Here is a 57,070-nt window from a genome sequence, read left to right as displayed (position 1 = left end):
GAGCGCGGTCGAACTCCTGCTCAGCCCGAAGAGCCGCAGCAACCTGATCATCGCCGAGGGCTGGCGCAACGCCCGCGTCTACGAGCTGATCGACAAACGCCTCGACGTGAAGGCGGGCACCACCGCCAAGGCCGCCGAGTCCGGGTACAAGGAGCTCGGCCTGCCCGACTGGGCGCTGAACCACAAGAACGTCAAGGACCCCCTGGAGGGCTTCCTCTACCCGTCCAGCTACCCGGCGGCCAAGGGGCAGAAGCCCGAGGACGTGCTCAAGCAGATGGTGGCGCGCGCCAACGAGCAGTACGACAAGATCGGCCTGGAGGAGAAGGCGGAGGGACTCGGTCTCAAGGGGCCTTGGGAGCTGCTCACCGCCGCGAGCCTGGTGCAGGCGGAGGGCAAGACGCACGACGACTTCCGCAAGATGGCCGAGGTCATCTACAACCGGCTCAAGGAGTCCAACACCGAGACGAACCAGAAGCTCCAGTTCGACTCGACGTTCAACTACCTGATGGGCCAGAGCAAGATCCACATCAGCGAGTCCGAGATCAACAGCAACATGGACCCGTACAACACGTACACCAACCGGGGCCTGCCTCCCGGGCCCATCGGCAATCCCGGCGCGGAGGCCCTGCAGGCGGCCCTGAACCCCACCGAGGACGGCTGGATCTACTTCGTGGCCACCGACGGCGTGAGCAAGACCGAGTTCGCCAAGACCCACGAAGAGTTCCTGAAGCTGAAGGAAAAGTTCGATGCCAGCTCAGGCAACTGACCGTCGCCGGGCCGCCGTTCTCGGCTCCCCGATCGCCCACTCCCTCTCCCCGGTGCTGCACCGTGCCGCCTACGCGGAGCTGGGGCTGGCGCACTGGACGTACGACCGTTTCGAGGTCGACGAGGCGGCGCTGGCGGGCTTCTTCGAGGAACTGGGCCCCGAGTGGGCGGGACTTTCGCTGACCATGCCACTCAAGCGGGCGGTGATCCCGCTGCTCGACGGGATCAGCGAGACGGCGGCCGCCGTGGACGCGGTGAACACCGTGGTCCTCAGCGAGGACGGCCGCAGGACCGGCGACAACACCGACATCCCCGGCATGGTCGCCGCCCTGCGCGAGCACGGCATCGAGACGGTCGGGACCGCCGCGGTCCTCGGCGCCGGCGCCACCGCCTCCTCCGCGCTGGCCGCGCTGGCCCGGATCTGCACCGGTGAGGTCGCCGTCTACGTGCGCAGTGCGGCCCGCGCCGACGAGATGCGGGGCTGGGCGGAGCGGCTGGGCGTCGACGTGCGCATCGCGGGCTGGGCGGACGCCGAGGAGGCGCTGCACGCCCCGCTGGTCGTGGCCACCACCCCGGCCGGCACCACCGACGCCCTCGCCGCCGCCGTCCCCGAGATGCCGGCGACCCTCTTCGACGTGCTCTACGAACCCTGGCCCACCGCACTCGCCGCCCGCTGGTCGGCGTACGGCGGTGCCGTCGTCGGCGGCCTCGACCTGCTGCTCCACCAGGCGGTGCTCCAGGTCGAGCAGATGACCGGCCGCTCTCCGGCACCGCTGGCCGCCATGCGGAAGGCGGGGGAGCGCGCTCTCGCGGACAAGCCCTGAGATCCCTCCGGTGCCGCGGCGGGCGGGACGGGAGGGGAAGGCGATCCATGAACACAGGTGTCCCGCCGGCCTCCGCCGAGAGCCAGGTGTCCGAGGCCGCCCCGGGTTCCTGCCCGACCGGGTGCCGTTCGCGGCGCTCGCGTGCTGATCGCGCTCGCCGTCCTCGCGAGCGGGGCGGGCAAGGTGAAGCGCAGGATCGCCCGGCGGCACGCGCCGCCCACCGGACAGACCGGCCCGCGGCGCCACAGCACGGCCAGGAACCGGCGACGATCCCCCGGGCCGCAGCACGCCGCCGCAGCAGGAAGAGAGCGGCGCCGGCTTCCTCGGCCGACGGGCGCGGCCGCGGCAGCGGGGGAGCGGCGCCGGCTTCCTCGGTTCCCCTCGCTCCGGCGCGGCGGCAGGGCAACGGTCCCGTCCGACGCCGCCCGGGTCCGGCCGTCCGTCCGTCAAATGGACCGGCGGCCGGGTCCGGCGGCCGAACGTGGGAGGATCGAAGGCGGCGGACCGGGGCCGCGCACCCGGTCGGGCCGTCGCGTACGCGGAGAAGAAGCGTACGCAGGGCATACCGGGGCGCGAGCACTGAGGAGCACCGTTGAGCAGGTTGCGCTGGCTGACCGCGGGGGAGTCCCACGGTCCCGCACTCGTCGCGACGCTGGAGGGGCTGCCCGCCGGCGTGCCGATCACCACCGACATGGTGGCGGACCACCTGGCAAGGCGGCGGCTCGGCTACGGCCGCGGTGCGCGGATGAAGTTCGAGCGCGACGAGGTCACCTTCCTCGGTGGCGTCCGGCACGGTCTGACGATGGGTTCCCCGGTCGCCGTCATGGTCGGCAACACCGAGTGGCCCAAGTGGGAGCAGGTCATGGCGGCCGACCCGGTGGATCCGGAGGTGCTGGCCGGCCTCGCGCGCAACGCCCCGCTGACCCGGCCGCGGCCCGGTCACGCGGACCTCGCGGGCATGCAGAAGTACGGCTTCGACGAGGCCCGGCCGATCCTGGAGCGCGCCTCGGCCCGTGAGACGGCGGCCCGGGTGGCGCTGGGCGCGGTGGCCCGGTCGTACCTGAGGGAGACGGCCGGCATCGAGATCGTCAGCCATGTCGTCGAGCTGGCCGCGACGAGGGCGCCCCACGGCGTGTACCCGACGCCGGCCGACGTCGAGAAGCTGGACGCCGACCCCGTGCGCTGCCTGGACGCGGACGCGTCGAAGGCGATGGTCGCCGAGATCGACCAGGCCCACAAGGACGGCGACACCCTCGGCGGTGTCGTCGAGATCCTCGCCTACGACGTGCCGGTGGGCCTCGGCTCGCACGTCCACTGGGACCGCAAGCTCGACGCGCGGCTCGCGGGCGCGCTCATGGGCATCCAGGCGATCAAGGGCGTCGAGATCGGCGACGGCTTCGAGCTGGCCCGCGTGCCCGGCTCGCAGGCCCACGACGAGATCGTCAGCACGCCCGACGGCATCCGCCGGGTCTCCGGCCGCTCCGGCGGCACCGAGGGCGGCCTCACCACCGGTGAGCTGCTGCGGGTGCGCGCCGCGATGAAGCCGATCGCGACCGTGCCGCGCGCGCTGAAGACCGTGGACGTGACCACCGGCGAGGCCGCGCAGGCGCACCACCAGCGCTCCGACGTGTCCGCCGTGCCGGCCGCCGGAATCGTCGCCGAGGCCATGGTGGCCCTCGTGCTCGCGGACGCCGTCGCGGAGAAGTTCGGCGGCGACTCGGTCACCGAGACCCGCCGCAACGTGACGTCGTACCTCGACAACCTGGGCATCCGATGAGCGGGGCGCCACTCGTCGTCCTCGTCGGCCCGATGGGCGTCGGCAAGTCCACCGTCGGACAGCTCCTGGCCGGGCGGCTCGGCGTCGGGTACCGGGACACGGACGAGGACATCGTCTCCGCCCGGGGGCGCAGCATCGCCGAGATCTTCGTGGACGAGGGCGAGCCCGCCTTCCGCGAGCTGGAGAAGAGCGCCGTGCGCACGGCGCTCACCGGGCACGAAGGCGTCCTCGCTCTCGGCGGCGGCGCGATCCTGGACGCGGACACGCGCGCCCTGCTCACCGGGCAGCGGGTCGCCTACCTCTCGATGGGCGTCGAGGAGGCGGTCAAGCGGACCGGCCTGAACGCGGCGCGTCCGCTGCTGGCGGTCAACCCGCGCAAGCAGTGGCGGGAGCTGATGGAGGCCCGTCGGCACCTGTACGAGGAGGTGGCCACGGTCGTCGTGGCCACGGACGGCCGCACGCCCGAAGAAGTCACCCGAGCCGCCCTGGACGCACTGGAGTTGAAGGAAGTATGAGCGAGGCAGTCACCCGGATCCAGGTCGGCGGCACCGCGGGGTCCGAGCCCTACGAGGTCGTGGTGGGACGTCAGCTCCTGGGCGAGCTGGGCGGCCTGATCGGCGCGAAGGCCAAGCGGGTCGCGGTGCTCCACCCCGAGGCGCTCGCCGAGACCGGTGACGCCCTGCGCGCCGACCTCACCGAGCAGGGCTACGAGGCGATCGCCATCCAGGTGCCCAACGCGGAGGAGGCGAAGACCGCCGAGGTCGCCGCGTACTGCTGGAAGGCGCTCGGCCAGTCCGGATTCACCCGCACCGACGTCATCGTCGGGGTCGGCGGCGGCGCCAGTACCGACCTCGCCGGGTTCGTGGCCGCGACCTGGCTGCGCGGGGTGCGCTGGATCGCCGTCCCCACCACGGTGCTGGCCATGGTGGACGCGGCCGTCGGCGGCAAGACCGGCATCAACACCGCCGAGGGCAAGAACCTCGTCGGCGCCTTCCACCCGCCGGCCGGCGTCCTGTGCGACCTGGCCGCCCTGGACTCGCTCCCGGTCAACGACTACGTCTCGGGCCTCGCCGAGGTCATCAAGGCCGGCTTCATCGCCGACCCGTCGATCCTCGACCTGATCGAGTCCGACCCGCAGGCGGCGCGCACCCCGGCCGGACCGCACACCGCCGAGCTGATCGTGCGCTCCGTCAAGGTCAAGGCGGAGGTCGTCTCCTCCGACCTGAGGGAAGCGGGTCTCAGGGAGATCCTCAACTACGGCCACACCCTCGGCCACGCCATCGAGAAGAACGAGCGCTACAAGTGGCGCCACGGGGCCGCCGTCTCCGTCGGCATGCACTTCGCCGCCGAACTGGGCCGCCTGGCCGGCCGGCTGGACGATGCCACCGCCGACCGGCACCGCAGCATCCTCGAGTCCGTCGGGCTGCCGCTGCACTACCGGTACGACCAGTGGCCCAAGCTGGTCGAGAACATGAAGGTCGACAAGAAGTCGCGCGGAGACCTGCTGCGCTTCATCGTCCTGGACGGCCTCGCCAAGCCCACCGTGCTGGAAGGCCCCGATCCGGCCGTCCTCCTCGCCGCCTACGGCGAGGTGGGTGAGTAGTACCCCGGTGCGCCCTTCCGTCTGATTCGCCCTGCCGGACGGGCACTTGCGGCTGCCCCCGGCCGTTCACCAAACGGCGGCCCGGGGCGGTACCGTTCGGTAGGACGCGGGCGGTCCCCTCCCGCGGTCAGCGCCCATCGCCTGTACGAGACGGAGTGGCACCGGATGCAGCACGCAGTGGGTTCTCCGCTGCCGCCGCCCCATCAGCCGGGGCACGGACCGGCCGTCGGCTGGTCCCCGGCCGCACACCACCCGGATCCGCACCGGGGCCCCGCTCCCGCGCCCCCGCCTCCGGCGCCGGGGTACCCGGTGGCGCCCCGGCAGGCCCCGGCTCCGCAGCCCGGCCCCCGCCCCGGGCCCCAGCAGGCGGCTCCCGCCCCGCCCGTGCCGGACACCACCGGCCACGTGTCGCTGCCCCCCGGCGGCCCGGTGGCCGTGCCCCGCGTGCCCACCGCCACGGCCGCCGCGCCCGACCCCACCACGACCACCCTCGCGGTACTGCTCATCGGCCCCGCGGGCGCGGGCAAGACCAGCGTCGCCAAGTACTGGGCGGACCACCGCCGGGTCCCCACCGCGCACATCAGCCTCGACGACGTCCGCGAATGGGTCCGCTCGGGCTTCGCCGACCCCCAGACCGGGTGGAACGAGCACTCGGAGGCGCAGTACCGCCTCGCCCGCCGCACCTGCGGCTTCTCCGCGCGCAACTTCCTCGCCAACGGCATCTCCTGCATCCTCGACGACGCGGTCTTCCCGGACCGCCCGGTCGTCGGCCTCGGCGGCTGGAAGCGGCACGTCGGACCCGGCCTGCTCCCGGTCGTCCTGCTGCCGGGCCTGGACATCGTCCTGGAGCGCAACGCCGAGCGCAGCGGCAACCGGCGCCTCACCGACGAGGAGGTCGCCCGCATCCACGGCCGCATGGCCGGCTGGTACGGCTCCGGCCTCCCCATCATCGACAACTCCCAACTCGACGTCCCGGAGACCGCTCAGCTCCTCGACGAGGTCCTCTCCCGCTCGATAGCCAGCCCGCCCAACTGGTAGGGCGGGGACGGCGCGGCGCGCCCCCACCGGCCGCCGGACACCACACGGCGACAGGCCCCTCCCCGGTTGGCGGACCTGGCGTCCCCCGGCCCCGCCCACTCGGCCCTCCCGAGCGGCGCACCCTGGGCGGAGCCCATACGCTCGGCTCATGTCAGAGGTGTACGCGGCCCGCCGGACGCGCCTACGGGAACGCTGCAACGCGGGCGGCAGCGCGGCGGCGCTCGTCTCCCGGCCCGCCAATGTGCGCTATCTCGCGGGCGCCGCCCCGCACGGCGCCGTGCTGCTGCTCGGCAGGACCGAGGACCTGCTGGTCTGCTCGGGCCCGCCGGACGACCGGCCCACGGAGGGACGGCCCGACGAGGCGCTGCCGGTGCGCGCGCTGCCCGGACCCGACGGCGACCCCGCCGTCACCGCCACCGGCCTCGCCGTCGACCAGGGCGCCGAGTCCCTCGCCACGGAGGACCACCACCTCACCGTGGTCCGCCACCGCGCCATGCGGTCGGTCGCGCCCCGGCTGCGCCTGACCGACCTCGGACAGAGCGTCGAACAGCTCCGGGTGGTCAAGGACGAGGAGGAGATCTCCTGCCTGCGCATCGGTGCCGAGATCGCCGACCAGGCCCTCGGTGAACTCCTGGAGTCCATCCTGGTCGGCCGCACCGAGCGGCACCTCGCCCTGGAGCTGGAACGCCGCCTGGTCGACCACGGCGCCGACGGCCCCGCCTTCCCCACCTCAGTCGGCACGGGCCCGAACTCGGGGCGCCGCGGTCACCGGCCCACCGACCGGCGCGTGGAGGAGGGCGACTTCCTCTCCGTCTGCCTGGGCGCGGCCTACCGCGGCTACCGTTGCGAGATCGGCCGTACGTTCGTCATCGGGACCTCGCCGGCCGACTGGCAGATCGAGTTGTACGACCTCGTCTTCTCCGCCCAGCGGGCCGGCCGGGAGGCTCTCGTACCCGGTGCCGCCTGCCGTGATGTGGACCGCGCCGCCCGTCAGGCACTGGACTCGGCGGGGTACGCGGAGAACCTTCCGGCCCTCACCGGTCACGGTGTCGGACTCGAAATCGACGAGGACCCGCAGTTGGCCCCCGCGGCCATGGGTAAACTGGACGCTTGTGTGCCGGTCACCGTCGAACCGGGGGTCCACCTCCCGGGCCGGGGCGGGGTCCGGATCGATGACACGCTCGTCGTGCGCCCCGAGGCGGACGGCGGACCCGAGCTACTCACCATTACGACCAAGGAGCTGCTCGCGCTCTAGCCTCGCGCTGTGCGTGTGCTCCCGGGTCGTCCACGTCAGTCCAGTCCAGGAGATTCCGCAACCGTGGCTTCCACGAACGACCTCAAGAACGGCCTGGTGCTCAAGCTCGAAGGCGGCCAGCTCTGGTCCGTCGTCGAGTTCCAGCACGTCAAGCCCGGCAAGGGCCCGGCCTTCGTGCGCACCAAGCTCAAGAACGTGCTTTCCGGCAAGGTCGTCGACAAGACCTTCAACGCCGGCGTCAAGGTCGAGACGGCCACTGTCGACAAGCGTGACATGCAGTTCTCGTACATGGACGGCGACTACTTCGTCTTCATGGACATGGAGACCTTCGACCAGCTGCACATCGACCGCAAGGTCGTCGGCGACGCCGCCAACTTCCTCATCGAGGGCTTCGAGGCCACGGTGGCGCAGCACGAGGGCGAAGTCCTCTTCGTCGAGCTGCCGGCCGCCGTCGAGCTGACCATCAAGGAGACCGAGCCGGGCGTCCAGGGCGACCGCTCCACCGGCGGCACCAAGCCCGCCATCCTGGAGACCGGTCACCAGATCAGCGTCCCGCTCTTCATCACCACCGGTGAGAAGATCAAGGTCGACACCCGCTCCAGCGACTACCTCGGCCGGGTGAACAGCTAACCGTGGCTGCTCGCAACACGGCCCGCAAACGCGCCTTCCAGATCCTCTTCGAGGGCGATCAGCGCGGCGCCGACGTCCTGACGGTGCTCGCCGACTGGGTCCGGCACTCCCGGTCCGACACCCGGCAGCCCCCGGTGAGCGAGTACACGATGGAGCTGGTCGAGGGCTACGCCACGCGCGCCGAGCGCATCGACGGGCTGATCGCCCAGTACTCGGTCGGCTGGACGCTCGACCGGATGCCGGTCGTCGACCGCAACATCCTGCGCCTCGGCGCGTACGAGCTGGTCTGGGTCGACGAGACCCCGGACGCCGTCGTCCTGGACGAGATGGTGCAGCTGGCGAAGGAGTTCTCCACGGACGAGTCGCCCGCGTTCGTCAACGGCCTGCTGGGCCGGCTGAAGGACCTGAAGCCCTCGTTGCGCCGCGAATAGCTCCACCGGCGCCGTCCGCGCCGCCCTCACGCAAGAAACCGCCGGGGCGGCCGGAACCGATTGGTTCCGGCCACCCCGGCGGTACGTTTCTGCTGAGGCGGCCGCGGCTCAGAGTTCCTCGTGGGACGCCACCGCGCGGCGCGCGTCCGCGTCCAGGACGCCCCAGTTGATCAGCTGCTCGGTGAGGACCGAGGGCGACTGGTCGTAGATGACGGCGAGGGTGCGCAGGTCGTCCTGGCGGATCGAGAGCACCTTGCCGTTGTAGTCACCGCGCTGCGACTGGATCGTGGCCGCGTACCGCTGCAGCGGGCCCGCCTTCTCGGCCGGCACCGTGGCCAGCCGCTCCAGGTCGAGGACCAGCTTCGGCGGCGGCTCGGCGGCACCGCCCGGGGTGGTGCCCGGCAGCAGCTCCTGCACGGGAACGCCGTAGAAGTCGGCCAGCTCGGCGAGGCGCTGCACGGTCACGGCACGGTCGCCGCGCTCGTACGAGCCGACCACGACGGCCTTCCAGCGGCCCTGGGACTTCTCCTCGACACCGTGGAGGGAAAGGCCCTGCTGGGTGCGGATGGCCCGGAGCTTGGCCCCGAGCTGTTTGGCGTATTCGCTGGACATATGGCTCCCCGGACAAGGTGTCGACGCGGCAGGCTCTGTTGTCGGCCGCGCGGCTGGTGACTCACTGTGAGGTTACGCAGCGTTACTCTCCTGCGTCAAGCCGAATGGTCCGCACCGACTCTTCCGTGGTATCCGCCATCCATTACTCCGAGCGGGTGACTCGGGTGCGGCAGAAGAGTGACAGGGGAGTGTCGGAGGGGCCACCGGAGCGGTTCTGTGGACCTGCTACCGTAGGTGGCGCATATCCGACGTCCTTTAAGGTCCGTCCCGTGAGGCGGAGAAGGGGGTCCGTTTCGTATGGACAAGCAGCAGGACGAAAAGAACGGCGAGCAGGACGGCAAGCGGCAGGACGCGAGGTCCGAGGCCCGGCCCGTTCTGGAAGGGCCCGACATCGCAAGGGTCCTGACCCGCATCGCCCACGAGATCGTCGAACGCGCCAAGGGCGCCGACGACGTGGTGCTCCTCGGCATCCCGACCCGCGGCGTCTTCCTCGCCCGGCGGCTCGCCGACAAGCTGGAGCAGATCACCGAGCGCAAGATGCCGGTCGGCTCGCTGGACATCACCATGTACCGCGACGACCTGCGCATGCACCCGCCGCGCGCCTTGGCCCGCACCGAGATCCCCGGAGACGGCATCGACGGCCGCCTCGTCGTCCTCGTCGACGACGTGCTCTTCTCCGGCCGCACCATCCGTGCCGCCCTCGACGCGCTGAACGACATCGGCCGCCCGCGCGCCGTGCAGCTCGCGGTCCTCGTCGACCGCGGCCACCGTGAACTGCCCATCCGCGCCGACTACGTCGGCAAGAACCTCCCCACGTCGCTGCGGGAGACGGTCAAGGTCCAGCTCGCCGAGGAGGACGGTCGCGACACCGTGCTGCTCGGTGCCAAGCCGGACGCCCCGGGCGCCCACCCCTAGCACCGCGCGTACGGGCCCAACCGTGCCGTACGCCTGCTCGGCGCGCCCCCGCACGCGCCCGGCCGCCCGAATTATCCCGCTCTTCCGCATGAATCGCCCTACGGAGCCTGACAGATGCAGCGTCATCTCATCTCGGCCGCCGACCTCACCCGCGACGACGCCGTCCTGATCCTCGACACCGCCGAGGAGATGGCCCGGGTCGCCGACCGGCCGATCAAGAAACTGCCGACCCTGCGCGGCCGTACCGTCGTCAACCTCTTCTTCGAGGACTCCACCCGGACCCGGATCTCCTTCGAGGCCGCCGAGAAGCGCCTGTCCGCGGACGTCATCAACTTCACCGCCAAGGGCTCCAGCGTCTCCAAGGGAGAGTCCCTCAAGGACACCGCCCAGACCCTGGAGGCGATGGGCGTCGACGCCGTCGTCATCCGGCACAGCGCCTCCGGCGCCCCGTACCGCCTGGCCACCTCGGGCTGGATCGACGCCCACGTCATCAACGCCGGCGACGGCACCCATCAGCACCCCACCCAGGCCCTCCTCGACGCCTTCACCATGCGCCGCCGCCTGGTCGGCCACGACGCCGGCCTCGGCAAGGACCTCGACGGCCGCCGCGTCACCCTGGTCGGCGACATCCTGCACAGCCGCGTCGCCCGCTCCAACGTCGACCTGCTGCACACCCTCGGCGCCGAGGTCACCCTCGTCGCCCCGCCCACCCTGCTGCCGGTCGGTGTCGGGACCTGGCCCTGCGAGGTCTCCTACGACCTCGACTCGACGCTGGCCAAGTCCGACGCCGTGATGCTGCTGCGCGTGCAGCGCGAGCGCATGAACGCCGCGTTCTTCCCCACCGAGCGCGAGTACTCCCGCCGCTACGGCCTCGACGGCGACCGCATGGCGAAGATGCCCGGCCACGCCATCGTGATGCACCCCGGCCCGATGGTCCGCGGCATGGAGATCACCGCCGAGGTCGCCGACTCCGACCGCTGCACCGTCGTCGAGCAGGTCACCAACGGCGTCTCGATCCGGATGGCCGTCCTCTACCTGCTGCTCGGCGGCAACGAGCCCGCCGTGACCCACGCCCGCACCACCGAGGAGAAGTAAGAGCATGAGCAAGACCCTGATCCGCGGTGCGAAGGTGCTCGGTGGCGAGCCGCAGGACGTGCTGATCGACGGCGCGACGATCGCAGAGGTGGGCACCGGCCTGCCCGCCGAGGGCGCCGAGGTGGTCGAGGCGGGCGGCAAGGTGCTGCTGCCCGGCCTGGTCGACCTCCACACCCACCTGCGCGAGCCCGGCCGCGAGGACTCCGAGACCGTCCTGACCGGCACCCGCGCGGCGGCGAGCGGCGGCTACACCAACGTCTTCGCCATGGCCAACACCTTCCCCGTCGCCGACACCGCCGGCGTCGTCGAGCAGGTCTGGCGGCTCGGCCAGGAGTCCGGCTACTGCGACGTGCAGCCCATCGGCGCCGTCACCGTCGGCCTGGAGGGCGCCAAGCTCGCCGAGCTGGGCGCCATGCACGAGTCCGCCGCCGGCGTCACCGTCTTCTCCGACGACGGCAGGTGCGTCCACGACGCCGTGATCATGCGCCGCGCCCTGGAGTACGTGAAGGCCTTCGACGGCGTCGTCGCCCAGCACGCCCAGGAGCCCCGGCTGACCGAGGGCGCCCAGATGAACGAGGGCGTCGTCTCCGCCGAGCTGGGTCTCGGCGGCTGGCCCGCCGTCGCCGAGGAGTCCGTCATCGCGCGGGACGTGCTGCTCGCCGAGCACGTCGGCTCCCGCGTGCACATCTGCCACCTGTCGACCGCGGGCAGCGTCGAGATCGTCCGCTGGGCCAAGTCCCGCGGCATCGACGTCACCGCCGAGGTCACCCCGCACCACCTGCTCCTCACCGACGAGCTGGTCCGGTCGTACAACCCGGTCTACAAGGTCAACCCGCCGCTGCGCACCGAGCGTGACGTGCTGGTGCTGCGCGAGGCGCTCGCCGACGGCACGATCGACATCGTCGCCACCGACCACGCCCCGCACCCGCACGAGGACAAGGACTGCGAGTGGGCCGCCGCCGCGATGGGGATGGTCGGCCTGGAGACGGCCCTGTCGGTGGTGCAGGAGACCATGGTGGACACGGGTCTGCTGGACTGGGCCGGCGTCGCCGACCGCATGTCGTTCAAGCCCGCCGGGATCGGACACGCCACCGGCCACGGCCGTCCCGTCTCGGCTGGTGAGCCCGCCAACCTCACTCTCGTCGACACGGAATACCGTGGCCGGGTGGACCCCGCGGGCTTCGCCTCGCGCAGCCGCAACACCCCGTACCAGGGGCGTGAGCTGCCGGGCCGTGTGACGCACACGTGGCTGCGGGGCAAGGCCACGCTCGTCGACGGGAAGCTCACGTGACATCTGTAGCACCGGTAATCCTGCTGGCCGCCGAGAGGGAATCGGCGCAAGTGACCGACTGGGCCGCCCGCGTCGGCTGGGTCGTCGGCCTCGGCCTGTTCGTCGCGCTCGTCTACTGGCTGATGCGCGAGGGCTGGAAGTGGCGCGGCACCCTCCAGGGCGACCTGCCACAGCTGCCCACCGCGCCGGAGCCGCCGGGCGCGGCGAGACTGGTGCTGAGCGGCCGCTACCACGGCTCCACCACCGCCGGGCAGTGGCTGGACCGCATCGTGGCGCACGGCCTGGGCACTCGCAGCCGGGTCGAGCTCACCCTGTCGGAAGCGGGACTGGACGTGGTGCGCTCCGGCGCCGCCGACTTCTTCGTCCCCGTCGCCGCGCTGCGCGAGGCCCGGCTCGACAAGGGCATCGCCGGCAAGGTCCTCACCGAGGGCGGCCTGCTGGTCGTGACCTGGGCCCACGGCGGCGAACTGATCGACTCCGGTTTCCGCTCCGACCACGCGGCCGAGCACAACGAGTGGGTCGAAACACTGAACGACATGATCAACAAGACGGAAACGGAAGGCGCACGATGACGACCTCCGCCAGGGGAGTCGACAGGACTCCCGCCGTACTCGTCCTTGAGGACGGCCGGATCTTCCGCGGCCGTTCCTATGGGGCCGTGGGGGCCACCTTCGGCGAAGCCGTGTTCTCCACCGGAATGACCGGCTACCAGGAGACCCTCACCGACCCCTCGTACCACCGCCAGGTGGTCGTGATGACCGCCCCGCACATCGGGAACACGGGCATCAACGACGAGGACATGGAGTCCAGGAAGATCTGGGTCTCCGGCTACGTCGTGCGCGACCCCGCGCGCGTGCCCTCCAGCTGGCGCTCCCGCCGCACGCTGGACGACGAACTGGCCGCCCAGGGCGTCGTCGGCATCAGCGGCATCGACACCCGCGCCCTCACCCGCCACCTGCGCGAGCGCGGCGCCATGCGCGTCGGCATCTTCAGCGGGGACGCCGTCCAGGACGACGCCGCGCTGCTGGCCCGCGTCCGGGAGGCCCCCGAGATGGCCGGCGCCGACCTCTCGGCCGAGGTCGCCACCACCGAGGCGTACGTCGTCCCCGCGATGGGTGAGAAGAAGTTCACCGTCGCCGCCGTCGACCTCGGCATCAAGGGCATGACCCCGTACCGCATGGCCGAGCGCGGCATCGAGGTGCACGTCCTGCCGGCGACCGCGAGCGTCGAGGACGTGTACGCCGTCGACCCGGACGGCGTGTTCTTCTCCAACGGCCCCGGCGACCCGTCCACCGCCGACCACGCGGTCGCCCTGATGCAGGCGGTCCTGGAACGCGGCACCCCGCTGTTCGGCATCTGCTTCGGCAACCAGATCCTGGGCCGTGCGCTCGGCTTCGGCACGTACAAGCTGAAGTACGGCCACCGGGGCATCAACCAGCCCGTGCAGGACCGTACGACCGGCAAGGTCGAGGTCACGGCCCACAACCACGGATTCGCCGTCGACGCCCCGCTCGACACGGTCTCCGACACCCCCTACGGCCGCGCCGAGGTCTCCCACGTCTGTCTCAACGACAACGTGGTGGAGGGCCTCCGGCTCCTCGACCGGCCGGCCTTCAGCGTCCAGTACCACCCCGAAGCGGCAGCCGGCCCGCACGACGCCGCCTACCTGTTCGACCGCTTCACGTCTTTGATGAGCACAGTCCCGATGGAGGGCCAGCGTGCCTAAGCGCACCGATATCCAGTCCGTCCTGGTCATCGGCTCCGGCCCGATCGTCATCGGCCAGGCCGCCGAGTTCGACTACTCCGGTACCCAGGCGTGCCGCGTGCTCAAGGCCGAGGGCCTGCGCGTCGTCCTGGTGAACTCCAACCCGGCGACGATCATGACCGACCCGGAGATCGCCGACGCCACCTACGTCGAGCCGATCACCCCCGAGTTCGTCGAGAAGATCATCGCCAAGGAGCGGCCCGACGCGCTGCTGCCCACCCTGGGCGGCCAGACGGCCCTCAACACCGCCATCTCGCTGCACGGCAACGGCGTCCTGGAGAAGTACGGCGTCGAGCTGATCGGCGCCAACGTCGAGGCCATCAACAAGGGCGAGGACCGCGACCTGTTCAAGGAGGTCGTCGAGGAGGTCCGCAAGAAGATCGGGCACGGCGAGTCGGCCCGTTCCTACATCTGCCACTCCATGGACGACGTCCTCAAGGGGGTCGAGGAGCTCGGCGGCTACCCGGTCGTCGTACGGCCCTCCTTCACGATGGGCGGCGCCGGCTCCGGCTTCGCCCACGACGAGGAGGAGCTGCGCCGCATCGCGGGCCAGGGCCTCACCCTCTCGCCGACCACCGAGGTGCTCCTGGAGGAGTCCATCCTCGGCTGGAAGGAGTACGAGCTGGAGCTGATGCGCGACAAGAACGACAACGTCGTGGTCGTCTGCTCCATCGAGAACTTCGACCCCATGGGCGTGCACACCGGCGACTCGATCACCGTCGCGCCCGCGATGACGCTGACCGACCGCGAGTACCAGGTGCTGCGCGACGTCGGTATCGCGATCATCCGCGAGGTCGGCGTGGACACCGGCGGCTGCAACATCCAGTTCGCCGTGAACCCCGAGGACGGCCGGGTCATCGTCATCGAGATGAACCCGCGCGTGTCGCGGTCCTCGGCGCTCGCCTCCAAGGCGACCGGCTTCCCGATCGCCAAGATCGCCGCCAAGCTCGCGGTCGGCTACACGCTGGACGAGATCCCGAACGACATCACGCGGGAGACCCCGGCCTCCTTCGAGCCGACGCTCGACTACGTGGTCGTGAAGGCCCCGCGGTTCGCCTTCGAGAAGTTCCCTTCGGCCGACTCGACGCTGACGACGACCATGAAGTCGGTCGGCGAGGCCATGGCCATCGGCCGCAACTTCACCGAGGCCTTCCAGAAGGCGCTGCGCTCGCTGGAGAAGCAGGGCAGCCAGTTCACCTTCGTCGGCGAGCCCGGCGACAGGACCGAGCTGCTGCGGGAGGCCGTCCGGCCCACCGACGGCCGGATCAACGCCGTCATGCAGGCCATCCGCGCGGGCGCCACGCCCGAGGAGGTCTTCGAGTCCACGAAGATCGACCCCTGGTTCGTCGACCAGCTCTTCCTGATCAAGGAGACCGCCGACGAGCTGGCCGCCGCCCCCGAACTGACCACCGGACTGCTCGCCGAGGCGAAGCGGCACGGCTTCTCCGACCAGCAGATCGGCGAGATCCGCGGACTGCGCGAGGACGTCGTCCGCGAGGTCCGGCACGCGCTCGGCATCCGCCCGGTCTACAAGACGGTCGACACCTGCGCCGCCGAGTTCGCCGCGAAGACGCCGTACTTCTACTCCTCCTACGACGAGGAGACCGAGGTGGCGCGACGCGAGAAGCCGGCCGTCATCATCCTGGGCTCCGGACCGAACCGCATCGGCCAGGGCATCGAGTTCGACTACTCCTGCGTCCACGCCTCCTTCGCGCTGTCCGACGCCGGGTACGAGACCGTGATGGTCAACTGCAACCCGGAGACCGTCTCCACCGACTACGACACCTCCGACCGGCTCTACTTCGAGCCGCTCACCCTGGAGGACGTCCTGGAGATCGTCCACGCGGAGCAGCAGGCCGGCCCGGTCGCGGGCGTGATCGTCCAGCTCGGCGGCCAGACCCCGCTGGGCCTGTCCCAGGCGCTCAAGGACAACGGCGTGCCGGTCGTCGGCACCTCGCCGGAGGCCATCCACGCCGCCGAGGACCGGGGCGCCTTCGGCCGGGTCCTGGCGGAGGCCGGCCTGCCCGCCCCCAAGCACGGCACCGCCACCACCTTCGCCGGTGCCAAGGCCATCGCCGACGAGATCGGCTACCCGGTCCTCGTGCGCCCCTCCTACGTCCTCGGCGGGCGCGGCATGGAGATCGTGTACGACGACACCCGCCTCGAGGCGTACATCGCCGAGTCGACCGAGATCAGCCCTTCCCGGCCGGTCCTGGTCGACCGCTTCCTGGACGACGCGATCGAGATCGACGTCGACGCCCTGTACGACGGCCGGGAACTGTACCTCGGCGGCGTCATGGAGCACATCGAGGAGGCCGGTATCCACTCCGGCGACTCGGCGTGCGCCCTGCCCCCGATCACGCTCGGCGGCTTCGACATCAAGCGGCTGCGCGCCTCCACCGAGGGCATCGCCAAGGGCGTCGGCGTGCGCGGCCTGATCAACATCCAGTTCGCGCTGGCCGGCGACATCCTCTACGTCCTGGAGGCCAACCCGCGCGCCTCGCGCACCGTCCCGTTCACCTCGAAGGCGACCGCGGTGCCGCTGGCCAAGGCCGCCGCCCGCATCTCGCTGGGCGCGACCGTCGCCGAGCTGCGCGCCGAGGGCCTGCTCCCGGCGAACGGCGACGGCGGCGAACTGCCCCTGGACGCGCCGATCTCCGTCAAGGAGGCCGTGATGCCGTGGTCCCGCTTCCGGGACATCCACGGCCGCGGCGTCGACACGGTGCTCGGCCCGGAGATGCGCTCGACCGGCGAGGTCATGGGCATCGACTCCGTCTTCGGCACGGCGTACGCCAAGTCGCAGGCGGGTGCGTACGGGCCGCTGCCCACCAAGGGCCGCGCCTTCATCTCGGTCGCCAACCGCGACAAGCGCTCGATGATCTTCCCGGCCCGCGAGCTGGTCGCCCACGGCTTCGAGCTGATGGCCACCTCCGGCACCGCCGAGGTCCTCAGGCGCAACGGCATCAACGCCACCGTCGTGCGCAAGCAGTCCGAGGGCACCGGGCCGAACGGCGAGAAGACCATCGTCCAGCTCATCCACGACGGTGAGGTCGACCTCATCGTCAACACCCCGTACGGCACCGGCGGCCGCCTCGACGGCTACGACATCCGTACGGCGGCCGTGGCCCGCTCCGTGCCCTGTCTGACGACGGTCCAGGCCCTGGCGGCGGCGGTCCAGGGCATCGACGCCCTCAACCACGGCGACGTGGGAGTGCGCTCGCTCCAGGAACACGCCGCGTTCCTGACCGCGGCCCGCGACTAGCGGTTCCGAGGGGGACACCGGAAACGGTGTCCCCCTCTTCATGAGCCCCCAGAGCGTCACAGAGGCTTCACGAGGACACATGTACAAGATCTTCTTCCAGCTCGTCTTCTCCCGCATGGACCCGGAACGGGCCCACCACCTCGCCTTCCGCTGGATCCGCCTCGCCGTCCGCGTCCCCGTCCTGCGCACCCTCGCCGCCGCCGCGCTCGCTCCCCTGCACAAGGAGCTGCGCACCGAGGCCCTCGGCCTGCGCATGCACGGGCCCTTCGGGCTCGCCGCCGGATTCGACAAGAACGCCGTCGCCGTCGACGGCATGGCGATGCTCGGCTTCGACCACGTCGAGATCGGCACCGTGACGGGGGAGCCGCAGCCCGGCAATCCCAAGAAGCGGCTGTTCCGCCTGGTCGGGGACCGCGCGCTGATCAACCGCATGGGCTTCAACAACGACGGCTCGCTGGCCGTCGCAGCCCGTCTGGCCTCCCGTACACCGGTCCTCAGGACGGTCGTCGGCGTCAACATCGGCAAGACGAAAGCCGTCCCGGAGGAGGAGGCCGTCGGAGACTACGTGAAGTCCGCCGAGCGGCTGGCCCCGTACGCCGACTACCTGGTCGTCAACGTCTCCTCGCCGAACACGCCCGGTCTGCGCGACCTCCAGGCGACCGAGGCGCTGCGCCCGCTCCTGAGCGCCGTCCGCGAGGCCGCCGACCGCGCGGTGACAGCACGGCGCGTCCCCCTGCTGGTGAAGATCGCGCCGGACCTCGCCGACGAGGACGTGGACGCGGTCGCCGACCTGGCCGTGGAGCTGGGCCTGGACGGCATCATCGCCACCAACACGACCATCGCGCGCGAGGGTCTCGGCCTGACCTCCTCGCCCGTCGTGGTCAGGGAGACCGGCGGCCTGTCCGGCGCCCCCCTCAAGGCCCGCTCCCTGGAGGTGCTGCGCCGCCTGTACGCGCGCGTGGGGGACCGGATCACCCTCGTGGGCGTCGGGGGCGTCGAGACCGCCGAGGACGCCTGGGAGCGCATCCTGGCCGGTGCCACGCTGGTCCAGGGCTACAGCGCGTTCATCTACGAGGGGCCGTTCTGGTGCCGTGCCGTCCACAAGGGGCTCGCCGTACGCCTGCGGCAGAGCCCGTACGCCACCCTCGCCGACGCGGTCGGCGCTGACGTCAGGAGAAGCGCATGACGGTACTCGAACCCTTCGGCGCCCGGCTGCGCCGCGCGATGGACGAGCGGGGCCCCCTGTGCGTCGGCATCGACCCGCACGCCTCGCTGCTGGCCGAGTGGGGCCTGAACGACGACGTGGCCGGGCTGGAGCGCTTCAGCCGCACCGTCGTCGCGGCGATGGCCGACCGGGTCGCCGTCCTCAAGCCGCAGAGCGCCTTCTTCGAGCGCTTCGGTTCGCGTGGCCTCGCCGTCCTGGAGAAGTCGGTGGAGGAGGCGCGGGCGGCCGGTGCGCTGGTCGTCATGGACGCCAAACGCGGCGACATCGGCTCGACCATGGCCGCGTACGCGGAGTCGTTCCTGCTCAAGGGCGCCCCGCTGTTCTCGGACGCGCTGACCGTCTCGCCCTACCTCGGCTACGGATCGCTGAAGCCGGCCGTCGACCTGGCGCGCGAGAGCGGCGCCGGCCTGTTCGTGCTGGCGCTCACCTCCAACCCCGAGGGCGGCGAGGTCCAGCACGCGGTCCGGAGCGACGGGCGCAGCGTCGGGGCGACGATGCTGGCCCACCTGGCGGCCGAGAACGCGGGGGAGGAGCCCCTCGGCTCCTTCGGAGCGGTGGTCGGCGCCACCCTCGGTGACCTCTCCTCGTACGACCTGGGCATCAACGGTCCACTGCTGGCCCCCGGCATCGGCGCCCAGGGGGCCACGCCGGCGGACCTGCCGCGCGTGTTCGGAGCGGCGGTGCGCGACGTGGTGCCGAACGTCAGCCGGGGTGTGCTTCGTCACGGTCCCGACGTGGTCGCGTTGCGGACGGCCGCGGACCGCTTCGCGGAGGAGGTCCGGAGCGCGGTCACGGCGTCCTGACTCTGGATACATCCTCAAATCAGAGGCAGTATGTCTTAAATGTCCGTCCTGACGGAGGCTGACCAGGACTTTTCCGCTGTTCTCGCTGACTCTGGCGGTCTTGACCGCTAGTCTCCGTCGAGAGTCCACGGGCAAGCGTGTTGCTCGTGGCTCACCAGGTGTGGGGCGACTAGGTTCCTCACCGGTCCGTATCCGACAGTTCGACATCCGAGGTGACGTAGGCGTGGCTCTTCCGCCCCTTACCCCTGAACAGCGCGCAGCCGCGCTCGAAAAGGCCGCCGCGGCTCGCCGGGAGCGGGCCGAGGTCAAGAATCGACTCAAGCACTCCGGCGCCTCCCTCCACGAGGTCATCAAGCAGGGTCAGGAGAACGACGTCATCGGCAAGATGAAGGTCTCCGCCCTCCTCGAGTCCCTGCCGGGCGTGGGCAAAGTCCGCGCCAAGCAGATCATGGAGCGACTGGGCATCTCCGAGAGCCGCCGCGTGCGCGGTCTCGGGTCCAACCAGATCGCGTCCCTGGAGCGTGAGTTCGGCAGCACCGGCAGCTGAGTCCGGACCACTCCGGGATTGCTGGAATAATCGCCGCATGGCTGCAACACCCCGGGGGACGTCCCCCGTACCCCCGGACGCACGTCCGCGACTGACCGTGCTCTCCGGCCCCTCGGGGGTCGGCAAGAGCACGGTCGTCGCCCATATGCGCAAGGAACACCCCGAGGTATGGCTGTCGGTCTCGGCGACGACCCGCAGGCCCCGCCCCGGCGAGCGGCACGGCGTCCACTACTTCTTCGTCAGCGACGAGGAGATGGACAAGCTGATCGCCAACGGCGAGCTGCTGGAGTGGGCCGAGTTCGCCGGCAACCGCTACGGCACGCCGCGCACGGCCGTGCTGGAGCGCCTGGAGGCCGGTGAGCCGGTCCTCCTGGAGATCGACCTCCAGGGAGCGCGGCAGGTCCGCGAGTCCATGCCCGAGGCCCAGCTGGTGTTCCTGGCCCCGCCCTCCTGGGAGGAGCTGGTGCGCAGGCTCACCGGTCGGGGCACCGAACCGCCGGAGGTGATCGAGCGCCGCCTCGCCGCGGCCAGGGTCGAGCTGGCGGCCGAGCCGGAGTTCGACCAGACCCTGGTGAACACCTCCGTCGAGGACGTGGCGCGCGAGCTGCTAGCCTTGACGAACGTCGTGTGATCGATCCTGGTCACCCTGCGGTCACCCTGACTGAATCTTTCCCATCCATCGGAAGGTAGAGCGTGTCCTCTTCCATCTCCGCGCCCGAGGGCATCATCAACCCGCCGATCGACGAGCTCCTCGAGGCCACGGACTCGAAGTACAGCCTCGTGATCTACGCGGCCAAGCGGGCCCGCCAGATCAACGCGTACTACTCGCAGCTCGGCGAGGGCCTCCTCGAGTACGTCGGTCCGCTCGTCGACACCCACGTCCACGAGAAGCCGCTCTCGATCTCCCTGCGCGAGATCAACGCGGGGCTGCTGACCTCCGAGGCCATCGAGGGTCCGGCGCAGTAACACCGGCGGTAGTATCTTCAGCTTGAAGCTGACTTTTCCACAGGCCCGGCAGCGCGACTGCCGGGCCTGTGGTGTGTGATGGGTCGTACGCGTTATCCGAGTCGGGGAGAGACGGTGGACAAGCCCAAGGTCGTTCTGGGGGTCAGCGGCGGCATCGCCGCGTACAAGGCCTGCGAGCTGCTGCGCAGACTCACGGAGTCGGGGCACGAGGTCCGGGTCGTCCCCACCGCCTCCGCACTGCACTTCGTGGGCGCCGCCACCTGGTCCGCCCTGTCCGGCAACCCGGTGTCGACCGAGGTGTGGGACGACGTCCAGGAGGTCCCGCACGTGCGCATCGGCCAGCACGCCGACCTGGTCGTCGTCGCCCCGGCCACCGCCGACGTGCTCGCCAGGGCAGCCCACGGCCTGGCCGACGACCTGCTCACCAACACGCTGCTCACGGCCCGCTGCCCGGTCGTCTTCGCCCCTGCCATGCATACCGAGATGTGGGAGCACCCGGCCACCCGGGAGAACGTGGCGACGCTGCGCCGCCGCGGGGCGGTCGTCGTCGAGCCCGCAGTCGGCCGCCTCACCGGTGTCGACACCGGCAAGGGCCGGCTGCCCGACCCCGGTGAGCTCTTCGAGGTCTGCCGCCGGGTGCTCGCACGCGGTGTGCGGGAGCCCGACCTCACCGGACGGCACGTCGTCGTCAGCGCCGGCGGCACCCGGGAGCCCCTCGACCCGGTCCGCTTCCTCGGCAACCGGTCCTCCGGCAAGCAGGGTTACGCCCTCGCCCGCACCGCGGCCGCCCGCGGCGCCCGCGTCACGCTGGTCGCGGCGAACGCGTCGATGCCGGACCCGGCCGGTGTGGACGTGGTGCCGGTGGGCACCGCCACGGAGCTGCGCGAGGCGATGCTGCGTGCCGCGGCGGACGCCGACGCCGTCGTCATGGCCGCGGCGGTGGCGGACTTCCGGCCGGCGACGTACGCCACCGGGAAGATCAAGAAGAGGGACGACCAGGAGCCCGCGCCGGTCACCCTGGTGCGCAATCCGGACGTCCTCGCGGAGATCTCCGCCACCCGGGCCCGCTCCGGACAGGTGATCGTCGGCTTCGCCGCCGAGACCGACGACGTCCTGGCCAACGGCCGGGCCAAGCTGAAGCGCAAGGGCTGCGACCTCCTCGTGGTGAACGAGGTGGGGGAGCGCAAGACCTTCGGCTCCGAGGAGAACGAGGCGGTCGTCCTGGGCGCCGACGGCAGTGAGACCCCGGTCGCCCACGGGCCGAAGGAAGCCCTGGCCGACGTGGTCTGGGACCTCGTCGCGCGGCGACTGGACGAATGACCCATTCGCTTGAGGCGTCGTCGAAGCCGGCGCATTCGAGCGTGGCGGCCCTGGCCAAGCGCGCCACGTTCTGGGCAGAATGCCCGTGCCGCAGGTCACAGCCCTCCCGAGAGCTGAGACAGGTGGGCCCGCGGCAGAGCGCGACCGATAAACTGTTCACGGACGTCGCCGGGTGCAGCTCCCCGTGCCGTCCACAATGATCAGCCAGCAGCCGCTGCAACCCCAGGGAGCGTTGTGTCCCGTCGCCTGTTCACCTCGGAGTCCGTGACCGAAGGTCACCCCGACAAGATCGCTGACCAGATCAGCGACACGATTCTCGACGCGCTTCTGCGTGAGGACCCGGCCTCCCGGGTCGCCGTCGAAACGCTGATCACCACCGGTCTGGTGCACGTGGCCGGCGAGGTCACCACCAAGGCCTACGCGGACATCGCCACGCTGGTCCGCGGCAAGATCCTGGAGATCGGCTACGACTCCTCCAAGAAGGGCTTCGACGGCGCCTCCTGCGGCGTGTCCGTCTCCATCGGCGCGCAGTCCCCGGACATCGCCCAGGGCGTCGACACGGCCTACGAGAACCGCGTCGAGGGCGACGAGGACGAGCTGGACCGGCAGGGCGCGGGTGACCAGGGCCTGATGTTCGGCTACGCGTCCGACGAGACGCCGACGCTGATGCCGCTGCCGGTCTTCCTCGCGCACCGTCTGTCCAAGCGCCTGTCCGAGGTCCGCAAGAACGGCACGATCCCCTACCTGCGCCCGGACGGCAAGACCCAGGTCACCATCGAGTACGACGGCGACAAGGCCGTCCGCCTCGACACGGTCGTCGTCTCCTCCCAGCACGCGAGCGACATCGACCTGGAGTCGCTGCTGGCCCCCGACATCAAGGAGTTCGTCGTCGAGCCGGAGCTGAAGGCGCTCCTCGAGGACGGCATCAAGATCGACACGGAGAACTACCGCCTCCTGGTCAACCCGACCGGCCGCTTCGAGATCGGCGGCCCGATGGGCGACGCCGGGCTGACCGGCCGCAAGATCATCATCGACACGTACGGCGGGATGGCCCGCCACGGCGGCGGCGCCTTCTCCGGCAAGGACCCCTCCAAGGTCGACCGCTCGGCCGCGTACGCGATGCGCTGGGTCGCCAAGAACGTCGTGGCGGCCGGTCTCGCCTCGCGCTGCGAGGTCCAGGTCGCCTACGCCATCGGCAAGGCAGAACCGGTCGGCCTGTTCGTGGAGACCTTCGGCACCGCCAAGGTCGACACCGAGCGGATCGAGAGGGCGATCGACGAGGTCTTCGACCTGCGCCCGGCCGCCATCATCCGCGACCTCGACCTGCTCCGCCCGATCTACGCCCAGACCGCGGCGTACGGTCACTTCGGCCGCGAGCTGCCCGACTTCACCTGGGAGCGCACCGACCGCGTGGACGCACTGCGCACGGCCGCGGGCCTGTAGGGCCCCGGGCGCGCCGCGCCCGAAGACGTGTACGCCATGTACGGCATGTGACGAGGCCCGGTGCCCCCCTGCGGGATGGGGAGCACCGGGCCTCGTCACATGCCTCCGGCCCCGGCCGCTTTGTCAGTGGTCTTTGCGAGAATGCAGGCGTGAGCGGCGAGAACGGACCGGCGGAGGGCGGCGCGCAGGACGCGCCGCCCGAGCAGCTCGCGCTCATCCGGGAGACCGTGCGCAAGGCGAAGACCCCGCGGGCCAAGCCGCGCACCTGGCGCGGGGCCGCCCTCGCCAGGGAACTGCCGGTCGCCAGGGTCCTCGTCGACAAGGGCGTGCTCCACCTCGACCGGTACTTCGACTACGCCGTGCCCGAGGAGCTGGACGCCGAGGCCCAGCCCGGTGTGCGGGTGCGGGTGCGCTTCGGGGCCGGACGGCACCGGGTGCGGGACGGGCGGCGCGAGGGCGGCGGGCTCATCGACGGGTTCCTGGTCCAGCGGCTAGCCGAGTCGGACTACGCCGGACCCCTGGCCGCGCTGGCCCAGGTCGTCTCGCCCGAGCGGATCCTCGACGAGGAACTGCTCGGCCTCGTCCGTGCGGTCGCCGACCGGTACGCGGGCAGTGTCGCCGACGTACTCCAGCTCGCCGTACCACCGCGCAGCGCGCGCGCCGAGAAGCGTGCCTCGCCGCGACCGCTGCCCGCGCCGCCGGTGCCCGGACCGGAGTCGTGGGCGCGGTACGAGCAAGGGGCGGCGTTCGTGACGGCTCTCGCGTCCGGCGGCGCGCCGCGCGCGGTGTGGAACGCGTTGCCGGGCCCGCAGTGGACCGAGGAGCTGGCGCGGGCCGTGGCGGCGACGCTGGCCTCCGGCCGGGGCGCCCTCGTCGTCCTGCCGGACGGGCGGGCGGTCGCCCGGGCCGACGCCGCGCTCACCGCGCTCCTGGGCGAGGGACGGCACGCGGTGCTCACCGCCGACGCGGGTCCCGAGAAGCGGTACGCGCAGTGGCTCGCGGTGCGCCGCGGTGCCGTACGGGCCGTCGTCGGGACCCGGGCCGCCATGTTCGCGCCGGTGCGGGACCTCGGGCTCGTCGCCCTGTGGGACGACGGCGACGACAGCCACAGCGAGCCGCATGCCCCGCAGCCGCACGCGCGCGAGGTGCTGCTGCTGCGTGCCGCCCAGGACCGGTGCGCCTTCCTGCTGGGCGGCTGGAGCTGCACCGTGGAGGCCGCGCAGCTCGTGGAGACCGGCTGGGCCCGGCCCCTGATCGCCGCGCGCGAGGAGGTACGGGCCGCCGCTGCGCTGGTGCGGACCGTGGGGGACCAGGACCTGGCCCGGGACGAGGCCGCCCGCGCCGCGCGGCTGCCCAGCCTCGCCTGGCAGGCCGTCAGGGACGGACTGCGCCTCGGACCGGTGCTCGTCCAGGTGCCCCGGCGGGGTTACGTACCCCGGATGGCCTGCGCGGCCTGCCGGACACCCGCGCGGTGCCGGCACTGCTCGGGGCCGCTGGAGGGGCAGGAGGCCGGGGCGGCGCTGCGCTGCGGCTGGTGCGGGCGCGAGGAGGGAGCGTGGCACTGCCCGGAGTGCGGGGCCTTCCGGCTGCGCGCCCAGGTCGTGGGCGCGCGGCGCACCGCGGAGGAGCTGGGGCGGGCCTTCCCGGCCGTGCCCGTGCGCACCTCCGGGCGCGAGCATGTGCTGGACACCGTGTCCGAGGCCCCCGCGCTGGTCGTGAGCACCCCGGGGGCCGAACCCGTCGCCGAGGGCGGCTACGCGGCGGCCCTGCTGCTCGACGGCTGGGCGATGCTCGGCCGTCCCGACCTCCGCGCCGGCGAGGACGCGTTGCGGCGCTGGCTGGCCGCCGCCGCCCTGGTGCGCCCGCAGAGCGCCGGGGGCACCGTCGTCGCGGTCGCCGAGCCGACCCTGCGGCCGGTGCAGGCGCTGGTGCGCTGGGACCCCGTCGGCCACGCGGTGCGGGAGCTGTCCGAACGGGCCGAGCTGGGTTTTCCGCCGGTGTCGCGGATGGCCGCGGTGGCGGGTCCACCGGAGGCGGTGGCCGACTTCCTGGCCGCCGTCGAACTGCCGCGGGAGGCGGAGGTACTCGGCCCGGTGCCCCTCCCGGTCACGGCGGCGGGGCGGCCGCGGCGGGCGGGGGCGCCGCCGCCCGGGGAGTACTGGGAGCGGGCGCTGGTCCGGGTGCCGCCGGGGCGGGGGGCGGCACTTGCCGGTGCGCTGAAGGCCGCCCAGGCGGCGCGGACGGCGCGGGGGAGCGACACGGTGGTGTGGGTGCGGATCGATCCGCCCGACATCGGGTGAGGGGACGACATGCCACGGCCCTCCGTCCTCGGGGAGGGCGGTCGGGAGGGCGGAGAGCCGATGGGGCGCCGGGGCCCGGCCGGTGCGGCCGACCGTTCCAGGTCGATTGCCGCACGCCGGCCGCTGCACGCCGGCTGCTGCACGCCGGCTGCCGCACGCCCGCTGCCGCACGGCGGCCGTGCGGCTCAGCCGTTGCGCGGGCCGGGAAAAGCGGTCGGGCGGACCTCGTCGCGCAGGGCCGGACTGCCCGACGTCGGCTGGGTCGGCATGGAGCGGGCGGCCGGGACCGTGGGTACGGAGGGGAGGCCGGAGCCCACGTTGACCGGGCGGGTGCCCGCCGGCTCCGGTGCCTGCTCGGGGGTTTCGGCGACGGACGCCGCCTGGGCCGCGGCGCGGCGGGAGCCGTAGCGCCGGTGCACCGCCTGCTTGGTGACGCCGAGTGCGGAGCCCACCGCGTCCCACGAGAAGCCGAGCGAACGGTCGAAGTCCACGGCGGCCGTCACCAGGGTCTCGACACTGTCCCGCAGCTCCTGGGCGAGACGGACCGTCGGGGCGGGGGCACGTCCGTAGACGACGAAGCCCGCGGAGGGGCCGGAGCGGCGCGGACGGTAGACGTTGCCCAGCTGGGCGGTGAGGGTGCGCAGTGCGTCCACCTGCCGGCGGACCCGCTCGATGTCCCGCACCAGCAAGTGCAGGCTGGCCCGAGCCTGGGCGTCGTGGGTTGCGTGGTCGGCCATGAACAAGCCTCTCGAACCGGCGTTGAAAGGAATCGGGCCGCGCGGGCGGCCCGGTGTGTCAACTCTTCCTTGACCAACGCGTGGGCGCTCCGCGGGTCACGGGGTGGGGGCGTGGGGATGTGTATGTGCGCCCCCTCGACCTGGGGCGTCGGGGGTCTCCCACCCGGGCGCCACTCGTTTCCGGTCGGTCGGGAGGCTGAGCACTCCCGGGGAGTGACGCGCCGTCGGCGGCTTTCCGCCGGTTGACGGCTCGTAGACTGGTGCGCTGTTCGGCAACCACCCCCGCCCGAGAGGCCCGTCCCACCCATGAAGCTAGTCTTCGCCGGTACCCCCGAGGTCGCCGTTCCCGCCCTGGACGCCCTGATCGCCTCCGAGCGCCACGAGGTGGCCGCCGTCGTCACGCGGCCCGACGCTCCGGCCGGGCGCGGGCGCAGGCTGGTCGCCTCTCCCGTGGCCGAGCGGGCCGAGGAGGCGGGCGTCGAGGTGCTCAAGCCCGCGAAGCCGCGCGATGCCGACTTCCTGGAGCGGCTGCGCGAGATCGCGCCCGACTGCTGCCCGGTCGTCGCCTACGGGGCCCTGCTGCCCCGCGTCGCCCTGGACGTACCCGCCCGCGGCTGGGTCAACCTGCACTTCTCGCTGCTGCCCGCCTGGCGCGGCGCGGCCCCCGTGCAGCACTCGCTGATGGCGGGCGACGAGATCACCGGCGCGTCCACCTTCCTGATCGAGGAGGGCCTCGACTCCGGCCCCGTCTACGGCACGGTCACCGAGACCGTCCGCCCCACCGACACAAGCGGCGATCTGCTGACCCGGCTGGCCTTCGCCGGGGCGGGCCTGCTCGCGGCCACCATGGACGGCATCGAGGACGGCAGCCTCCAGGCCGTTCCGCAGCCGGACGAGGGCGTCACCCTCGCCCCGAAGATCACCGTCGAGGACGCCCGGGTCGACTGGGCCGCCCCGGCGCTTCGCGTGGACCGGGTGGTGCGCGGCTGCACCCCGGCCCCCGGCGCCTGGACCACCTTCCGGGGCGAGCGGCTCAAGCTCGTGCAGGCTGTACCCGTGCCCGACCGGACGGACCTCGCCCCGGGACAGCTCGCCGCCGGGAAGAACGACGTGCACGTCGGCACCGGCTCGTACGCCCTCGAGCTGCTGTGGGTGCAGGCGCAGGGCAGGAAGCCGATGCGGGCCGCGGACTGGGCACGCGGGGCGAGGATCACCGAGGGCGAGTCGCTCGGCGGCTGACCTGTGCCTCCGCACCACCGCTCACCGGCCCGGCGTACGCTGGTGAGCGCACTTCACCCCACACCCGGAGCACCTTTTTCGTGAGCGAGCAGCCTCGTCGTCCCCGCAAACCCGGCAAGCCGTACCGCAGGCCTCAGAAGGACCCCGTCCGCATCCTCGCCTTCGAGGCGCTCAGGGCCGTGGACGAGCGGGACGCGTACGCCAACCTCGTCCTGCCGCCCCTGCTGCGCAAGGCACGCGAGCAGGCGGGGCCCGAGACGTTCGACGCCCGGGACGCGGCCCTGGCGACCGAGCTGGTGTACGGGACGCTGCGGCGGCAGGGGACCTACGACGCGATCATCGCGGACTGCGTCGACCGGCCGCTGCGCGAGGTCGACCCACCCGTCCTCGACGTCCTGAGCCTGGGCGCGCACCAGTTGCTCGGGACGCGGATCCCGAGCCACGCCGCCGTGTCGGCCTCCGTCGAGCTGGCGCGGGTCGTGCTCGGGGACGGGCGGGCCAAGTTCGTCAACGCCGTGCTGCGCAAGGTCGCGCGGGACGATCTCGACGGGTGGCTGGAGCGGGTCGCCCCGCCCTACGACGAGGACCCCGAGGACCACCTGGCCGTCGTGCACTCGCACCCGCGCTGGGTCGTGTCCGCGCTGTGGGACTCGCTGGGCGGCGGCCGGGCCGGTATCGAGGAGTTGCTGGCCGCCGACAACGAACGCCCAGAGGTCACGCTCGTCGCGCGGCCCGGGCGGTCCACCCGCGAGGAACTGCTCGGCGAGGAGGCCGCCGTACCCGGGCGCTGGTCGCCGTACGCGGTGCGCCTGAGCGAGGGCGGTGAACCCGGGGCCGTGGAGGCCGTACGGGAGAACCGCGCCGGTGTGCAGGACGAGGGCAGCCAGCTGGTCGCCCTGGCCCTCGCCAACGCGCCCCTGGACGGGCCGGACCGGCGCTGGCTGGACGGGTGCGCGGGGCCCGGGGGCAAGGCCGCGCTCCTCGCTGCGCTGGCCGCCGGCCGGGGCGCCTTCCTGCTCGCCTCCGAGAAGCAGCCGCACCGCGCCGGCCTGGTGGCCAGGGCGCTGGACGGCAGTCCCGGGCCGTACCAGGTGATCGCCGCCGACGGGACCCGCCCGGCGTGGCGGCCCGGCAGCTTCGACCGCGTCCTGGTCGACGTGCCGTGCACGGGCCTGGGCGCCCTGCGGCGCCGCCCCGAGGCACGCTGGCGGCGCCGGCCCGAGGACCTGGAGGGCTTCGCCCCGCTCCAGCGCGGGCTGCTGCGCGGCGCTCTGGAGGCCGTACGGATCGGGGGAGTCGTCGCCTACGCGACCTGCTCGCCCCACCTCGCCGAGACCCGAGCCGTCGTCGCGGACGTCCTCAAGCAGCACCCCGGCACCGAGCTGCTCGACGCCCGGCCGCTGCTGCCCGGTGTACCGGACGTCGGCGAGGGACCCGACGTACAGCTGTGGCCGCATCTGCACGGCACGGACGCGATGTATCTGGCGCTCGTCCGCCGTACCGCGTGAACCGCGCCGTGCGTCGGTACGGCTAGCCCCGGTTCTAGCCCCGGTTCACCTTCACCCGCTCACCGCCCGCCAGTTCCGGTTTCAGGTCCACCTGGACCTGGTGGGTGGTCTGGCGGTCGACGGAGCCGCCCAGTTCGGCCGTGACGACGCCGATCCGGACACCGCCGCGGCCGCTGCCCGAGCGGTGGACCTGCACGGTGAAGGTCAGACTCACGTTCTCCACCGTGAAGCCGAGGGCCCGGCCCTCCGCCTCGGCACGGGCCTCCTCCAGCTCGCCCCGGATCCGGCGGATCACCTCGGCCAGCCCCACGAACCCCGGTTCGTTCGACAATTCGCCTCCGTACAAGGGCCGTTCGCTCTCGTCGCACCAGTATGCGACAGGAGCAGGCGCCCGTATAGTTCGGTCATGGCTGCTGGCGGGGGAGTCCCGGCCGCCTCGTTGACGGGTACGCCGAGCTGGGCGGTGCGGATTCGGGGAGCGGACGGAGAGATCGTGGGGGCCGGCATTCTGCTGACCCCCGGTCACGTGCTCACCTGCGCGCACGTGGTGGACCGTGCGGCGGCCCGGATCACCGCGGAGTTCGTCGGCGCGGCCGACCACAGCGTGCCCGCGGTTCCCGCCCGGGTGGACGGTACCGCCTACGTGCCGGAAACGCGGGACGCCGACGGCGATCCCAGCGGGGACGTGGCGCTGCTGCGGCTGGAGCGGCCCCGGCCGGTGGAGGAGACGGTACGGCTCCACCGGCTGTCCGCACCCGGCCGCGAGGTGCGCATGTACGGCTTCCCCTACGCCCACAACGGCGGCATCTGGTTCCGCTCCACCGTCGTCGGCGGCTGCGGACGCGACGGACAGATGCAGCTGAGCCCGGTCAGCGCCGGTGAACTGGCCAGCCCGGGATGCAGCGGCGCGGGTGTCGCCGACAGCCGGACCGGCGAGGTCATCGGCATGGTGCTCAGCGGCCAGCTGGACCAGCACGGCAACCGGTTCTCCTTCATGAGTCCCGCCGAGACCATCGCCCGTCACCTGCCCCGGCTCAAGCCGCACATCGCGGGGCCCGCGGCCGTCGACGAGCGGCTGCTCCCCGCCGACGACGGCGCCTTGCGCGCCCCGCTCGACGAGCCGTTCGCCCAGCGCCTCGCCGCCTGGCTGCGCGACGACGGCAACCAGGTGAAGATCAGCGTCGTCCGGCCCGGCGACGCCGCACGCGCGGCCACGCTGCGCCGCGCCATCACCCTCGCCGACCGGGAGCTGCGCACCCCGGTCTCCGTCGACCGCGCCTCCCTCGACCCGCCCGACACCGTTCCGTCGGCCGGCGGCCACGACCTCGCCGTGGACGCGAGCGGGACGACCGCCGCCGAGGTGGCCGAGCGGATCGCCGACCGCATGGGGCTTCGGCAGCACCCGGAGGACCCCCCGCTCGACCGCATCCGCGCCTCGAAGGCCACCCTCAACCTGGTCGTGGTCGGCGTCGACGAGGCGGTCGACCCGTTCCCCCTCCTGGACCTGCTGGAGGTGCTGCGCGCAGGCGGCAGCCGGCTGCTGCTGGTCTTCCGCACCGCCGGGGACTGCCACCGCCGCGCTCACGACCTCCTTCTCACCCGGCCCGCGCGGGAGCGCCGGGCCCGGCTGGTCGGGCGGCTGAGGGAGATCACCGGGCCGCTCGCCGAAGAGCTGCACCAACGTCTCGCGGTGGTCGTGGCGCAGGGCGGGCGGCCCCTCGACTCGCAACTGGTGGCCGCGCACGCCGCACTCGCCGACCTGCTCCGCGCGGACGACGACCGCGACGCGGGCCCCGGCCGCACCGCTGATCACGCCCCCGGCCGGGGCGCGGACCTCGCCCGGTACGAGCGGCTGGCCGAGCGGGTCGCCGACCGGCTGGCGACGAGTGCCGCGGCGCTCGACCGGCTCCGCGACCGGCGCGACGAACTCACCGGCCGCCTGCGCAGTTACCACGTCCTGCACCAGCACTCCCTGCAGGGCGAGGAGGACCCGGAGGTGGACGACCTCTACCTACGGGCCCACGCACTGCTTCGGGCGAGGCCCTGCGACGTGCGTGCGGCCGAAGCGGCGGTGGACGCCTACACCCGGCGGGTCGACGGCCACGGCGCGGTCGAAGGCCTCCGCGCGGTCGAAGGCCTTCGCGGAGGCGACGACCACGGCGAAGGAAACGCGCGATGAGACCGGGACCGCCGCGGCCCGACGCACGGCCGCACGGAAAGCCCCCGGCATGAGCGGGGCAGCGTGCGTCAGAGCCGACTGCCGGGGCGGCCAGATCATGGTCACCGGATTCTGCGACACCTGCTTCCGCCGGCCCCTCGCGCCCGAGCCCCCCGCGGCACAGGCCGCCGCCCCGGCCATGGCACCGGGCGTCGCACCGGCCGTCCCACCGCAAGAGCCGCCGCAGGGCTCCGCGACCCCGTCCGCCGGGGAGCTGGACCGCGACGGACTGCTGGTTCTGCCTCCCCTGCCCTCCCCGGACCCCTCGGAGGCCGCCGACACCGTCGCCCGGCCCCCCACCGGAGGCCGGCGCTGCGGTGTGCGCGACTGCACCGGCGTCATCGGGGTCTCCTACGACGGCGGCCCCGCGCCCGACCACGGATTCTGCCCGGAGTGCGGTGAGGAGTACTCCTTCCGGCCGAAGCTGCGTCCCGGCGACCGGGTCGGCGGGCACTACGAGGTGCTCGGTTATCTCGCCGTCGGCGGCCACGGCTGGGTCTACCTGGCCGAGGACACACGGGTGCCCGGCCTGCACGTCGTCCTGAAGGGGCTGATCAACACCGGCGACGCCGTGGCCCGGCGGGCGGCGGTCGAGGAGCGCCGCTCGCTCACCACGCTCCACCACCGTGACATCGTCCGCATCGTCACCCATGTCCAGCACCGGGCGCCCGGCGACGCCGAACCGACCGGCTACATAGTGATGGAGTACGTCGGCGGCCGTTCCCTCGCCTGGATCCGGTTCGCCCCGGAGGGGGAGCTGACACGGCTGTTCGGCGCCGGCGGCCTCTCGTTCGGGCACGTCATCACCTACGGCTGCAAGATCCTCGGCGCCCTGGAGTACCTGCACGACCAGGGCCTGCTCTACTGCGACATGAAGCCCGAGAACGTCATCCACTACGGACGTGAGATCAAGGTCATCGACCTGGGCGCCATCCGCCGGATCGACGACCGTTCCTCCGGGCTGGTCCACACCCACGGCTACGCCCCGCCGAAGAGGGAACGCGACCGGCGCGGTCTCGGCGTCGACAGCGACCTGTACACCGTCGGCCGGACCATGAAGGCGCTCGCCGAGCGGGCCACCCCGCCCGCCGGTCTGGCCGCCCGCTCCTTCGAGGCGCTGATCCGCCGGGCCACCCACCCCGAGCCCGTCGCCCGGTTCCGTTCCGCCGCCGAGATGTCCCGCCAGCTGTGGGAGGTGCTGCGCGAGCACCAGGCGCTCGGCGGGCACGAACCGTACCCCGAGCGCTCCACCCGGTTCGAACCGACCGCCGCGGTCTTCGGCGCCGCGCTCGGCACGGTCCCGGCGCTCCAGTGGTGGACGGGACGCACCGGCACCCGGGCACCGGAGCTGCCGGCCGGCGCTCCCGACCCCAGGGCGACGGCACGCGCTCTGCCGGTCCCCCTGCCCGACGCCTCGGACGCGGCGGCCGTACTGCTCGGCGGGCTCGCCGCGGACACCCCCGACCGCGTGGCCGAACGGGCCCAGGGCGACCCGGCGCTGCGTACCGTGGAGACGGCGCTGTGGCTGTGCCGCGCCTACCTGGAGGCGGGCAACGCGGGGCGCGCCGAGGAGTGGGCCGCCCGGGCCAAGGGGTGGAGCGGTGACTACGACTGGAGGATCTCCTGGCACCGGGGTCTGGTCCATCTCACGCGCGGCGCGGTGGACGAGGCGGAGGGCGAGTTCGCGGCCGTCTATGAGGCGCTGCCCGGCGAGGCGGCGCCCAAGCTGGCACTCGGGTACTGCGCCGAGTACCTGGCCGAGCGGCTGCTGGAGCCCGACCTGCGGGAGCCCGGCGTACGGCGGGCCGGCCGCGCGGCCGTGCGGACGGTGCCGGTCCGCTCGGCGCCCGGCGAGCCGCAGGTGGCACGGGCGCGGGCCCGCGAGGCGCGGGCCGAGGAGTTCTACGAGGCCGTCCGGCGGCGCGACCCCGCCCAGGGCAGCGCCGCTTTCGGACTGGCCCGCATCCGACTGCGCCGCGGCGGCCGCCGCCGGGCCGTCGACGTACTGGACGAGGTGCCGACCACCTCCCGGCACTACGACGCCGCACGCGTCGCGGCGGTGCGGGTACTGGCCGGCCGGCTGCCCGGCGGACCCGGCCCGATCGCCGCCGAGCTGCGCGAGGCCGCCGAACGGCTCGCCGGGCTGCACCTGGACGGCAGCGGCTCCTGGGACCGGCTGGTGACCGAGCTGCGGGAGCAGGCGCTCGCCTGCCGCCCGCCCGGTGGCTGGGGGAGCGGGTTCCCCGCCGGTGAGCTGCTGGGCCCGCAGGACACCGAGGAGGCACTGCGCAGGCTGCTCTGCGAGTCGTTGAAGCGCCTCGCCGGCCAGGCGGGCAGCGCAGGCGAACGCGGCGACCTGCTGGACACCGCGTACGCGGTGCTCCCGGAACCGGCCGGGCTGCGGGAGCTGCTGCGGGGGTGGCGACGAACGGCGTGAGCGCGTGACGGGGCCGGGCGGCGACGACGTGGGCGAGGGGGCGGGCACACCGTGGAGACGGGGACACCGGAGGCGGGCGGGGCGGCCGGGCGGGCATCCGCCGGACTGGAGATCAGCCAGTGGAAGTACCTGTCCGGCGAGGCGAGCGATCCGCGGATGCACGCCATACTCAGCGTGCGCGTGGACGGCACCGGGGGTGCCGCCCGTCCGCGCGGCCCCGTGCTCGCAGAGGTCCTGGCCATGGACTGCTCCAGCTCGATGACCTGGCCGGTGGAGAAGCTGCACGCGGCCCAGCAGGCGGCGGTCGCGGCCCTGCGCAAGCTGCCCGACGGCACCCCCTTCGCGGTGGTCCGCGGCAACGAACGGGCGGAGGTGGTGTACCCGGACACCCCGCGCATGGCCCGGGCCTCCGCCCGCACCCGGGCGCAGGCGGAGCGGGCCGTGCGCGAGACGGTCGCGGGCGGCGGCACCTGCATCGGCGCCTGGCTGGACCTGAGCCGCCGACTGCTGACGGAACAGGACGCGCCCATCGGGCACGTCCTGCTGCTCACCGACGGCAAGAACCAGCACGACGAGCAGCTGCCGCTCGCCCGGGTGCTGGAGGAGTGCGCGGGCCGCTTCGTCTGCGACGCCTGGGGCATCGGCGACGGCTGGGACGGCCAGGAACTGCTGCGGATCACCCGCCGGCTGCACGGCAGCGCGTCCTCGGTGCGCGAGGAGGCGGCCCTGCCGGGGGAGTACGAGCGGCTGATGAACCGGCTGCTCACCAAGACCGTCCCCGAGCTGACGATCTCCGTGACCGCGATGCCCGGATGCACCGTGCGCTACCTCAAACAGGTCTTCCCCACCGAGGCGGAGCTGACCGCCGAGGACGGCACCGGCCGGTTCGTCACCCGGGCCTGGGGCGACGAGATGCGCCGCTATCAGCTGTGCCTGTCCGCCGACCCGTCCGGCCGCCCGCGCCAGGAGGACCTCCAGCTCGCCGTGGTCGCCGTCGACGTACCCGGCGGCGAGGTGCGGCTGCCTCCGCCGCAGCCCTGCCTGGTGCACTGGACCGACGATCCGGCCCTGTCCCGGCACACCGACGTCCAGGTCGAGCACTTCGAGCAGCACCAGCGGCTGGGCGAGGCCGTCGCCGCCGCCACCGACGCCCACCGGCGCGGGCAGCCCGACCTGGCCGAGCGCCAACTGGGCCGGGCCGCGCGACTCGCCCACGCCATGGACGCCCAGGAGCAGCTCGGCCGGCTGGCCCGGCTGGTGCGGATCGACGACGCGCAGACGGGCCGGGTCACCCTGCGTCCCGACGTGACGGCCGTCGACTTCCAGCACCTGATCACCGCGAGCAGCCACAGCACCTACGGTCCCGCGCCCGGCGGAGGCACCGGCACGGGCGCCGCTGCGGGCACCGCTGCGGGCGGCGGAGCGGGCGGCGGAGCGACCGTGCGCTGCCCGGTCTGCTCGAACACGGCCCCGGCGGCCGCCCGGTTCTGCCCGTCCTGCCGCCACCGCTTCGAGGAGTGGCCGTGAGCACCACCGGCCGGGACCTGACCCGCAGACTCAGACTGCTGCTGGTCCTGGCGACCGCGGCCACCCTCGCCCTGTTCTTCGCCTACCGGGGTGTGCACGACGACACCGTTCCGCTGTCCACCGCGAGCGCTCCCGGCATCGTCGCCGTCGACACCGCGCAGAGCGCGCTGCGCCAGGCCCACCGGGTGGTCCGCGACAGCGGCGCCGGGGGCGACACCAGCGGCGAGTTCCTCACCCAGATCTCGGTCGCCCAGCAGAGCCTTGCCCTGGCCGCCTCGGAGAACGTCACCGGCCTCGCGGGCCGGCACGACGTCCAGACCGTCACCGGGCTGATCGCCGTCTACTCGGGCTGGGTGGAACGCCGGGGCCGCGAGCCGGACGGCTCCCCGCTGCGCGCCGCCTACCTCCACTACGCCGAGAAGGTCCTCGGCCTGGACGCCGAACCGGGAACCGAGGGCGACATCATGAGCCGCCTCGACTCCCTGCGCGGCGAACAGCTCGCCGAGGCCCGGCGGCAGGCCGCCTTCCCCTGGCAGCTGTGGCTCGGCTGGAGCGCGGTCGCGGTGCTGTACGCGGCCCTGTGCGGGGCACTGCTGGAGACCCACCGGTTCCTGCGGCGCCGCTTCCGGCGGCCCCTCCACCCGAGGCTGCTGGCGGCCACCGCGGTGTGCGCCCTCGGCGTGCCGGTGCTGGCCCGGAACACCGTTTCCGCGCACCGCGCGATGACCGGGTCCGTCGCCGAGGTGCGGGTGCCGCCGGCCGACCCGGACGCCATCCCCGAGGTGGCCGACGAGGTGCAGAGCGCGCTCGCGGACGCCGGGTTCTGGGCCTCGTTGTCCGGCTGGATACTGCTGGGAGGGGTCGTGGTGGTGGCACTGACGGTGTGGGGACTGTGGCCGTGGATCGCCGAGTACCGGTTCCGGGGAACGCGATGAGCCGCCCCGGGAACCGCGCGCTCGGCATCCTCTGCGTCTGTCTGGTCCTGCTCGGCGCCGGTGTGTTCGCCGGGGTGCGCTGGGCGCGCGACTGGCAGGGCTCCGTCACCCTGCTCGCCAACTGGAGCGGCACGGAGCGCGAACAGTTCGAGGAGCACGTCATCGAGCCGTTCGAGGAGGAGTACCGGATCGACGTCGTCTACCAGGGCAGTTCCGCGCTCAGCCAGGTGCTGGCCGCCGACATAGCGGCCGGTGACCCGCCGGACGTGGCGGTGCTGCCAGGCCCCGGCGAACTGCTCGCCTACGCCGTCGACGGCCGGCTCCACCCGCTGGACGACCTCTTCGACGCCGCGGACTACGACCGGTTCTGGGCACCCCGGGTCACCGTCCCGGGGCAGGGCGCCCACACCTACTGGCTGCCCGTGAAGACCGGCCTGAAGAGCATGGTGTGGTACGCGGGACAGGCGCCCACGGCGGAGTCGGCCGGTCCTCCCGCCCGGTGGTGCGCCGGCATGGAGTCCGGCGCGACCTCCGGCTGGCCCGGCACCGACTGGGTGGAGGACATCCTGCTCCAGCAGGCCGGCCCACGGGTGTACGAGGACTGGGCCGACGGCTCGCTGCCGTGAACCGCCGACGCCGTACGCAGGGCCTGGACGACCTGGGCCGGCATGGTGGGCGCGGGTGACGGCGCCCGGGTCGAGACAGAGCTGACCACCGCGTTCGGCGCGGACTGCGGGCCGGGCCGCCTGGAGCACCAGGGTTCCTTCCGCGCCGGGCACTGGCGGCAGGCGGGCGGGGACTACGTCCACTTCTCCGAGGTCGCCCCCGGGGCCGGGCCGGACGCCGGCGCCTGGGAGGTCTCCGGGGACCTCGCGGCCGTACTGCACCCGACCCCGGAGGCCGAGCGGCTGATCCGCTACCTCGCCGACCCAGGCACCGCGCTGCCGGAGTACACGGCGAACCGGGCGGCGGCAGCGGACAGCGGACAGGACGCCACGGAGCGGGAGATCGGGGCGATCCTGCGTGAGCCCGGCCGGGCCCGCTGCTGGGACGCCTCCGACGCGATGCCCCGTACCACCCGGGACGCGTTCCACCAGGCGGTACTGCGCGTCTTCGCCGACCCGGACGAGCTCGGCACCCGCCTCGAGGAACTCGAACGCCTCCGCGAGCCCCAGAAACTGCCGGTATGCGGCACAGGCTGAGCGCGCTCCGCGAGGGGCGCGGGGAGCCGCGCGAGCGACTCTCCACGACCGGCGTCCGCGGAACAGCCGCCCCACCCGAGGACCCCCGCCCGCTCACCCCGGAGGACATGGCAGGCTGGGGTCATGGTCCCGCAGATCAACCCCAGCATCCTGTCCGCCGACTTCGCCCGCCTCGCGGACGAGGCCAAGGCGGTCGAGGGAGCCGACTGGCTCCACGTCGACGTCATGGACAACCACTTCGTCCCGAACCTCACGCTCGGTGTGCCGGTCGTGGAGTCCCTGGCCCGCGCGACGGACACCCCGCTGGACTGCCATCTGATGATCGAGGCCCCCGACCGCTGGGCGCCGCAGTACGTGGAGGCGGGCGCCGGTTCCGTCACCTTCCACGCCGAGGCGGCCGCCGCGCCGGTCCGGCTGGCGCGGGAGATCCGGGCCCAGGGCGCCCGCGCGTCCATGGCGCTGAAGCCCGCGACGGCGATCGAGCCGTACGAGGATCTGCTCCCCGAGCTAGACATGCTCCTGATCATGACGGTTGAACCGGGCTTCGGTGGGCAGGCGTTCCTCGACATCATGCTCCCGAAGATCCGGCGGACCCGTGAACTGATCAAGAAGCACGGTCTGGAGCTCTGGCTCCAGGTCGACGGAGGGGTGTCGGCATCGACGGTGGAACGGTGCGCCGACGCCGGCGCCGACGTCTTCGTCGCGGGATCCGCCGTGTACGGGGCGTCCGACCCGGCCGAGGCGGTACGTGCATTGCGCACGCAGGCGGCGGCGGCGACCGCGGGGGCATCCTGGTCGTGCGACCACTGAGGAACAGAACGTGAACGGCTCCCATCAGGGCTGATCAAGTGCGCCGGATCTGCAAGGATGAACGGCGTATCCAGAGTGTGAACAGCAGTGAGGAGATCGCCGTGTCGGGTATGTCGGCGGGCCGTTCAGCCATGCGGATGGGACCCGCTGAGCTGGTCCAGGCGGCGGCCATGGCCCGCCGCTTCTACCTGGAGGGCAAGTCCAAGATCCAGATCGCGGAGGAGTTCGGCGTCAGCCGCTTCAAAGTGGCCAGGGTCCTCGAGACCGCCCTGGAGCGGGACCTGGTACGAATCGAGATCCGGGTGCCGGCCGAGCTGGACGCCGAGCGCTCGGACGCTCTGCGGGCCCGCTACGGCCTCAGGCACGCCGTCGTGGTGGAGTCCCCGGCCGACGCCGAGGAGACGCCCGATCCGGAGAACCTCGGTGAGGTGGCCGCCGACCTGCTCGGCGAGCTGGTCAACGAGGGCGATGTGCTGGGCCTGGCCTGGGGCCGCTCCACCATCCACATGGCGGCGGCGCTCGACCGGCTGCCGCCGTGCACGGTGGTGCAGCTGACGGGCGTGTACGACGCCGGGACCGCCGAGCGCGGCTCGGTCGAGGCCGTCCGCCGCGCCGCCCAGGTGTCGGGCGGTGACGCCCACCCCATCTACGCGCCCATGCTGCTGCCGGACGCGGCCACCGCGCAGGCGCTGCGGCACCAGACCGGGATCGCCCGGGCCTTCGAGTACTTCGACAAGGTCACGGTCGCCTGTGTCTCCATCGGCTCCTGGGAGCCGGGCATCTCCACGGTGCACGACATGCTCAGCGACGAGGAGCGGGCGCACTACGCCTCGCTCGGGGTCGCCGCGGAGATGTCCGCGCACCTCTTCGACGCCGAGGGGCGCCGGGTCGGACGGGATCTGGGGGAGCGGTGCATCACGGTCAAGGCGGACCAGCTCCGCCGGATCCCCGAGGTCGTGGCGATCGCGGGCGGGCAGCGCAAGGCGGCGGCCATCGACGCGGTACTGCGCTCCGGGCTGGTCACCAGCCTGGTGACGGACACGTCGGCCGCGGACTACCTGATGACGGTGGGCTCGGCACCGAAGTCGACGCTCAACCGAACGGACCCCGACGGGATCTGACGAGGCGTCGAGCGTGGTCGGGTCAAGGGAGGGGAGCGGCATGACCGAGGACTCCGCGGGGCGGCTCGTGGTCACCCTGGACCTCGGCGGGGTCACGGACAAGGCGGGCCTGATGGACCGCTGCGCCCGTGACCTGGCGCTGCCCGACGGGTCCGGCCGGGACTGGGACGCGCTCGCCGACTCCCTGGCCGACCCCTCCGTCTGGCCCGGGGACGCGGCGGACCGGGGGCTGGTCCTCGTCCTGCGGGGGTGGCGGGCGTACGCCGAGGCGCGGCCGGACGAGTGGGCCGTCGCCGAGGAGGTCTTCGCCGAGGCGACCGACCGCGGCCCGGGACTCTTCGTCACCCTCGGCCCTGGAGGTTCCTCCGAGGAAGCAGCTGGCCAGCCTGGATGATCTGCCCGGGGGTTGCGGGCCGTCGGCCGTGGGACAATGAGGTACGTGCTCTTTCCCCCTGGCTGACCTGTCCGGGGGCGACCTCTGATCGACTGGGATGTGCAGCACGTGCGTTTCCTGAATGACATCCAGCCCTCGTACGACCTGACGTACGACGACGTGTTCATGGTGCCGAGCCGCTCCGCCGTCGGCTCCCGGCAGGGCGTGGACCTGGGCTCCCCGGACGGCACGGGCACCACCATCCCGCTGGTCGTCGCCAACATGACCGCCATCGCCGGCCGGCGGATGGCCGAGACGGTGGCCCGGCGCGGTGGCCTCGTGGTCATCCCGCAGGACATCCCGATCGAGGTCGTCACCGACGTCGTCTCCTGGGTGAAGAGCCGCCACCACGTCCTGGACACCCCCATCGTGCTGGCCCCGCACCAGACCGTCGCCGACGCGCTGTCCCTGCTGCCCAAGCGGGCGCACAACGCCGGGGTCGTCGTCGACGAGGACGGCCGGCCCGTCGGCGTGGTCACCGACACCGACCTGAGCGGCGTGGACCGTTTCACCCAGCTCGAGGAGGTCATGTCGAAGGACCCGATCCTCATCGACGCGGACATGGACCCGCGCGAGGCCTTCAACACCCTCGACGCCGCCAACCGCCGCTACGCGCCCGCCGTCGACAAGGACGGCCGCCTCGCCGGCATCCTCACCCGCAAGGGCGCCCTGCGCGCCACGCTGTACACCCCGGCCGTCGACGCGAACGGCAGGCTCCGCGTCGCCGCCGCCGTCGGCATCAACGGCGACGTGGCCGGCAAGGCCGAGCAGCTCCTCGACGCGGGCGTGGACACCCTCGTCATCGACACCGCGCACGGCCACCAGGAGTCGATGATCAGTGCCGTCAAGGTGGTGCGCGACCTCGACCCGCAGGTCCCGATCGTCGCGGGCAACATCGTCTCCGCCGAGGGCGTGCGGGACCTGATCGAGGCGGGCGCCGACATCATCAAGGTCGGCGTGGGGCCCGGCGCCATGTGCACCACCCGCATGATGACCGGCGTCGGCCGGCCGCAGTTCTCCGCCGTCCTGGAGTGCGCCGCCGAGGCGAAGAAGTACGGCAAGCACGTGTGGGCCGACGGCGGCATCCGCCACCCGCGCGACGTGGCCATGGCCCTCGCGGCCGGCGCGTCCAACGTGATGGTCGGCTCCTGGTTCGCCGGGACCTACGAGTCCCCGGGCGATCTCCAGCACGACGCCAACGGCCGCGCCTACAAGGAGTCCTTCGGCATGGCCTCCGCGCGCGCGGTGCGCAACCGCACCTCGGAGGAGTCGGCGTACGACCGGGCCCGCAAGGCGCTGTTCGAGGAGGGGATCTCGACGTCCCGGATGTTCCTCGACCCGGCCAGGCCCGGCGTCGAGGACCTGATCGACTCGATCATCGCGGGAGTCCGCTCGTCCTGCACCTACGCCGGTGCCGGCTCCCTGGAGGAGTTCGCCGAGAAGGCCGTCGTCGGCGTCCAGAGCGCCGCGGGCTACGCCGAGGGCAAGCCGCTGCACGCCAGTTGGAGCTGACCCGCGCCCGAGTCCGGATGCCGTGTCCCCGCAGGGCGCGCGGGGCGTGTGGGGGGTGGCTCGAGGTCGAGCCACCCCCACACGACGCCGGACGCACGACGCCGGACGCACGACGCCGGACGCACGACGCCGGACGCATGACGACACCGCGGAGCACCGGGCCCCGGCACACCCTGCCGACCGCCGTGGCCCCCTCGACGCACTGCGCGCCCGTGAGTCCCCCGCCGGCTGCGGGGCGGCGACGAGGCCCGTCGCTCCCTCCCAGTTCCTCGGACTCCTCGCCCTGAGCGAGGTGGTCGCCCGCACGACCGCCCACGGGCGCCGGCCCGCCGCCCGTGCCGCCCGTGCCGCCCGTGCCGCCCGTGGGGCGGGCGCCTCCCGGCCGCGGATCGGGGGCCGCGCCCGCCACCGGCAAGCAGGCGGCCCGTGGAGGCCCTCCTGCGCCGGACCGACGCTCCGGAGGCGCCCTCGACCGGCCCGGAGACATCGGCTCCGACGCGGCGGACGCGTCGAAGACGCGCGTCGTCGCGGGCGAGCCGGACAGCCACCGACCGGTCCCGACCCACCACCTGCCGATCCCCGGCACAACGCCGCCACCCCCGGCACAACGCCGCACACCCTGAGCAACAACGCCGCACACCTCCCGCGCAACGAACGTGCGCCCTGCCCCGCCGAACGCAACGATCGTGCCCGGACGCGCAAGGTTGCCGCATTACCGGCGCCCCGCCCCGCTCGTAATGTTCTGCGCTGTACGTGGCGTGGCGGGGACCCCGCTCGGCGGGTCCCCGTTCGGCACGAGCGCGCCCGCCCGGCCCCCGCCGCTCCCAGGCCCGCCGGGAGCCCGTCCGCCCACCCCCGACGGCGCGACCGGCAGCGACAAAGGAGTCAACGCGTGCCCGACCAAGGCGCACCCCCGCACCACGACACATCGGCCGGCCCCACGTCCCCGGGCCTGGCCGCCCGCCTGATGCGCCGCAAGCCCGTGGAACGCCTGGTCGCGGAGGGCGGCCAGGGCGAGGGCGGCAGCCTCCGCCGCTCCCTCGGCCTCTGGCAGCTCACGATGATCAGCATCGGCGCCACCCTCGGCACCGGTATCTTCGTCGTCCTCGGCGAGGCCGTCCCCAAGGCCGGTCCCGCCGTCACGCTCTCCTTCGTCATCGCCGGTCTCACGGCGCTCTTCTCGGCCCTGTCCTACGCCGAACTGGCCGGCACCATCCCGGTCGCCGGGTCCTCGTACTCGTACGCCTACGCCACCATGGGTGAGCTGGTCGCCTGGGTCTGCGGCTGGTGTCTGGTCCTGGAGTACGGCGTGTCCGTGGCCGCCGTCGCCGTCGGCTGGGGCGAGTACCTGAACGAGCTGCTCGACGGCACCATCGGCGTCACCCTCCCCGCCGCCCTGTCGGCGCCACCGGGCGACGGCGGCCTCTTCAACCTGCCCGCGCTGATCGTCGTGCTCCTGGCCATGACCTTCCTGCTCGGCGGCGCCAGTGAGTCCGCCCGCGCCAACACGGTCATGGTCGTCGTCAAGATCGCGGCGCTGGTGCTGTTCTGCGTGATCGGCGTGCAGGGCTTCCGCTCCGGCAACTACGAGCACTTCATGCCGCTCGGCATGGCCGGCGTCAGCGCGGCCGGCGCGACGCTCTTCTTCTCGTACATCGGCTTCGACGCCGCCTCCACCGCCGGTGAGGAGGCGAAGAACGCCCAGCGCGACCTGCCCCGCGCGATCATGCTCTCCCTCGTCATCGTCACCGTGCTGTACGTCCTCGTGGCCGCCGTCGCCGTCGGTGCCAAGCCGTGGAAGGGGTTCACCGACTCCGAGGCCGCCCTCGCCCAGATCATGACCGACGTCACCGGGCAGAGCTTCTGGGGCACCCTCCTGGCGTTCTGCGCCGTCGTCGCCATCGCCAGCGTCGTCCTGACCGTCCTCTACGGCCAGACCCGCGTCCTGTTCGCCATGTCCCGCGACGGGCTGGTGCCCAAGGTGTTCTCCAAGGTCCACCCGAGGACCGGCGCCCCCCGCGCCAACACGCTGATCGTCTCGCTGTTCTGCGGCGTCCTCGCCGCCGCCGTCCCGCTCGGACAGCTCGCCGACGCCACCAGCATCGGCACCCTCTTCGCCTTCGCCCTGGTCAATGTGGCCGTCGTGGTGCTGCGCCGGACCCGTCCCGACATGCGCCGCACCTTCCGGGTGCCGCTGTCGCCGGTCCTGCCGGCCATCGGCCTCGCCCTCTGCGTCTGGATGATGGGCAGCCTGTCCACCGTCACCTGGACGGTCTTCGGTGTCTGGATGGCCGTCGGGCTCGTGTTCTACTTCGTGTACGGCCACCGCCGCTCCCGACTCGCCACGCCGGACCCGTCAGCGGCCCGGACGCACCAGAAGTGAAGTGAACGACCCGCAGTGCTGAACGATCTCGACGAACGCATCGTGCACGCCCTCGCCGAGGACGCCCGCCGCTCCTACGCGGACATCGGGCAGTCGGTCGGCCTCTCCGCGCCCGCCGTGAAAAGGCGCGTGGACCGGCTGCGCGCGACCGGAGCCATCACCGGCTTCACCGTACGGGTCGACCCCGCCGCGCTCGGCTGGGAGACCGAGGGGTTCGTCGAGATCCACTGCCGCCGCAACACCTCGCCGGAGACCATCCAGCGGGGCCTGGAGCGCTACCAGGAGGTCGTGGCCGCGTCCACCGTCACCGGGGACGCGGACGCGGTCGCCCAGGTCTTCGCCTCCGACATGCGGCACTTCGAGCGGGTCCTGGAGCGGATCGCCGGGGAGCCGTTCGTGGAGCGGACCAAGTCCGTGCTGGTGCTCTCGCCACTGCTGCGACGCTTCTCGTCGGGGTCGCCCACGTGACCGCGGGAGCAGGGGCGGCCGAGGCCGCAGCGGGCCACACCGAGCCGCGGGCGGCAGACCGCTGGGCGGGGAGCCGGGCGCCGTCCGGCATCGGCGCCATGGCCCGGCGGCATTGATTCACGAGCTGGACCGGACCGGCGCCGCCGACCGGTCGGGGTCAGGACGGTCACCACTGCTCCGGCGCCGTACTCCCGTCACATCGGGCCGCTGAGGGAGCGCTCTCCGCCGCACGGCGGGGGAGGGCATGCGGCGCCCGCCTCCCCGGGAGGAGCCGCTGAGGGCGCCGCCGTACCGGGAGCACAACGAATCGCCGCGGGGCGCCGCACGGACGCAACGATCCGCTCACCGGCGCGCAACAGGTCCTTCTTGTCCCGCCGAGGCCGCCGACCGTACCGTCTATCTGGCCCCCCGACCCCCTCCCACCGGTGAGGAACACGCATGCGCACCGCCCTGCTCCAGAGCTCCGGCCGGCCCGGTTCCGTCGCCGAGAACCTCGAGGTCCTCGACGAGGCCGCGGGCCGCGCCGCCGCCGCGGGGGCCGCGCTGCTCGTCACCTCCGAGCTGTTCCTCACCGGATACGCGATCGGCGACGCCGTCGGCGCCCTCGCCGAGCCCGCCGACGGCGACTGGGCCGACGCCGTCGCGGAGATCGCCGGGCGGCACGGCCTCGCGATCGCCTACGGCTACCCGGAGCGGGCCGGCGAGAGCGTCTTCAACTCCGTCCAGCTGATCTCCGCGGACGGCACCCGCCTGGCCGGCTACCGCAAGACCCACCTCTTCGGCTGCTTCGAGCGCGACCACTTCACCCCCGGCGAGCAGCCCGTCGTACAGGCGCGGCTCGACGGTGTCACCGTCGGCCTGATGATCTGCTACGACGTGGAATTCCCGGAGAACGTCCGCGCCCACGCCCTGGCCGGCACCGACCTGCTGCTCGTCCCGACCGCGCAGATGCACCCGTTCCAGTTCGTCGCCGAGTCCGTCGTGCCGGTGCGGGCCTTCGAGAACCAGATGTACGTCGCGTACGTCAACCGCGCCGGCCGGGAGGGCGAGTTCGAGTTCGTCGGCCTCTCCACTCTCGCCGGCCCCGACGGGACCGCCCGCGCCCGCGCCGGGCGGGAGGAGGAACTGGTCCTCGCCGACGTCGACCCGGCCCTCCTCGCCGCATCGCGCGAGACCAACCCGTACCTGCGGGACCGCCGCCCCGGCCTCTACGGCTCCCTCGCCTGAACACACAGGCGGCCCGAGCCCGGAGGCCACAGACGCGAACCGAGAGTCCCGACGCCCGTTCCACCCGTGCAAGGAGTCCGTACCCCATGACGTCCACCGTGCCCAACGCGATCGAGCACGCAGACGAGCAGCAGCCGCCGATCACCATGTTCGGACCGGACTTCCCGTACGCGTACGACGACTTCCTCGCCCACCCGGCGGGCCTCGGTCAGATACCCGCGACCGAGCACGGCGGCGAGGTCGCCGTCATCGGCGGTGGTCTGTCCGGCGTCGTCGCCGCCTACGAGCTGATGAAGATGGGCCTCAGGCCCGTCGTCTACGAGGCCGACCGGATCGGCGGCCGGCTGCGGACCGTCGGCTTCGACGGCTGCGACCCCTCGCTGACCGCCGAGATGGGCGCGATGCGCTTCCCGCCGTCGTCCACCGCCCTCCAGCACTACATCGACCTGGTGGGCCTTCGGACCCGGGCCTTCCCCAACCCGCTCTCCGAGGCGACGCCGTCGACCGTCGTCGACCTCAAGGGCGAGTCGCACTACGCCGAGACGCTCGACGACCTGCCGCAGGTCTACCGGGACGTGGCCGAGGCCTGGGCGAAGTGCCTCGAGGAGGGCGCCGACTTCTCCGACATGAACCGCGCCCTGCGCGAGCGCGACGTCCCGCGCATCCGCGAGATCTGGGCGAAGCTGGTGGAGAAGCTCGACAACCAGACCTTCTACGGCTTCCTGTGCGACTCGGAGGCCTTCAAGTCCTTCCGGCACCGGGAGATCTTCGGCCAGGTCGGCTTCGGCACCGGCGGCTGGGACACCGACTTCCCCAACTCCATCCTGGAGATCCTCCGCGTCGTCTACACCGAGGCGGACGACCACCACCGCGGCATAGTCGGCGGCTCCCAGCAGCTGCCGCTCAGGCTCTGGGAGCGCGAGCCGGAGAAGATCGTCCACTGGCCGCACGGCACCTCCCTGAAATCGCTGCACACGGACGGCGAGCCCCGCCCGGCCGTGACCCGGCTGCACCGCACCGCCGGCAACCGGATCACCGTGACCGACGCCGACGGCGACATCCGCACGTACCGGGCGGCGATCTTCACCGCCCAGTCCTGGATGCTGCTCTCGAAGATCGCCTGCGACGACTCGCTCTTCCCGATCGACCACTGGACCGCGATCGAGCGCACCCACTACATGGAGAGCTCCAAGCTCTTCGTGCCGGTCGACCGGCCCTTCTGGCTGGACAAGGACGAGGACACGGGCCGGGACGTCATGTCGATGACGCTCACCGACCGGATGACCCGCGGCACCTACCTCCTCGACGACGGTCCGGGCAAGCCCGCCGTCATCTGCCTCTCCTACACCTGGTGCGACGACAGCCTGAAGTGGCTGCCGCTGTCCGCGGGCGAGCGGATGGAGGTCATGCTCAAGTCGCTCGGCGAGATCTACCCGAAGGTCGACATCAGGAAGCACGTCATCGGCAACCCGGTGACGGTCTCCTGGGAGAACGAGCCCTACTTCATGGGCGCGTTCAAGGCCAACCTGCCCGGTCACTACCGCTACCAGCGGCGCCTGTTCACCCACTTCATGCAGGAGGAGCTGCCCGAGGACAAGCGGGGCATCTTCCTCGCCGGCGACGACATCTCCTGGACGGCCGGCTGGGCCGAGGGCGCCGTCCAGACGGCGCTGAACGCGGTCTGGGGCGTCATGCACCACCTCGGCGGCGAGACCGACGCGACCAACCCCGGCCCCGGTGACCTGTACGGGGAGATCGCGCCGGTGGAACTGCCCGAGGACTAGGAGTCCCACGCCCGGGGCCTAGATCCCGGCCGCCCTCGCCTTCTCGTACACGAGGGCCGCGACGTCCTTGAGTTCCTCGGCGTCCCGCGTGCCGCTCTGCAGGTCCACGAGGATCTCGTCGAGGCCGGTCCCGGCGTGCGCGGCCAGGTCCTCGACGATCTGGTCGACGCCGCCCTGGAAGGGGCGCCGGCCGGAGCCCTCGTGGTGCGCCGCGCTGTAGCGGGCGTTGACCCGCGGCACCGTCCGGATCGGTTCCGTACGGCCCCGTTCGGCGGCCAGGTCCCGCAGTCGCCGCCACTGCTCGGCGACGGCCTCGGCACCCGTGCCGGTCGGCAGCCGGCCGTCGGCGTGGTCGACCAGGCGACGCCTGGCCCTGCCGCTGCCCGCCGCCAGCAGGATCGGGTTGCTCCTTCGCGGTCGGGGTGCGATGTCGCCCATGGGGGCGACGTACAGCGAGGGCAGCACGGGTGTCCCCGGAGCGCACACCGGGCGGAGGGGGCGGATCAGCCCCGCAGCGGCGTGAGCAGCATGCGTCCCGCGAAGCCCACCGCCGCGTCCAGCCGCTCCGTGAGCTCCCCGGCGACGTCCGGCAGCCGGCGCAGCGCCCACAGTGCCCGGGCCGCCGTCCAGGCGCCCTCACGGGCGCGGTCCAGGCTCCAGGAGCCGAGCAGATGGGTCAGCGGGTCGGCGATACGGAGCAGGTCGGGGCCCGGCATCAGCTCGTCGCGGATGCGTTCCTCCAGCGAGACGAGGAGATCACCCACGCGGTCGAACTCGTCCTCCAGGTCGACGGGTTCGCAGCCGAGCGTACGACAGGTGTCCACCACGGCCAGCGCGAGATCGTGGCCGATGTGCGCGTTGATGCCCGCCAGCGCGAACTGCAGCGGCCGTACTCCGGGATGGCGGCGGAACTGGAACAGGGGGCGCCAGCAGGCGGGCGGACGGCGGTCTTCCTCCGCCGCGTCCACGGCGGCCAGATAGCGCTCCGCGAACCGCACGTCCAGGGCGATCGCGGCCCCGGCGTCCGTGAACCGGCCGTGGTCGATGTGCCGGTCGACGGCCTCCGTGACGGCCAGGTAGACGCGGTTGAAGACCGCCACCCCGTCACGGCCCGGCAGTGCCGCTTCGAGGGCGCGCATCCGGTTCAGGACCGTGTCCACCGTCAGGGCGGGCGTCGGGACTTGCTCGCAGTGCGCCATGGCCGCAGGGTCGCAGCTTTAGGCTGACGGCACTGCCGGCGGGCCCGACGCTTCCCCAGAACGGGGGAAAGCGCCCGCCGTGCGGGGGAGGGGGAACCGTACGTGTCAGGCATTCGTGCCCGGCGCCCGGCCGCTCGCAGGGCCGGGCGCAGGAGCGCCGCCGGCCGGGGCGCGATGGTCGCGGTGGCGTCCGTCGTCGTCGCGGTGGGCACCGCGACCGGCATGCTGACCGCGCCCGGCGACGACGGGGGCCGCGGCGCCGAGCAAGCCCGGCCGCAGGTGACGCGGTCACCGCGCCCGGACTCCCCGCCGGGCAGCCCGTCCCCGGCACCGTCGGTGCCGCCGTCGCCGTCGCCGTCACCGTCCGCCTCTTCCTCGCCGACGGCGAGGAAGACGGGCCCCGGAGCCTCGCCGGAGAAGACGTCCGAGGACGCTGCGGCGCAGAGGCCCCGGACCACGGCCGCCGCCACCCGCCTCTACCGGCATCCGGATTCCCAGGTCCTGGAGTGGGTCCGGTCCCACCCCGGCGACCCGCGCCAGGACGTCATCGCGTCGCGGATAGCCGACCGTCCGGCCGCCGTCTGGTTCGCCGACCACACCCCGGCCACCATCACCTCCAGGGTCCGCGCCGTCACCTCCGCGGGCGCCGCCCGGGGCCGGGTGCCGGTCGTCGTCCCGTACGCGATACCCGACCGCGACTGCGGCGGCCACTCCGAGGGCGGCGCACCCGACCTGGACGCCTACGACGCCTGGATCGACCGGTTCGCCGCCGGGCTGGGCTCCGGCGACGTCATCGTCGTGCTGGAGCCCGACTCGGTCGCCCAGTCCGAGTGCCTGTCCACCGGTGAGCGCGCCGACCGCTTCGCGTCGCTGGCGCGGGCGGGGCGCGTCATGAAGGACGCCAATCCCAGGGCGCGCGTCTACTTCGACGCGGGCCACTCCGGCTGGCACGCGCCCGCCAAGCAGGCGGGGTGGCTCGAGCGGGCCGGTGCCGCCTCGGCCGCCTCGTCCGACGGCATCTTCAGCAACGTCTCCAACTTCCACGCCACCGCCGACGAGGTCGCCTACGACCGCGCGGTCCTCGACGCCCTCGGCGGCTCGGCGAGCCTCGGCGCCGTCATCGACACCAGCCGCAACGGCAACGGCGCCCCGCCCGACGGCGAGTGGTGCGACCCGGCCGGCCGCAAGATCGGCCACGCACCGACCCTCAGCACCGGCATGGGGCGCGTCGACGCCTACCTGTGGGTGAAGCTGCCGGGGGAGTCGGACGGCTGCAAGGGGGCGCCGGGCACGTTCACCCCGTCGTACGCCTACGACCTGGCGCGCTGAGAACCGCCGTCCCCGGTGTTCGCGTCCGTCTCCCCGTCCGTCTCCCCGTCCGTCTCGTCCCTCTCCTCGTCCGGCTTCTCGTCGTACGACGACGTGCCCTCGTCCAGCAGCGGCTGCTGCCTCTTGAGGTGGGCCGGGGCGAAGGCCCGCAGCGCGTGGTAGCCGGTGATGACGACCAGGGTGCCGAGCGCGATGCCGCTCAGCGAGAAGGTGTCGGTGAACTCCATGCTGACGTTGCCGACGCCGATGATGATGCCCGCGGCGGCCGGCACCAGGTTCAGCGGGTTGCGCAGGTCCACCTCGGCGTTGATCCAGATCTGCGCGCCGAGCAGCCCGATCATGCCGTAGAGGATCACGGTGATGCCGCCGAGGACGCCGCCCGGGATCGCGGCCACGACCGCGCCGAACTTCGGGCAGACGCCGAAGAGCAGGGCGAAGCCCGCCGCCGCCCAGTAGGCGGCCGTCGAGTAGACCCGGGTCGCCGCCATCACACCGATGTTCTCGGAGTACGTGGTGTTGGGCGGGCCGCCGACCGCCGTGGACAGCATCGAGCCGACGCCGTCGGCCGAGATCGCCGTGCCGAGCCTGTCGTCGAGGGAGTCGCCGGTCATCTCGCCGACCGCCTTGACGTGCCCGGCGTTCTCCGCGATCAGCGCGATGACGACCGGCAGGGCCACCAGGATCGCCGACCACTCGAAGCTCGGTCCGTGGAAGGACGGCAGCCCGATCCAGTCGGCCCGACCGACGGCGGAGAGGTCCAGCCGCCAGTGGTCGGTGACCTTGCCGCTGCCGTCCACCGAGTGGATCTTCCCGAAGATCCGGTCGAGGACCCAGGAGAGGACGTACCCGAAGACGAGCCCCAGGAAGATCGCGACGCGGGACCAGAAGCCGCGCAGGCACACCACGGCCAGACCGGTGAACAGCATCACCAGCAGTGCCGTCCACTGGTCCTGCGGCCAGTAGGTGGAGGCGGTGACCGGGGCCAGGTTGAAGCCGATCAGCATCACCACCGCGCCGGTGACGATCGGCGGCATCGCGGCGTGGATGATCCGCGCCCCGAAGCGCTGCACGGCCAGCCCCACCAGGAACAGCGCGGCGCCGACCACCAGGACCGCACCGGTCACCGTGGCGCTGGTGCCGCCCTGGGCCCGGATGACGGCGGCGACGCCGACGAAGGAGAGCGAACAGCCGAGGTAGCTGGGCACCCGGCCGCGGGTGGCGAGCAGGAAGATGACGGTCGCCACGCCCGACATCATGATCGCGAGGTTGGGGTCCAGGCCCATCAGGACCGGAGCCACGAAGGACGCCCCGAACATGGCCACCACGTGCTGGGCGCCGAGCCCGGCCGTACGGGGCCACGAGAGCCGTTCGTCGGGGCGGACCACCGCTCCGGGTGCGGGCGTGCGCCCGTCACCGTGCAGCTTCCAGCGCACGCCGAGGTCCATGGTGAGGTGTCGCTTTCTCTGTACGTGAGGACTGTCCGGACCATTGTCAGGGGTAGCCGGCCCGTGCCCGTCCCGCGCCCCCGCTGACCAGCGCCTTCCCGGCGACCTGCCCGGCCGGTGTGCTGAGCGTCCGCTTAGGATGGAGGGGATCCGCCGTACGTGAGCACCGCCGAGCAGGACCAGGAGCCCCACCGGTGACCGCCGAAGCCCCCGCCGCCCCCGTTCTCTCCCACGGCCGGCTCGTCCCCGTCACCGTCCACTTCGACGACCTGGACGCGCTCGGCCTGCTGCACAACGCCCGCTACCCCGTCATGGTCGAGCGGGCCTGGGCCGAGTTGTGGACCGAGCACGGCTTCCGGTTCGAGGGCGACTGGGCCGCGGCCGGCGACGCCTGCAACGCGGTCAGGGAACTGACGATCGGCTATGAGGCGCCGGTCACCCGGCCGGGCGCGTACGCCGTCCACCTGTGGCTGGACCGGCTCGGCACCACCGGGCTGACCTACGGCTTCCGGTTCTGTTCGGCGGACGGTGCCACGACCTACGCCCGCGGCACCAGGGTGCTGGTGCGGCTGGACTCGCGGACGCTGCGTCCGGCGCCGTGGAGCGACACCTTCAGGACTGCCGGCCGGGCACTTCTGCGGCCGGCGGACTGATCTTCGGCCGGTCCCGGTCCCCGGCCCGCAGCACCTTCGCGAACGCCACCAGGCAGCAGGCCAGCAGCGTCACCAGACCGAACGACACCACCAGGCTGGTCGCCTGGGCCAGCCCGCCGATCGCGCTCGGCGCGACCAGCCCCGAGGTGTACGTGATGGTGGCGACGCCCGCGATGGCCAGGCTCGGGTTGGAACCGGCGCGGCCCGCCGCGGCGAAGCACAGCGGGACGACCACGGCGATGCCGAGGCCCATCAGGGCGAAGCCGGTCATCGCCACCGCGGGATGGCCCCCGACCACGACGAGCAGACCGCCGAGGGTGGCCAGTACACCGCTCACGCGCACCGTGCGTACCGCGCCGAACCGGTCCACCACCTTGTCGCCGGCGAGCCGGGCCAGCGCCATGGTGAGCGTGAAACCCGTCGTGCACGCCGCCGCCAGACCGGCCGAGGTCTCCAGCTCGTCCCGCAGATAGACCGCCGACCAGTCCAGGCTCGCGCCCTCCGCGAACACCGCGCAGAAGCCGACCGCGCCGATCAGCAGTGCCGACCTGGGCGGCAGCGCGAAGCGCGGCGGCGGGTCCTCGTCCTCGGCGGGCTGGAGGTCCAGCACCCAGCTGCAGGCGACCAGGCCCGTCACGGTCAGGGCCGCGGCGGCCAGGACGTGGTGCGTCCGGGCGTCCGCGCCGAGGTGCGCGGCGAGCGTGCCGGCCGCCGAACCGATCAACGCGCCCGTGCTCCACATGCCGTGCAGCCCCGACATGATCGATTTGTCCAGCCGGTTCTCGACCTCGACGCCGAGCGCGTTCATCGCCACGTCCGACATGCCGGCGGTGGCGCCGTAGACGAACAGGGCCAGGCACAGGGTCAGCAGGTTCGGGGCGAGCGAGGGCAGCACCAGCGCCAGCGTCCACAGCGCCAGCAGGCCGCGCAGCGCGGTACGGGCGCCGAAGCGGTGGCTGACGCTGCCGGCCAGCGGCATGGCGAGGGACGCGCCGAGCGCCGGAAAGGCGAGCGCCAGCCCCAACTGGCCCGCGCTCACCTGGGCGTGGTCCTGGATCCAGGGCACGCGGGTCGCGAAGGAGCCGGTGACGGCGCCGTGCACGGCGAACACGGCCGCCACGGCGTACCGGGCGCGCCGCACCTCGCGTTGCCCGTAGATCACTGCGCTCATCGTCCACCCCTCCGTCGCGGCACTGCGCCGCGTAAACTATCAGGGAGCCTGCCTGATAGATAGTGGATTACCGGCGCGGGCCCCCGCGCCGCCGATCTGGAAGGATCCCGGCATGCCCGCATCCCCGAGCACCGCCCGGGCCGTCAACGACCGGCTCGCCCTCGACCTGCTCCAGGCGGAGGGGCCGTTGACGGCAGGGCAGTTGAAGCAGCTGACCGGCCTGTCCCGGCCCACCGTCGCCGACCTCGTCGAACGCCTCGCCGCCGCCGGGCTGATCGAGGTGGCGGGGGAGTCGGGCGAACAGCGCCGGGGACCGAACGCCAAGCTGTACGGCATCGTCGCCGAGCGCGCCCATCTCGCCGCCCTCGACGTGCGCACCGAGGGCGTCGCCGTGCTCGTCTCCGACCTGCTGGGCCGGGTGCTCGCCGAGGCCTCCGTGCCGATCGACGACCACAGCGGCACCGGGCCGGCGGTGGAGCAGGCGGTGAGCCTGGTGGAGAGCGCGGCGAAGGAGGCCGGCGCCGACCGGCTGCACACCGTCGCCATCGGCGCGCCCGGCCTGATCGACCCGGCCGGCGGGGAACTCCGCGACACCACCGGACTGCCCGAATGGCACCGCCGGCTGATGGCCGCGCTCCAGGAGAAGTTCCCCGGGGCGCGCGTCGGCGTCGAGAACGAGACCAACCTCGCCGCCCTGGCCGAGCAGCGCGGCGGGGCCGCCCGCGACCGGGACACCTTCGTCCTCCTGTGGCTCGGCCTCGGCATCGGCGCCGCCGTCGTCCTCGACGGCGCACTGCGCCGGGGGGTCTCCGGCGGCGCGGGGGAGATCGGCTTCATGCCGGTCCCCGGCGCCGCGGGCCTCCCCTCCGCCACCGACTGCGACGGCGGCTTCCACTCCGTGGCCGGGTCGGCGGCGGTGACCGCCCTCGCGGCGGAGCACGGCGTGGCGGCACGGTCCGCCGGACCCGAGCCGCACGCCGCCACGCTGGTCCGGGAAGCGGTACGCCGGTCGGCGGGCGGCGGCGACCCGGCCGCCGAGCGGTTCCTCGACGCGCTCGCCGACCGCGTCGTCCTCGGTGCCGCCGCCGTGGTCTCCGTCCTCGACCCAGGCTGCCTGGTGCTCGCCGGCGAGGTCGGCCGGGCAGGCGCCGACGCGCTCGCCGACCGCGTCCAGCACCGCCTCACCCGGATGTCCCCGCTCGCCACCGAGGTCCGCCCCAGCACCCTGGGCGGCGGCGCGGTACTGCGCGGGGCACTGCTGACCGCCCGCGACCGCGCCCAGGACGAACTCTTCGCACCACCGGAACGCTAGGCCCTGTCGTCGAACTCCCGTCCGCCCGGCGGCGTCATGCGCGCACTCCCGCCGTACCGGGCCCCGACCCGGGTACATCCGGTACGAGGCCCGGGACCCGGCACGCCGAGAGCACGCATCCGACGCCGCGGGGCCACCCTCCGGGCGACGACGCGAGTTCGACGACAGGACCCAGCCGCGCTGTCCGGGGAGGCCGGGGACGGGCGCGGCCGGCCCCCGGGTGCCGGGAAGCCGACGTCCTGTGGGCCCGGGGCGGCCGTCCGACCGCCGGGCCGCGGCGGAGGAAGGGCCTCGCAGGAGCGCCCCGGGTCCGCCCCGCTTGCCCGGAGCGGACCGTTCGCACCGCCGGAGCCGGGGTCCGCGGCGCGTCGGCCGGGGCGGCTCGCGCACCCGTGCCGGGCGCGTGCGCCGGAGGCCGGACGCGGCGCGGACCGGGGGCGGGGCAGCGTTCGGTGGGCGCGCCGCCGGGACGTTCGTTGCCCTCGGCGTCCCGCGACACTCGCTCAGGGCGCGGTTCTCCGCTCCGCGGGGCCCGGCTCACGGAAGGCCGTCTCGTCCGCCGCCAGCCACACCAGTACGGCCGGCAGCAGCACCGCCGTTCCCAGCAGGGCCAGGAAGCCGGCCCCGCTCGCCGCCGACAGGGGCTCCAGGTGCCGGGCGTGGAAGAGGAGGTGGGTGACGGAGGAGACCAGGTAGGCCACCAGGGCCGTCAGCACCAGGCGGCGTTCCATCGCGGCCACCGCCGCGCACAGCACCACGGCGAGCGCGAGGCTCGCACCGCCGAAGTCACGGAGCAGATGCTCGTTGTAGGGCGGCAGGTGCGACACCCAGCGCCACTTCCAGAACAGCTCGGGCAGCAGCAGGATCCACAGCCCCAGCACCGCCTGGCCGCCCGCGAGCAGTCCCAGGCCCGCCCGCAGCCATGCCCGTCTGCTCATGCGCGCCGCCCGCTCTCCCCGTCGCCGAACCGCACCGCCAGATACTCCTCGAACGTCTTCTCGCCGACCGCGTGCCCGGGCGCCAGATGCCCGCCCTCGCGGAACGCGCGGTAGGTCTTCCCCGCGAGCGGCACGTTCACCACGGCCCGCCGACGACCCGTCACGCCCAGATACGCGCGGGCCAGGGACTCGACGGTGCGCACCTCGGGACCCCCCAGGTCCGCCACCCGCCCGGCGGGCGCGCCGACGGCCAGTTCCACGATCCGGTCCGCGACCTCCGCCACCTCCACCGGCTGGTCGCAGACATGGGCGGGCAGCACCGCGACCGGTGCCTTGGCCAGAACCCGCAGCATCCGCACCACCAGGTCGTGGAACTGGGTCGCGCGCAGCACCGTCCACCCGAGGCCCGACTCCTCCACCAGCCGCTCGACGGCGAGCTTGGTCCGGTAGTAGCCGAGCGGCACCCGGTCGACGCCGACGATCGAGATGTAGACCAGGTGAGCGACCCCGGCCCGCCGCGCCGCCGCGACGAGGTTCGCGGCCGAGCGCTCGTCCCCGCCGCGCTGCGTGGTCGCGCAGTGCACGACCGCGTCGGCGCCGGCGAGTGCCGCGTCGAGCCCGCTGCCGCCCTCGCGCAGGTCGACGGCGTACGGCCGGCTGTGCCGGCTGAGCACCCGCACCTCGTGCCCGGCGGTGAGCAGCCGTTCGGTGACGAGCCGGCCGAGCGTGCCGGTGCCGCCGGTCACCAGGATCGTCGTCATGCTGTTCAGCCCCTGTCGGTCGCGGTGGTCATGACCGCACCCTGCCAGAGCCCGGCAGGGTGCGGTCAGGCGACCCGGCGGCGGGCAAGGGCCTTCGTCACCGCCGCCGGGCCCGTCTCGCCGGGGGTCAGCAGGCGCCGAGGTCCTGCCAGACTCCCCATTCACCGGTGGTTCCGGGCTCCTCGCCCTTCGTCCACCACCTGGACTTCCACGTGTGCTCACGGTGGGAGACCGTGGTGGCGCCGCCGTACGCCGTGGCCGCGTCCCAGGCCGGGACGGTGCACTGCCCGGTGCCGTCCGTCGGGCTGGGGCCCGGGCCCGGGGACTGCGTGCCCGTGGGCGCCGGGGTGGGGTCCGGTGTCTGCGTTCCCGGTTCCACCACGGTCGTGCCCCGGGCGAGGTCACCCGCGAGGGCGTACGTCTTCCCGCCGAACGTCACCGTCCAGTTCGACGGCGTCGACACCGGCAGGTAGTACACGAAGTCCACCGTGGTGGAGGCGCCCGGCGCCAGCGACTGCCAGGCCGGCAGCTTCAGCGAAACCCGGTGGTAGTCGCCCTTCAGGCCACCCGCGTTGTCGCCCGTGTGGTCGCTGCGGATCACCGAAGTGCCCCAGCCGGACTGGTCCTTGGCATTGCCGGGGGCGGACGTGGCGTAGTCGAACCGGAACTCCGTGCCGCCGGGCAGGGCCGTTTCCGTGTTGTTGGTGATCTTCAGCTCGGGGCTGATCGGATAGTTGGAGTCACCGAGCGGGAACTGCCCGAACTCCACGTCGATGTCCAGCGCCTCGCTCGGCATGTCGGTCGTGGCCCGCTTCGCGCCGTACGGTCCGGCCGACCTGAACGTCCGGTACATC

General features: G+C 73.0%; 52 protein-coding genes (2 of these 52 only partly in view). 42 read left to right on the top strand and 10 right to left on the bottom strand.

Going from position 1 to position 57,070, the window contains the following annotated elements; translation table 11 throughout:
- From mltG to nusB, 9 genes are all read left to right on the top strand, one after another.
- On the top strand, positions 1–766 hold the 3' end of the coding sequence (gene mltG / locus ACGFYH_RS06725; protein ID WP_393802047.1) for an endolytic transglycosylase MltG. Its footprint begins 1,031 nt before the window's first position; only the last 766 of its 1,797 coding nucleotides appear in the window; its start codon lies off the left edge, out of view; its stop codon occupies positions 764–766.
- Positions 747–1,589: a shikimate dehydrogenase gene (locus tag ACGFYH_RS06720; RefSeq protein WP_393802046.1), complete on the top strand. Its 843-nt coding sequence runs from the start codon at positions 747–749 to the stop codon at positions 1,587–1,589. Before mltG ends, ACGFYH_RS06720 begins: the two co-directional genes overlap by 20 nt.
- A gap of 592 nt (positions 1,590–2,181) precedes the next feature.
- Positions 2,182–3,366, top strand: a complete 1,185-nt coding sequence (gene aroC, locus ACGFYH_RS06715) for a chorismate synthase (RefSeq protein ID WP_393802045.1) — start codon at positions 2,182–2,184, stop codon at positions 3,364–3,366.
- Entirely contained in the window at positions 3,363–3,881 is a 519-nt protein-coding gene (locus ACGFYH_RS06710; RefSeq protein WP_393802044.1) for a shikimate kinase, read from the top strand. The genes aroC and ACGFYH_RS06710 overlap by 4 nt, the downstream gene beginning before the upstream one ends.
- Positions 3,878–4,969 carry a 3-dehydroquinate synthase gene (gene aroB / locus ACGFYH_RS06705; RefSeq protein ID WP_393802043.1) on the top strand — a complete coding sequence of 364 codons (1,092 nt, stop codon included), beginning with the start codon at positions 3,878–3,880 and terminating at the stop codon, positions 4,967–4,969. Before ACGFYH_RS06710 ends, aroB begins: the two co-directional genes overlap by 4 nt.
- Before the next feature lie 165 nt (positions 4,970–5,134).
- On the top strand, positions 5,135–6,007 hold the full coding sequence (locus ACGFYH_RS06700) for a Pro-rich N-terminal domain-containing protein (protein WP_393802042.1): 873 nt from the start codon (positions 5,135–5,137) through the stop codon (positions 6,005–6,007).
- A gap of 148 nt (positions 6,008–6,155) precedes the next feature.
- A complete protein-coding gene (locus ACGFYH_RS06695; protein WP_393802041.1) occupies positions 6,156–7,262 on the top strand; it encodes an aminopeptidase P family protein in 1,107 nt (368 codons plus the stop codon).
- 63 nt (positions 7,263–7,325) lie between these two features.
- Positions 7,326–7,892: an elongation factor P gene (gene efp, locus ACGFYH_RS06690; RefSeq protein ID WP_393802040.1), complete on the top strand. Its 567-nt coding sequence runs from the start codon at positions 7,326–7,328 to the stop codon at positions 7,890–7,892.
- Positions 7,893–7,894: 2 nt separating this feature from the next.
- Positions 7,895–8,323: a transcription antitermination factor NusB gene (nusB, locus tag ACGFYH_RS06685; RefSeq protein ID WP_393802039.1), complete on the top strand. Its 429-nt coding sequence runs from the start codon at positions 7,895–7,897 to the stop codon at positions 8,321–8,323.
- A gap of 108 nt (positions 8,324–8,431) precedes the next feature.
- Here nusB and bldD read toward each other — a convergent pair whose 3' ends face one another.
- A complete protein-coding gene (gene bldD / locus ACGFYH_RS06680) occupies positions 8,432–8,935 on the bottom strand; it encodes a transcriptional regulator BldD (RefSeq protein ID WP_393802038.1) in 504 nt (167 codons plus the stop codon).
- 297 nt (positions 8,936–9,232) lie between these two features.
- Here bldD and pyrR point away from each other — a divergent pair, with 297 nt between their 5' ends.
- From pyrR to ACGFYH_RS06610, 14 genes are all read left to right on the top strand, one after another.
- Positions 9,233–9,850 carry a bifunctional pyr operon transcriptional regulator/uracil phosphoribosyltransferase PyrR gene (pyrR, locus tag ACGFYH_RS06675; protein WP_393802037.1) on the top strand — a complete coding sequence of 206 codons (618 nt, stop codon included), beginning with the start codon at positions 9,233–9,235 and terminating at the stop codon, positions 9,848–9,850.
- 114 nt (positions 9,851–9,964) lie between these two features.
- On the top strand, positions 9,965–10,945 hold the full coding sequence (locus ACGFYH_RS06670; RefSeq protein WP_393802036.1) for an aspartate carbamoyltransferase catalytic subunit: 981 nt from the start codon (positions 9,965–9,967) through the stop codon (positions 10,943–10,945).
- A 4-nt stretch (positions 10,946–10,949) separates the two neighbouring features.
- The gene (locus ACGFYH_RS06665) at positions 10,950–12,236 is read left to right on the top strand and encodes a dihydroorotase (protein ID WP_393802035.1); all 1,287 of its coding nucleotides are present in this window, start codon (positions 10,950–10,952) and stop codon (positions 12,234–12,236) included.
- Positions 12,233–12,808: a hypothetical protein gene (locus tag ACGFYH_RS06660; protein ID WP_393802034.1), complete on the top strand. Its 576-nt coding sequence runs from the start codon at positions 12,233–12,235 to the stop codon at positions 12,806–12,808. The genes ACGFYH_RS06665 and ACGFYH_RS06660 overlap by 4 nt, the downstream gene beginning before the upstream one ends.
- On the top strand, positions 12,805–13,962 hold the full coding sequence (gene carA, locus ACGFYH_RS06655) for a glutamine-hydrolyzing carbamoyl-phosphate synthase small subunit (protein WP_393802033.1): 1,158 nt from the start codon (positions 12,805–12,807) through the stop codon (positions 13,960–13,962). Before ACGFYH_RS06660 ends, carA begins: the two co-directional genes overlap by 4 nt.
- Positions 13,955–17,263 carry a carbamoyl-phosphate synthase large subunit gene (carB, locus tag ACGFYH_RS06650; RefSeq protein ID WP_393802032.1) on the top strand — a complete coding sequence of 1,103 codons (3,309 nt, stop codon included), beginning with the start codon at positions 13,955–13,957 and terminating at the stop codon, positions 17,261–17,263. Before carA ends, carB begins: the two co-directional genes overlap by 8 nt.
- A 79-nt stretch (positions 17,264–17,342) precedes the next feature.
- Positions 17,343–18,449: a quinone-dependent dihydroorotate dehydrogenase gene (locus ACGFYH_RS06645; protein WP_393802031.1), complete on the top strand. Its 1,107-nt coding sequence runs from the start codon at positions 17,343–17,345 to the stop codon at positions 18,447–18,449.
- Complete coding sequence (gene pyrF / locus ACGFYH_RS06640) at positions 18,446–19,291, top strand: orotidine-5'-phosphate decarboxylase (protein WP_393802030.1); 846 nt, start codon at positions 18,446–18,448, stop codon at positions 19,289–19,291. Before ACGFYH_RS06645 ends, pyrF begins: the two co-directional genes overlap by 4 nt.
- Positions 19,292–19,514: 223 nt before the next feature.
- Positions 19,515–19,838, top strand: coding sequence for an integration host factor (locus ACGFYH_RS06635; protein ID WP_003977346.1), 324 nt, complete (start codon positions 19,515–19,517; stop codon positions 19,836–19,838).
- Between the two features lie 37 nt (positions 19,839–19,875).
- Complete coding sequence (gene gmk, locus ACGFYH_RS06630) at positions 19,876–20,469, top strand: guanylate kinase (RefSeq protein WP_393802029.1); 594 nt, start codon at positions 19,876–19,878, stop codon at positions 20,467–20,469.
- Between the two features lie 62 nt (positions 20,470–20,531).
- Positions 20,532–20,804: a DNA-directed RNA polymerase subunit omega gene (gene rpoZ / locus ACGFYH_RS06625; RefSeq protein WP_067025681.1), complete on the top strand. Its 273-nt coding sequence runs from the start codon at positions 20,532–20,534 to the stop codon at positions 20,802–20,804.
- A gap of 114 nt (positions 20,805–20,918) precedes the next feature.
- A complete protein-coding gene (gene coaBC / locus ACGFYH_RS06620; RefSeq protein ID WP_393802028.1) occupies positions 20,919–22,124 on the top strand; it encodes a bifunctional phosphopantothenoylcysteine decarboxylase/phosphopantothenate--cysteine ligase CoaBC in 1,206 nt (401 codons plus the stop codon).
- A 234-nt stretch (positions 22,125–22,358) separates the two neighbouring features.
- Positions 22,359–23,567 carry a methionine adenosyltransferase gene (gene metK, locus ACGFYH_RS06615; RefSeq protein WP_393802027.1) on the top strand — a complete coding sequence of 403 codons (1,209 nt, stop codon included), beginning with the start codon at positions 22,359–22,361 and terminating at the stop codon, positions 23,565–23,567.
- 149 nt (positions 23,568–23,716) lie between these two features.
- A complete protein-coding gene (locus tag ACGFYH_RS06610) occupies positions 23,717–25,867 on the top strand; it encodes a primosomal protein N' (RefSeq protein WP_393802026.1) in 2,151 nt (716 codons plus the stop codon).
- Between the two features lie 185 nt (positions 25,868–26,052).
- Here ACGFYH_RS06610 and ACGFYH_RS06605 read toward each other — a convergent pair whose 3' ends face one another.
- Positions 26,053–26,604 carry a hypothetical protein gene (locus ACGFYH_RS06605; protein ID WP_393802025.1) on the bottom strand — a complete coding sequence of 184 codons (552 nt, stop codon included), beginning with the start codon at positions 26,602–26,604 and terminating at the stop codon, positions 26,053–26,055.
- A 306-nt stretch (positions 26,605–26,910) separates the two neighbouring features.
- Between ACGFYH_RS06605 and fmt the strand changes: the two genes are divergently transcribed.
- Both fmt and ACGFYH_RS06595 read left to right on the top strand, forming a co-directional pair.
- Positions 26,911–27,843, top strand: a complete 933-nt coding sequence (fmt, locus tag ACGFYH_RS06600) for a methionyl-tRNA formyltransferase (RefSeq protein WP_393802024.1) — start codon at positions 26,911–26,913, stop codon at positions 27,841–27,843.
- A gap of 80 nt (positions 27,844–27,923) precedes the next feature.
- Entirely contained in the window at positions 27,924–29,351 is a 1,428-nt protein-coding gene (locus tag ACGFYH_RS06595; protein ID WP_393802023.1) for an RsmB/NOP family class I SAM-dependent RNA methyltransferase, read from the top strand.
- 34 nt (positions 29,352–29,385) lie between these two features.
- On the opposite strand, the gene ACGFYH_RS06590 is transcribed toward ACGFYH_RS06595, so the two are convergent.
- The gene (locus tag ACGFYH_RS06590) at positions 29,386–29,682 is read right to left on the bottom strand and encodes a trypco2 family protein (RefSeq protein WP_393802022.1); all 297 of its coding nucleotides are present in this window, start codon (positions 29,680–29,682) and stop codon (positions 29,386–29,388) included.
- Positions 29,683–29,757: 75 nt separating this feature from the next.
- On the opposite strand from ACGFYH_RS06590, the gene ACGFYH_RS06585 reads away from it, so the two are divergent.
- From ACGFYH_RS06585 to ACGFYH_RS06520, 14 genes are all read left to right on the top strand, one after another.
- Positions 29,758–31,530 carry a serine protease gene (locus ACGFYH_RS06585; RefSeq protein WP_393802021.1) on the top strand — a complete coding sequence of 591 codons (1,773 nt, stop codon included), beginning with the start codon at positions 29,758–29,760 and terminating at the stop codon, positions 31,528–31,530.
- Between the two features lie 49 nt (positions 31,531–31,579).
- Positions 31,580–34,006, top strand: coding sequence for a tetratricopeptide repeat protein (locus ACGFYH_RS06580; RefSeq protein ID WP_393802020.1), 2,427 nt, complete (start codon positions 31,580–31,582; stop codon positions 34,004–34,006).
- Between the two features lie 51 nt (positions 34,007–34,057).
- Positions 34,058–35,533, top strand: a complete 1,476-nt coding sequence (locus ACGFYH_RS06575) for a VWA domain-containing protein (protein ID WP_393802019.1) — start codon at positions 34,058–34,060, stop codon at positions 35,531–35,533.
- Complete coding sequence (locus tag ACGFYH_RS06570; RefSeq protein WP_393802018.1) at positions 35,530–36,468, top strand: hypothetical protein; 939 nt, start codon at positions 35,530–35,532, stop codon at positions 36,466–36,468. Before ACGFYH_RS06575 ends, ACGFYH_RS06570 begins: the two co-directional genes overlap by 4 nt.
- On the top strand, positions 36,465–37,094 hold the full coding sequence (locus tag ACGFYH_RS06565) for an extracellular solute-binding protein (protein ID WP_393802017.1): 630 nt from the start codon (positions 36,465–36,467) through the stop codon (positions 37,092–37,094). The genes ACGFYH_RS06570 and ACGFYH_RS06565 overlap by 4 nt, the downstream gene beginning before the upstream one ends.
- Before the next feature lie 42 nt (positions 37,095–37,136).
- Positions 37,137–37,670: a hypothetical protein gene (locus ACGFYH_RS06560; RefSeq protein ID WP_393802016.1), complete on the top strand. Its 534-nt coding sequence runs from the start codon at positions 37,137–37,139 to the stop codon at positions 37,668–37,670.
- 123 nt (positions 37,671–37,793) lie between these two features.
- Positions 37,794–38,480 carry a ribulose-phosphate 3-epimerase gene (gene rpe / locus ACGFYH_RS06555; RefSeq protein ID WP_393802015.1) on the top strand — a complete coding sequence of 229 codons (687 nt, stop codon included), beginning with the start codon at positions 37,794–37,796 and terminating at the stop codon, positions 38,478–38,480.
- A 77-nt stretch (positions 38,481–38,557) separates the two neighbouring features.
- The gene (locus ACGFYH_RS06550; protein ID WP_003977362.1) at positions 38,558–39,601 is read left to right on the top strand and encodes a sugar-binding transcriptional regulator; all 1,044 of its coding nucleotides are present in this window, start codon (positions 38,558–38,560) and stop codon (positions 39,599–39,601) included.
- Positions 39,602–39,641: 40 nt separating this feature from the next.
- Complete coding sequence (locus ACGFYH_RS06545; RefSeq protein ID WP_393802014.1) at positions 39,642–39,995, top strand: barstar family protein; 354 nt, start codon at positions 39,642–39,644, stop codon at positions 39,993–39,995.
- Between the two features lie 108 nt (positions 39,996–40,103).
- Positions 40,104–41,546: a GuaB1 family IMP dehydrogenase-related protein gene (locus ACGFYH_RS06540; protein WP_393802013.1), complete on the top strand. Its 1,443-nt coding sequence runs from the start codon at positions 40,104–40,106 to the stop codon at positions 41,544–41,546.
- A gap of 892 nt (positions 41,547–42,438) precedes the next feature.
- Complete coding sequence (locus ACGFYH_RS06535; protein WP_393802012.1) at positions 42,439–43,929, top strand: amino acid permease; 1,491 nt, start codon at positions 42,439–42,441, stop codon at positions 43,927–43,929.
- Positions 43,930–43,944: 15 nt separating this feature from the next.
- Complete coding sequence (locus ACGFYH_RS06530; protein ID WP_217164272.1) at positions 43,945–44,397, top strand: Lrp/AsnC family transcriptional regulator; 453 nt, start codon at positions 43,945–43,947, stop codon at positions 44,395–44,397.
- A 438-nt stretch (positions 44,398–44,835) separates the two neighbouring features.
- On the top strand, positions 44,836–45,624 hold the full coding sequence (locus ACGFYH_RS06525; protein WP_393802011.1) for a carbon-nitrogen hydrolase family protein: 789 nt from the start codon (positions 44,836–44,838) through the stop codon (positions 45,622–45,624).
- 86 nt (positions 45,625–45,710) lie between these two features.
- On the top strand, positions 45,711–47,408 hold the full coding sequence (locus tag ACGFYH_RS06520) for a flavin monoamine oxidase family protein (RefSeq protein WP_393802010.1): 1,698 nt from the start codon (positions 45,711–45,713) through the stop codon (positions 47,406–47,408).
- An 18-nt stretch (positions 47,409–47,426) separates the two neighbouring features.
- Here the strand turns inward: ACGFYH_RS06520 and ACGFYH_RS06515 are convergent, their stop codons facing one another.
- Together ACGFYH_RS06515 and ACGFYH_RS06510 are read right to left on the bottom strand one after the other, a co-directional pair.
- On the bottom strand, positions 47,427–47,846 hold the full coding sequence (locus ACGFYH_RS06515; protein ID WP_393802009.1) for an LLM class flavin-dependent oxidoreductase: 420 nt from the start codon (positions 47,844–47,846) through the stop codon (positions 47,427–47,429).
- Between the two features lie 65 nt (positions 47,847–47,911).
- Positions 47,912–48,607, bottom strand: coding sequence for a DUF5995 family protein (locus ACGFYH_RS06510; protein ID WP_393802008.1), 696 nt, complete (start codon positions 48,605–48,607; stop codon positions 47,912–47,914).
- A 174-nt stretch (positions 48,608–48,781) separates the two neighbouring features.
- Between ACGFYH_RS06510 and ACGFYH_RS06505 the strand changes: the two genes are divergently transcribed.
- Entirely contained in the window at positions 48,782–49,936 is a 1,155-nt protein-coding gene (locus ACGFYH_RS06505; protein WP_393802299.1) for a glycoside hydrolase family 6 protein, read from the top strand.
- Here the strand turns inward: ACGFYH_RS06505 and ACGFYH_RS06500 are convergent.
- Positions 49,918–51,381, bottom strand: a complete 1,464-nt coding sequence (locus ACGFYH_RS06500) for a uracil-xanthine permease family protein (RefSeq protein WP_393802007.1) — start codon at positions 51,379–51,381, stop codon at positions 49,918–49,920. The genes ACGFYH_RS06505 and ACGFYH_RS06500 overlap by 19 nt on opposite strands.
- A 194-nt stretch (positions 51,382–51,575) precedes the next feature.
- Here ACGFYH_RS06500 and ACGFYH_RS06495 point away from each other — a divergent pair, with 194 nt between their 5' ends.
- Entirely contained in the window at positions 51,576–52,034 is a 459-nt protein-coding gene (locus ACGFYH_RS06495) for an acyl-CoA thioesterase (protein WP_393802006.1), read from the top strand.
- Here the strand turns inward: ACGFYH_RS06495 and ACGFYH_RS06490 are convergent.
- The gene (locus tag ACGFYH_RS06490; protein WP_393802005.1) at positions 51,994–53,205 is read right to left on the bottom strand and encodes an MFS transporter; all 1,212 of its coding nucleotides are present in this window, start codon (positions 53,203–53,205) and stop codon (positions 51,994–51,996) included. The two genes, ACGFYH_RS06495 and ACGFYH_RS06490, sit on opposite strands and share 41 nt — an antisense overlap.
- Positions 53,206–53,317: 112 nt before the next feature.
- On the opposite strand from ACGFYH_RS06490, the gene ACGFYH_RS06485 reads away from it, so the two are divergent.
- Positions 53,318–54,517 carry an ROK family transcriptional regulator gene (locus ACGFYH_RS06485; protein WP_393802004.1) on the top strand — a complete coding sequence of 400 codons (1,200 nt, stop codon included), beginning with the start codon at positions 53,318–53,320 and terminating at the stop codon, positions 54,515–54,517.
- A gap of 503 nt (positions 54,518–55,020) precedes the next feature.
- Here ACGFYH_RS06485 and ACGFYH_RS06480 read toward each other — a convergent pair.
- The 3 genes from ACGFYH_RS06480 to ACGFYH_RS06470 all read right to left on the bottom strand — a co-directional run.
- Positions 55,021–55,455: a hypothetical protein gene (locus ACGFYH_RS06480; RefSeq protein ID WP_393802003.1), complete on the bottom strand. Its 435-nt coding sequence runs from the start codon at positions 55,453–55,455 to the stop codon at positions 55,021–55,023.
- Positions 55,452–56,216, bottom strand: a complete 765-nt coding sequence (locus ACGFYH_RS06475) for an SDR family oxidoreductase (RefSeq protein ID WP_393802002.1) — start codon at positions 56,214–56,216, stop codon at positions 55,452–55,454. The genes ACGFYH_RS06480 and ACGFYH_RS06475 overlap by 4 nt, the downstream gene beginning before the upstream one ends.
- A 127-nt stretch (positions 56,217–56,343) precedes the next feature.
- Positions 56,344–57,070: the 3' portion of a chitinase C-terminal domain-containing protein gene (locus tag ACGFYH_RS06470; protein ID WP_393802001.1), read on the bottom strand. Its footprint extends 1,646 nt past the window's final position; 727 of the gene's 2,373 nt are visible here — the last part of the coding sequence; its start codon lies beyond the right edge, outside the window — the gene reads right to left on this strand; the stop codon is at positions 56,344–56,346.

Source organism: Streptomyces sp. NPDC048392 (genome assembly GCF_043200575.1).
Lineage (GTDB): Bacteria > Actinomycetota > Actinomycetes > Streptomycetales > Streptomycetaceae > Streptomyces.
Note: the sequence above shows the minus strand (reverse complement) of the source record. Positions and strands in the feature narration are given on the sequence as shown.

What these genes read in the sequence shown, in the direction of transcription:
- ACGFYH_RS06720 (WP_393802046.1), top strand. Translation starts at nt 747, where the DNA reads ATGCCAGCTCAGGCAACTGACCGTCGCCGGGCCGCCGTTCTCGGCTCC.
- ACGFYH_RS06710 (WP_393802044.1), top strand. Translation starts at nt 3,363, where the DNA reads ATGAGCGGGGCGCCACTCGTCGTCCTCGTCGGCCCGATGGGCGTCGGC.
- aroB (WP_393802043.1), top strand. Translation starts at nt 3,878, where the DNA reads ATGAGCGAGGCAGTCACCCGGATCCAGGTCGGCGGCACCGCGGGGTCC.
- ACGFYH_RS06700 (WP_393802042.1), top strand. Translation starts at nt 5,135, where the DNA reads ATGCAGCACGCAGTGGGTTCTCCGCTGCCGCCGCCCCATCAGCCGGGG.
- ACGFYH_RS06695 (WP_393802041.1), top strand. Translation starts at nt 6,156, where the DNA reads ATGTCAGAGGTGTACGCGGCCCGCCGGACGCGCCTACGGGAACGCTGC.
- bldD (WP_393802038.1), bottom strand. Translation starts at nt 8,935, where the DNA reads ATGTCCAGCGAATACGCCAAACAGCTCGGGGCCAAGCTCCGGGCCATC.
- pyrR (WP_393802037.1), top strand. Translation starts at nt 9,233, where the DNA reads ATGGACAAGCAGCAGGACGAAAAGAACGGCGAGCAGGACGGCAAGCGG.
- ACGFYH_RS06670 (WP_393802036.1), top strand. Translation starts at nt 9,965, where the DNA reads ATGCAGCGTCATCTCATCTCGGCCGCCGACCTCACCCGCGACGACGCC.
- ACGFYH_RS06665 (WP_393802035.1), top strand. Translation starts at nt 10,950, where the DNA reads ATGAGCAAGACCCTGATCCGCGGTGCGAAGGTGCTCGGTGGCGAGCCG.
- carA (WP_393802033.1), top strand. Translation starts at nt 12,805, where the DNA reads ATGACGACCTCCGCCAGGGGAGTCGACAGGACTCCCGCCGTACTCGTC.
- ACGFYH_RS06645 (WP_393802031.1), top strand. Translation starts at nt 17,343, where the DNA reads ATGTACAAGATCTTCTTCCAGCTCGTCTTCTCCCGCATGGACCCGGAA.
- pyrF (WP_393802030.1), top strand. Translation starts at nt 18,446, where the DNA reads ATGACGGTACTCGAACCCTTCGGCGCCCGGCTGCGCCGCGCGATGGAC.
- gmk (WP_393802029.1), top strand. Translation starts at nt 19,876, where the DNA reads ATGGCTGCAACACCCCGGGGGACGTCCCCCGTACCCCCGGACGCACGT.
- ACGFYH_RS06605 (WP_393802025.1), bottom strand. Translation starts at nt 26,604, where the DNA reads ATGGCCGACCACGCAACCCACGACGCCCAGGCTCGGGCCAGCCTGCAC.
- fmt (WP_393802024.1), top strand. Translation starts at nt 26,911, where the DNA reads ATGAAGCTAGTCTTCGCCGGTACCCCCGAGGTCGCCGTTCCCGCCCTG.
- ACGFYH_RS06585 (WP_393802021.1), top strand. Translation starts at nt 29,758, where the DNA reads ATGGCTGCTGGCGGGGGAGTCCCGGCCGCCTCGTTGACGGGTACGCCG.
- ACGFYH_RS06580 (WP_393802020.1), top strand. Translation starts at nt 31,580, where the DNA reads ATGAGCGGGGCAGCGTGCGTCAGAGCCGACTGCCGGGGCGGCCAGATC.
- ACGFYH_RS06565 (WP_393802017.1), top strand. Translation starts at nt 36,465, where the DNA reads ATGAGCCGCCCCGGGAACCGCGCGCTCGGCATCCTCTGCGTCTGTCTG.
- ACGFYH_RS06560 (WP_393802016.1), top strand. Translation starts at nt 37,137, where the DNA reads ATGGTGGGCGCGGGTGACGGCGCCCGGGTCGAGACAGAGCTGACCACC.
- rpe (WP_393802015.1), top strand. Translation starts at nt 37,794, where the DNA reads ATGGTCCCGCAGATCAACCCCAGCATCCTGTCCGCCGACTTCGCCCGC.
- ACGFYH_RS06545 (WP_393802014.1), top strand. Translation starts at nt 39,642, where the DNA reads ATGACCGAGGACTCCGCGGGGCGGCTCGTGGTCACCCTGGACCTCGGC.
- ACGFYH_RS06525 (WP_393802011.1), top strand. Translation starts at nt 44,836, where the DNA reads ATGCGCACCGCCCTGCTCCAGAGCTCCGGCCGGCCCGGTTCCGTCGCC.
- ACGFYH_RS06520 (WP_393802010.1), top strand. Translation starts at nt 45,711, where the DNA reads ATGACGTCCACCGTGCCCAACGCGATCGAGCACGCAGACGAGCAGCAG.
- ACGFYH_RS06515 (WP_393802009.1), bottom strand. Translation starts at nt 47,846, where the DNA reads ATGGGCGACATCGCACCCCGACCGCGAAGGAGCAACCCGATCCTGCTG.
- ACGFYH_RS06510 (WP_393802008.1), bottom strand. Translation starts at nt 48,607, where the DNA reads ATGGCGCACTGCGAGCAAGTCCCGACGCCCGCCCTGACGGTGGACACG.
- ACGFYH_RS06505 (WP_393802299.1), top strand. Translation starts at nt 48,782, where the DNA reads ATGGTCGCGGTGGCGTCCGTCGTCGTCGCGGTGGGCACCGCGACCGGC.
- ACGFYH_RS06500 (WP_393802007.1), bottom strand. Translation starts at nt 51,381, where the DNA reads ATGGACCTCGGCGTGCGCTGGAAGCTGCACGGTGACGGGCGCACGCCC.
- ACGFYH_RS06490 (WP_393802005.1), bottom strand. Translation starts at nt 53,205, where the DNA reads ATGAGCGCAGTGATCTACGGGCAACGCGAGGTGCGGCGCGCCCGGTAC.
- ACGFYH_RS06485 (WP_393802004.1), top strand. Translation starts at nt 53,318, where the DNA reads ATGCCCGCATCCCCGAGCACCGCCCGGGCCGTCAACGACCGGCTCGCC.
- ACGFYH_RS06480 (WP_393802003.1), bottom strand. Translation starts at nt 55,455, where the DNA reads ATGAGCAGACGGGCATGGCTGCGGGCGGGCCTGGGACTGCTCGCGGGC.
- ACGFYH_RS06475 (WP_393802002.1), bottom strand. Translation starts at nt 56,216, where the DNA reads ATGACGACGATCCTGGTGACCGGCGGCACCGGCACGCTCGGCCGGCTC.